Raw genomic sequence first — 44,873 nt, 5'->3', positions numbered from 1 at the left:
GTATAATTCTATGTGACATAATTCAAACCCTCATCTTGTTTTCTTACTTATAGAAATAAAAAATTTTTTACAATTTCTTTCCTGAAAGTATGAGAACTCTCGTTCAACGAATTAGGAAGGTTTCTCATTACATTAAATTTTGATACTTTTCTTTTTCTAATGATCTCTTTATTTCTTTACTTAATCACTAGCATATCGTTTTGAAAGGTCTTTATGATTTTACCTTCCTACTCGTTGACTTTGAAAGTAGGAGCCTCTGTACTCTTTTTCTGCTCCACAATACATATGTTTTTAACTCCGTGGTTACATGTCCTGTTTCAACGCTCTGAACACAAAAGAATGATATTCCCAAAACTATGCAAACGACATCAGCTATTTTCTGAACTCTATAGATTCGTGAGTAAGGTAGAAATAGTCTTTGTACTCTGGGCAGTGCCCTTGTTTTTCTGGTTTTTGTATACCGAAGGCTATAGAGTGACTATGGCTTATTTTAATAGTCGTAATTACAATTCAGCGATGTTTATCGTTGTCATTTTTCTTCTCTTAGAGTCTCGACCTATTGTATATTTTGCAGAACGACTTCTCTCTTCAATCGCAAGAATAGGAAAAACTTCTCCGAAATCTTGGTGGTGGACCTTAATGATAGCAACACCTTTGCTTACCTTCCTCTTAAAAGAAAGTGGAGCAATGATTATTGGTGCGACTTTACTTGTAAGGCATTTCTACGCTTTTTCTCCTTCATCCCGTTTTGCTTACGCTACGCTTGGCTTGCTTTTCTCAAATATCTCTATAGGAGGTCTTTCGAGCTCGATTTCTTCTCGAGCAATGTTTGTAATCTTACCTTCCTTGAAATGGGGACACAAATTTGTTTTCCAATATTTTGCTTGGAAAGCTACCCTCGCAATTTTAGTTTCTACTACAGTGTGTTATCTAATATTTCGTAAAGAGTTTGATACATTTCCAACAACTGTATTGAATCGCGATTTTAAAGGAGAGCGTGTTCCTTGGTGGATTATTTGTATCCACATTATTTTAGTTTGGATTGTTGTTTGGTCCAGATACACCCCTTTATTCATAGTGGCTATTTTATTATTTTATATAGGATTTCAGAGATTCACCATTTTTTATCAATCCCCATTAAATATTCCTAAAGCTTGTTTAGTAGGGTTATTTTATGCTGGAATGGTGATTTTCGGAGACCTTCAGGAATGGTGGGTTTTAGGCATCATGCACGGAATGTCTGATTTCGGCTATATGATATCGTCCTATATGTTATCTATTTTCCTAGATAACGCTTTGGTGAACTATCTTGTGCATAATTTACCTGTAGCAACAGATTGTTATCTTTACCTGGTAATCACAGGCTGTATGGCTGCTGGTGGCTTAACCCTGCTTGCTAATATGCCAAATATTATTGGATATCTTTTATTAAGGCCTGCGTTTCGAGATTCTTCTATATCTCAAGGAAAATTATTTTTAGCAGCTTTAGGCCCTTCTTTTATTTCTTTGATAGTCTTTTGGATTTTTAAAGATATTCCAGAATTTCTTTACTGTTTTTTTAGGTAGCAGATTTCCCCTGGATATAAACAGGAATTTTTTGTCCTAATTGTTCTGTCAAAAAGGCTTGGGAATAGACTAAAAATTCTTTATAATTCATTGCCTCGGCGATGGCTATCTTTTGGTTTAGAGATGAAAATTGTTCATGAGGTTTTTCAAATGCTAAAGAAAACAAGATAGTATTAGTGATTTCAAAAGAATTTTCTGGTTCACGAATCTTATTAATATAAGCTATTTTCAAATTTTGGAAATATTCTGGAGACATTCCAAACATTTCTGGTTTTTGTACAACATTACTTATGAATTCTTGTGTTTTGATAATAAGATCTTCTGGGGAATAGGCGTCAGAGCGGATATAAAAGAAGCCAAAAGGTCTTGAGGCTAATTCTCGATATCGGGCTCCAACCATATAGCCCAACTGTTGTTGCGTTCTCAACTCCTCAAAAGTAATATGATGTAACCATTCGAATAACATTTCTGTAGCAACAAGACCTTGAAAAGAGGGAGAGCTTGTGTCTTGAAGTAATAACAGCATACCATTTGTTGTTAAGGGATAGTTATATTGAATAAAAGTAGGAACTTCTTTTTGTAGTTGATAGTAGAAAGGTTGCGCATTGTATGCAGGGATAGTAGTGGTAAAATCTTGAAAAATGGCTATATAGTCTTGTTGTTGGGAGTGTGAAAGATGCCCTAGCAACATAACTTCTAAATAGATTTGTTCGAATAATCTCGAAGAAAAATTTTGAAATTGTTCAAAAGAAAGATTTTGGAGAAGAGTTCGTTTTTTTGTATGAGAATATACATTCTCAATAGTTTGAGAAAATAATTCATCAAGACCTGCACGTATGGGACAAGCTCGAAGAGCTTTTTCATAATCTTCTAAGAGTCGTTGTTTATATATATCAAACTTGGCTTCACTAATAGATACTTGAGATATAGATTCTAAAATAGATTTAAGAAGAATTGGTGCTGTTGCTGTATAGCCTGTAATTTTTAGATCTATGCCTTCACCACCTAATAAAGAAACAAAAGAAAGTCCAGCTAATGTCGCTGGATGGTAGAGTTCAAGAAGTTTTTCGTTTAAAGCTAAACAGTACAGCTCTGTGTTTACTAAAGTTTGTGGTTCTTTTCTTGAAATTTGAGGAGTACGAATGCGAAGATGTGTCGCAATTTTTGGTGCTGTATAGTAATGATCTTCACAATAGTAAAAGGTTAGCTTATCATCTTTGTGCTTTAAAATTGGAGTGAAGGGAAAAAGAGTCTTTTCTGAGGATATTATTGATGTTGGTATAATAATATCTTTGGGAAGGAAGATATTAGGTTCAGGAAGTTTCATGGTATCTTCTGATGACGCTGTTCTACATAACAGAAGCTCTTTCTCTAAAGATTTAGAATAGTATGTCATGTCAAAAATATCATCGTAATGCTCTTTAATATTCGTCCAATTTTCAGGGTTTTTTATTGAGATAACATAGCGCGCTTGCTCAGGATTTGCGATAATTTTTAAAAGATCTGCCTCTTGTTTTTGCGTATACTCAGGATAAATTAAAGTGCGATGGGGATAAGTTGCTAAATCTTCATTGGCAAGTTCTAAGATTTGTTCCGTAAGTAAACCAAACAATTCCGTTTTTGAAGAATAACTGTATTCTAAAGCATTAATGGTAGAAAGCTCTTGAGCACAGTAACTCGGAATTTTTTGTTGCTGAATTTTTTGGAGATATTGGAATGTATATTGAAGTATTTGAGAATAATTCTCTTCTCCTTTTTGAGTGAGTTCGTAGTAGATATAGAAGTCTTTTGTATTTAAAGAGCTTTTTCCTAGATCAACATCAATTTTTGTGATTAATTGTTTTTCTTTTAGCATTGAAGCAAGGCTATTTGTTCCTTCATGTTTAAGTATTCGTGATAAAGCTGCATAACATCCCTGAGAAATTTCTGATAAAGGGTGGTAAAGGTGCCAGTAGATTTCTAAGCAAGAAATTGGTTGTATCGCTTTATTTATGAAAATTTGCTTTGGTGAAGATATATCTTCTGAAGGAAGAAAGTATTTTTGTTTTTCATAAGTCTTTAATACAGGGATCTGTGAAAAGACTTTAGATAGAGATTTTATAGCTTTTGGAAGAGGGTCGGAAGTATATGCTATAGCGCACATATTTTCTGGTGAATAGTGCTTGCCAAACCATTCTGCCATTTTTTCTGAAGTTATTGAAGATAAAGTAGAAATATTTCCACAACTAAAACGATGAATTGGATGCCCTATTGGAGAAATTAGTTGTTGGATGCGATGAATTCGTCTTCCATCTGATTGAGGATGTGCAGTAAATTCTTGATGTACTGCGTGTTTCTCTCTATCAAGATCTTCTTGACGGAATAGAGGATGAATAAAAAGATGAACAAACTGATCAATAGCTTCGGCAAATGCTGAGCGTTCTATAGAAAAAAGATAAGTTGTTGTTGCTGGTGTTGTAAAAGCATTACGAGTCCCATTATGGTTACTTAATATATGTGAAAAACTTGAAACGCTAGGATATTTTTTATTTCCTAAGAAGACACAGTGTTCTGTAAAGTGTGCCATTCCTGGATATTCTACGGGATCTGCATTGCTTCCTGTTTTTACGAGTAAAGCTGCTCCTGATGTAGGCTGGTTTGGTGCAGAAACAATAAGTAAAGGCAAACCATTACTACAAATCACTTTAGCAATTTTCTGATTTGCAATTGCTGTAGTAAGTATTTGTAAAGGACATTGGTCAGAGATAATTTGATGTTGTTGCTTACAAGATGTAATTAGTAGAGACAAGCAGAGTAAAAAAGCATAAGATTTTTGCTTTAGCATTTTACAAATCCTCATATAACTGCTTTACAATTGAGAAAATTTTATTAGCTCGCAAGCTTCTTTGAGCAAATTTATCTTGATTCTCAAGTTCTTCTGAAGAGCATAACTGATCTAATACAATTTCTGAACCAAAGTTGAAAAGTATGGGAGCAAAGAAAATCGCTCGATATTCTCCTACAGATTTTTCTATAGTTGGAGGTGGAGGAAGAATATCGTATGTTTTTAATGCAAAGGGATAAAAATGTGTAGGTTTTCTTGAGGACTTAGCTAGAAGTCGGAACATTTCAATACTGTCTGGATGAAATTCTGCAGGATAAAGTTCTCCAAATTGGTTTTTTCTATCTCGTCCTCCAGCAGGAGCTACATATATGAACTTTCCTCCTTCATGTAAAAGTGTTTTTAAGGTTCTCATACTTTTTTGATTGTGATGTAGTTTCTCCTTTCGTTGTTCAGGAGGAGAGTCAATATGGCGTTTAGAATAGATACATAATAAGTCGCAACCCATACTGAAAGGACGAGCTAAAGGATCTGAAGTTACTCGATCTCCAGCAATAAAAATCATGTTTTCAATTAACTTTGGATACTTTTTCCCTAACGAGTAGTACATCAATTGTGGATCACACTCTGTTTGATGGTTTGCTAATAAAATGACGTTGTCTCCACGAGATATATATTGTTGAATAGAATCAAGTTGTTCTATATTGACAACTCGAGAATTTTCATCGTCTATGAGAACGGAGAAAAATTCGATGCCAAAATGAAAAAGATCAATGGGAGAGCGAATTTTCTTATGATATGGTAGGAAAATGAAAGGGTTTTTCAGGTCTTCTATGACAATCTTTAGCCATTGAAGACAAAGGGCTTCAGCTACTTCTTGTGAGCTTTTTTTCAAAGCTGCTTCAACGTAATTGTGATAAAATATAGAAAATTTTTGATGCAGAGGTTCTGGAAGACAGTAATTTCTTATGGCTTGTTGTAAATAGGTCGAAAAGAGCATGACTACCTTATAAGTCTATACTTTCACCTGTAATCAGTGATAAAAATTGGTAATGATTTAGGTGCAAAGTATCTGCTGTTGAGATTTGAAGTTTGGCTTTCAAATGTTTGGCTAAAGAAAAAAGCTCTTCATCGCTTCCTTCTTGTTGCATATAGCTAGCAATTTCTGGATGTACAACTAAACAAAGATTTAAGTGTTCTTTATGACTTATAGCTTTTTTTAGGCTTCTTTCAATTTCTATGACTATGCTTTCTGGTGTTTTTATTGTTGCATTACCGTTACAATATGGACACGTTGTAAACAGTGTTTGCATTAGAGATTCTCGATTTCTTTGCCTTGTCATTTCTACTAAGCTGAATTCGCTCATACTTAAAATTGTACAACGTGCAGCGTCGTATTTCATGTGCTCTTTCAATCGCTCTAGAACCCGACGTTGATTTTTTCTAGATTTCATGTCGATAAAATCGACGATAATCAGACCTCCAATATTGCGAAGGCGTAATTGTCGAGCAATTTCTTCTGCAGCTTCTAAATTAATCTGCACAAGAGTTTCTTCAACACCACTTTCTATTTGAGTACTCCTTCCTGAGTTGACGTCAACTGTATGCATAGCTTCTGTCTTATCAAAAAATAGATAGCCACCACTAGAAAGCCAGATTTTCCTTTTGGTTGCCTTATCTATCTCTTTTTCAAGATTGAACCGCTCAAACATAGGATTAGAATCTCTATAATATTCTATTTTTACGGAAGAATCTGGAGCATATTTTTTTAACATACGTTTGCATTTTTGATATGTTGCATAGTCATCTATAAGTAGGCGCTTATAGCTCTTATCTATACAAGTGATAACAGCTTTTTTTAATATATCAGTTTCTTCGTATAGAAGGCAGGATTGGTCTGTAGAGTGGTATTTTTCTAAGATATTTTTCCAAATCAGCAGTAAATCGTGGGCCTCATTAATTAAAACTTCTGTAGATGCTGTTGTACTTGCCGTACGACAGATAAGCCCCATATCTTGAGGCATTTCAAAAGAGCGTATCAGTTGTTTTAAATGTTCTCTCATTTGAACATCTTCGATTTTTCGAGAAACACCCCGGTGGGGAGAGTTTGGTAATAGGACTAGATAACGTCCAGGGATAGAAATATTAGAAGTTAGTCTAGCTCCCTTGCTTCCAATTGGCTCTTTAACAACTTGGACAAGCACAGGGCTATCAAGTTCCAAAAGATTTTCAATAGGAGCTTCTTCTGATGATGGCTGTGGAAGTGTTTCGGGATCTGTATCGAACATTTGTTCAAATTTTTTAGAATTTTCTAAAATATCTGAAATATGGATGAAACCGTTCTCTCTTTCGTCAATATTAATAAAAGCAGATTGAATGTTTTTTAAAATATTTGTTACTCGACCTCTATAAATATTTCCCTTTAATTGGCGGATTTTTTTTCTTTCAATAATGAGATCAAAAAGCTGACCATTCTGCAAGTGTGCATAACGAATTTCTTTAGATTCTATATTGAGTAGGATGTCGTTTTCCATGATCTTCCTTATGTCTGTCCATTTCTGTATAGCGCGCTATTGAAAGAGGAGCGGTTTTTACAGAAAAGGAAACTTATTTCATTATTCGTGAATAAGTTTAGTGAGAGATTCTATAAAAATTAGGTAAAAAATTCTACAGAAATAGAGGGTGGGTTTTTTAAAAGAAAATTAAAAATAGTGAGACTTTTTAATGTTATTTCTCAATTAGATTTAAATATGTCTTTGTTTTCTATAATCTCTATCTTTGCTATGCTGTTTTTCTAATGTAGTAGCGTTTTGACGAAAGGTTATTTTGTAGATCGGATTAACAATTTAAAATTATATGTTTGTTGTCTGAAGTTTCCTGGAGAAAGAGAAGAGATTCGCTATACCTAGATTCCTAGTATATTTGTGAGAGAGAAGACAAGCTTTTCTGCTAACCAATCGAAATAATAGGGAGTTTGGAATAGTGGATGGAAGCCGATAAATGTTATTGAATCTTAACGCTTTGTTGGAGGGCGTTGTTCAGTGTGTAGTACAAATTTTATGATGCACAACCGGTAGAGCTTTATCATTTAATTCACCATGAAGAATCCGAGGTTCTTGATGACAGATCACTAGTGTGTCAAGAACTTCTTTTTGAGAGCAGCGGTTTTCAAGAGTGTTCCGAAAGAAAAGTTATTGTAAAATTTTTGGGAAAAATAGAGGGAGAGAATCCCTTTAAGCTTTTATAAAGGTAGAAAAATGGCAGTACCACGTAATCGACATAGTAATTCACGTAAAAATATTCGAAGAAGTCATCACGCTAAAAAACCGAGAAATACAGCTGTATGCAGTAATTGCAAACAAGCATTTTTACCTCATACTATCTGCTCTTCCTGTGGTTTTTATGATGGAAAGTCCGTTCTATCAGTAGAAAAGAAATAATAGTTTCATGTTTATGAAAGTACGGATTGGTATAGATCTCATGGGAGGAGATCATACTCCTCTTACTGTTTGGAAAGTATTGATAGATGTACTTAATTCCCAAGATGCTTCCATGCCGTATATTTTTACCGCTTTTCTTTCAAGGGAAGTGCATGAGGAAATTATAAAAGAGTCTCTTCGTGAAGATCTTGAAATTGTTGTTGCAGAAACTTTCGTGACAATGGAAGATTCTCCTTTAGCGGCTGTCCGTAAAAAATCATCTTCTATGGCTTTGGGCCTTGATTACTTAAGAGAAGATAAATTAGATGCTTTTATTTCGTCTGGAAATACTGGAGCATTGATTACCTTAGCTCGAGCAAAAATTCCTGTTTTTCCTACTGTATCTCGGCCAGCTTTGCTTGTTCACGTTCCCACAATGCAAGGTAAAGCTGCGATTTTAGATGTTGGCGCTAATGTTAATGTAAAACCTGAGGAAATGATCAATTTTGCTCGCATGGGAATTGCTTATAGGCAATGCCTAGGAAGAGTTGAACAGCCCAAAGTTGGTCTTCTTAATATTGGCTCCGAAGAGCGTAAAGGAACAGAGTCCCATCGGCAGACGTTTCGTTTACTTCGAGAGATTTTTCAAGATGCTTTTGTTGGCAATATTGAGAGTGGAGATGTTTTTCATGGTTCTGTAGATGTTGTTGTTACAGACGGATTTACTGGAAATGTATTTCTCAAAACCGCAGAAGGAGTCTTCGATTTCTTACGTCATATTTTAGGTGATAAAATAGAGACCATTTTAAAACAGCAATTAAATGGTGTTATTTACCCTGGTTCTATAGTTTGCGGCCTTTCTAAGCTTGTTATTAAGTGTCATGGAAAAGCTAAGACTTCTTCTTTATTTCAATGTATTCTGGGATCTATTGATCTCGTTCAGGCTCGTGTTTGTAGCCGAATTTTAACTAGTTTAATTTCTTAGTCTTTGTGTAATTCCTTTCTTTGTTGACGGGATCGTATTGATAATGATACATATTTTGCAAAATTAGTTTTATAAGTATCGCTAGGGTTGGTTGACTATGGTTAAAGAAAGAATTAGAAAGTATCAAAAAACTTCATTTTCTCATTCTGTAGTTATGGCGATACTAATTGCTGGAGGGGTGAGTTGGCAGTTAAAGAATTCGTGTGTTTTTGCAGATGAAATTATTGATAAAACTCCTCTTCCAACTATAGAGTTAACAGAAGGTGCTTCTGGACTAGGCTTAGATTATGTTTCTCTGTCAAAGTTACAACATGTCACTAATGAAACTACCATATATTCTATAGACGCACCTCTTTCTTGGTCGGATTTAGTTGTGTTACCTAATGAGCCTTTTATGGCTCATTCTTTTGAGGACTTCATTGATTATAGCCGAAGTCAAGGTTTGGTGTTTCTTTATGAAAGAAAGAATTCTTTAAGTTCTTCACAAGGTTTGCCCTATCAGGGATTAATTTTTTCTGGTTCAGAATCTAGTTCTAAAATGAATTTTGAAAATATAAAATCTTTTAGATCTGGTTCTACAATATATTCTGAGGCAGATGTTGTATTTAAATCACTAGCTGAAGGTTCAAGTTTTTGTCGTTGTGAATCCTTTGGGAGTGGTGGAGCAATTTTTGCTCTAAAAGATATTGTATTTCAAAATAATTCTGGCTCTCTAGTTTTTCTCGAAAATAAATCCCTAGTAAATTCTGATATAGATTTAACACCTATGGAAGGTGGTGGAGCTATACTTTCTTTTGGTTCTATTTCTTTTATAGGAAATCAAAACATCCAATGTTGTGACAATACTGCTCAAGCTTCTGGTGGAGCTATTCTTGGTGAGAGTATGCTGCTTTCTGAAACTACTGGGGATATTCTATTTAAGAATAATTCTGCGAATAAGTATGGAGGTGCTATTCGAACAAAACAGAATGTTTGCATAAAAAACAATTTGGGTGTTCTTCAATTTGAAGAAAATAAAGCAGATTGTGCTGGAGGCGCTATTTTTTGTGGGTCTTACCTTACAAATCTTGCTTTGCCTGATTGTATCGAGATAAGTAATAACGTTGGTTCTGTGTATTTCACTAAGAATATAAGTGCTTCAGCGGTTAAAACGATGGCTCGCGAAAGAAATTATACTGGAGGAGGAGCTTTATGGGGGACCAATGTCCTTATTTCTGAAAATTTAGGAGACATTTCTTTTTCTGAAAATCAGGGGGGAAATATTACTGCAATAGGGACTTATGTAGGTGGAGGAGCAATTTTTTCACTGGATGTAGCGAAAATTTCAGAAAACTCTGGTACAATTAACTTTATTAGAAATATAGGACAAGCTCTTGCAAATGTTCCTTTACCGGCTTCTTCCACAGAGGATGGGGTTAAAACCTTAGATTCAAGCCAAAATCAAAAAGAAATAGATTCTAAACTTCAGACAGCATCTCTAGATTCTGCTTTGCAAAGAAATGCTTCTACCGAAGATAAAATTTTAAGTCCTGATCAAGTTCTAGAAGATATTCGTGGTGGAGGAGCAATTTTCGCTAAGAAAATCGAAATCACGAATAATACTGGTCATTTAGGTTTCGGTTATAATTCTGGAGGAGGAGCTGAGCTTTCTCTTCCAAACGATCGTGCTGTTGTAGGAGGAGGAGCTCTTCTAGGAATTTTTGAAGTGTCTCTACAAGAGAATAATTCTGTTTCTTTTTCAGATAATATAACTTCAGGTGTGAAAGATTGTGGAGGTGCTATTTTATCTCGAAGTATCAAATTGGAAGGCAATTCAAAGTTAGCATTCACCTCTAATGGTTCAAGTTTTTTGGGTGGAGCTATTTGTGCTTTGGAAGGTACTGTCGATCTTAAAAATAACATGGGTCCTGTGTCTTTTATAGATAATAGAACACGTTTTGGTGGGGGGGCAATTTCCTCTTCCAAAGCTTCTGTTACTATTACAGGGAATCAAGGGTTTCTAGAATTTAAGAATAATATTGCTTATGGCCATCCTGTTTCTGAATTTCTTGAAGAAGGCCAGACAGACTTAAGTGGTCGCTATAGTGGTGGTGGGGCTATTCTTGCAGAAAATTTCGTAGAGATAACAAATAATTCTGGAGATCTACTTTTTTCAGGAAATCAAGCAGGAGCATTTGGTGGAGCTATTCTTGTTGGGTCTTTAGAATCTACTTCTGGAAATGCTTTTGGAGAAAAGGTTGAAGATAGTAATGCTGTTGTCTCCATTGTGGGAAATTCTGGAAATATTATTTTCTCAGGTAACAGTACAACTGTAGCGATTTCTGAAAAAGATAAACGCTATGGTGGTGGAGCTATTCATACTAAAGAGTTGAATGTTTCAGAAAATGGTTTGGTAGCTTTTTATAATAATAGAGCTGCAACAGGAGCTGCTGTCAGAATTTCTGAAGGAGGTTCCATGTCTTTGCAGGCTTCTAAGGGAGATATTATTTTCCAAGGAAATATTAATTTTAATGGAGATTCTGAAGCAATTTATCTTGCAGGAACACGATCAAAAATTCGTGAATTGTCTGCTGCTTCTGGAAGAAGTATAGTTTTCAAAGATGGGATTACTTTTGAAAATCTTGTTATTCGAAAAGGGTCTGACGGAAATCCTTTGAATGATCCTTTGTTCTTTAACTCAAAAGAAAAAGATCATCAGGGGACAATATTGTTTTCTCAGGCAATTTCAAAAATTCCACAAACTGCTATTTTGCAAGGAGGAACGCTTGCTTTAACTGGTAATGCTGAGCTATGTCTAGGAGGATTGAAGCAAGAACTTGGAAGTGAGATTTTATTAGAAGCCGGAACTACTTTACGAATTTATGATAAATTTTTAAGTAAAGAGGAAACTAAGTCTTTAATTATACCTAAGGAAGAAGCTTCGAGGTTTCCAAAATCTTCAGAAGATTTTGCTTCTTCTGTAGCATTAGAACCCTTGGCTTTTTTAGATCTTAATAATTTGTCTATAGACATATCTTCGTTTTCTGAATCTCTTGAAAAAGATGAACTTCTTCCACCTCAAGTTGTCGTTCCAGTGGATTCTGTAGAAGGTTTACAAGATGTGCGTCTTAAAATAGTTGATTCTACAGGTTTAGGTTATGAAAATCATTCATTGCTAAGTTCTCCTAAGAATATTTCTTTGATAGCATTTTCTACATCATTAAAAGATGTCGTATCTCCTGTTACAGAAGCCTCTCTGTCCAATATAAAAGTGGATATTGCTTTACCAGAAATGTCTGCAGAAACCTATGGACATGCGGGAGTTTGGTCAGAAGCTAGAGTTGAGGAAGGTAAGCTTGTTATTGATTGGGAACCTACAGGTTATAATCTTAACCCAGAAAAACAAGGATCTCTTGTATTAAATACTTTATGGGGGGTAGGAGAAGATCTTCGAGCCATCAAATTGCAACAGCAATTTCATAATATGACAACACAGAGAATGGAGTTAGATTTCTCTACAAATATTTGGGGCGCAGGTTTCGGAACTTTCGCAAATTGTTCAAGTGAAACGAAAATTGATGGATTCACTCATCGTGTCGGTGGATACATTGTCGGGATGGACACACAATTGATAGAAGATTTTTTAATTGGAGGATCCTTCTCTCAATGTTTAGGTTATACAAGTAGCACGTCTTATGATGCCCGAAGTGATACCTCTAGTTATATTGGCTCTGGCTATTTAAGTATTCTCTCTGGTTCATGGCTATTCAAAGGATCTTTTGTTTATGGTCAAGTTGCTAATGACCTTAAAACACGTTATGCAGGTTTAGGTAGCTCTTCAGCAAACTGGAATTCTCAAGGGTTTTTAGCCGATGTGAGAGTAGATTATCGTTATATTGTAAATCCTCGTAAGTTTATCTCTGCAATCGTTTCTACATTTGTTCCTTTTGCTGAAGTGGAATACATTCGTATAGATCTTCCTGAAGTCAAAGAAATCGGGAATGAAGCAAGAATTTTTCAGCAAGGACGCTTAGAAAATATTGCAATTCCTGTTGGGCTGACTTTAGAACAAAACTATTCTCGAGGATCTCACTCCGAAGTTAATGGATTGAGTGTTACCTATATCTTTGACGTATATAGACAACAGCCAGAGTCGGTTATAAGCTTGCCAGAAGCAGTATTCTCTTGGAAAGGAATGGGCGCAGATGTTTCCCCTAAAGCTATAAGAGCACAATTTAATAATGATACAGAGTGGAGTTCTTATTTTAGCACTCACTTTGGAGTAAATTATGAGTGGCGAGAACATATCAATACTTTAGATATAAATGCTGGCATTCGAGTAATTTTCTAATTATTCAAAAAGTTTTTAGAGTTAAAAGAACAGCCTTTATAATTTTAATTAATAGAATGCTTTTTTAAACGTATGGTTAAAAGAGATAAAAGCTAAATTTAAGGTTTTATTGGAAAAGATACTAGTTTATGCTAATTTAAAATTAAAATTATTAGTGCTATGACTAAAAAAGACTTCTTATTCTGGAAGCTGAATAATTTCTAATATAAATAAAAGGTAAGCTATGCCTTTTTCATTAAGATCATAGGTATCTTCGTCGCACAAGCATTCCAAAAAAATCTCTGTGTGAGTTGCTGAAGTTCCTGGTAAGGATAGAACTGCCTCAACTAAAGATAAGGCATAATTACGAACTAAGGTTTGTACTGAGGGTTCTGCGGAGCGATATATTTGCAAAACATCTTGAATGAGTTGCATGCCATAATTTTGATAAGTTATTTTAAATGTTTGGCAAAGCTCGTTGTACTGTTCTTGTTCAAGATCGTTTACCGTCTGTCTTAGGGTTAGTTTCATTAGGTTGGGTTGGAGATGATGAATCATGAGTCCAAATTCTTCTCCATACAAGCGTTTCATGCCGTTAATTATATGCCATTCTTCAGGTCCAAATTGACCTTCTGCAGGATTTAATGTTTCAAAACGAGATTCTTGTAGTTGAGCTCTATTTTCATGGAGCATTAAGAGTAGTTTTTCTTTTACTTCCTGAACCCAAATAAGCAGCTGATTTTCTCCAAGATCCGACTTACTATATAATTTTGTAAGTGCTCGGCATGTGACTTCTGCCCAAGTTGGCTTGCACGCGTATGCAGAGCTACTGATAAATAGTGCTGATTGTTGTTTTTCTTTTTTTGAAATGGCAGGATCATTTAAAGCTCGAAGGAGAAAGTGCATTAAGATTGGAAAAGTTTCTTGATCAGGATGCCCTATTTCTCTTTGCACAGATTCAAAATAGGGTATCATAATATTTGACCAGTTGGTATCCCAGGCATCAACTTTTATTAAAGCTTCTTTGAGTTTTTTATAATCACAAGCTGCCACTACAGTTTCTGTTAAGTCTTTTAGAAATGGCGAAAGTGTTGGAGATTTTCTAAGAGAACTTGGGCTCATATTTATATTAAACTTTCTAAGCCTTCCCTCAGAGTCTGTAAGAAGATCATTTATAAAATTTTTAATTTCTTTAACCCGTTGTTGCTCTTCTCCTATTAATGTCGTTATAGTGGGTGAAGGAGTTTCTGCACGGGTTAGAAGAACTCTCTTATCTTTACTTGGTTCACAAACACGGCAGCATGAGATCCCTAAAAGCAGAAGATGGATTGGCAAAAACAAAAGATAGAGAATGACAGCAGTGATGAGTGCTGCAATAAAAATTAAAGTTTTTGGAAAACATTTATTACGAAAAGGTGTGTCCTTAACGCAAAACATATTTTGAAAAACTTTTGAAGAGGAATTGTAAAGATTGAAAAAATTAGTTTTTTTTATCCAAACTTTCACACATGAAATTTCTTCAGAAATTTGGTTGGGTCTCTTTTCATATTGTCGTAGATTTGATGAATTAGAACACCCTATGATAGCCATAAAATACAGAATATAAAGTTTTGACAAATACTTTAAAGAAAAGAATAAGTATTTATCAATATGATAACGCATTTATGTTTTATTTATTCTTGTTCTTTAGATTTTATTGAATTACAAACCCAAATAATTTAATTGCTAGTTTGTACGCAAGATTTAAAAAAGGATCGTTGTTCTGGAATTTTATAGAACAAATTATGAAACTCTTGAATAGAAATTACACCCGTTTTCATTGTATTGCAAAGTTGTCTACAAGCTACTACTTGCTGCTCTCTATGATTACCTTGCATAAGGATCTCTAGTGCTGCTGCTACTCCCTTATAATCGAAGTCTTCCTTCCCACCTATAAATTCAGGGAAAACCACAGATTTCATAATGATATTGGGTAAAGAATAGGCTGGAGGAAAAATCTTAAAAATATGTTTAGCTATTAAAGTATCTAGAGAGTGGAGTCGGCATGTCACAATTGTTGGAGTTTTATTTAATGCAGTTTCTAAAACTATGGTCCCGCATTTTGCTAAAGCACAGTCACAAGCTTGCATAAGCTCGTAGCGTAACGTTGCAGGAACAATACCACTATATCTGCAGTTTTCTTCTTCAAGAATCTTTTTTATAATAAAATCATTTTTAGGATTTGAAGAAGAAACCAAGAGTTGGTGTGTTTGTGCTAGTGATGAGAATAAAAAGGCTTGTACCTGTACTCTAAGATTTCTCTCAATGTCCCCACGACGACTTCCTGGAAACGCTGCAATAATTGGTCGATGAGATAGAGATAATTCTTTTTTCCAAGAAGGGTTGTGTTGATGATTCTCTATTATATCAACTAAAGGATGACCTAAATATACTGTCTTTAAGGAAGAATCAGAAAAGAGTTCCTTTTCAAAGGGTAAAATTACAAAAAGAGCATCAAGGTACTTTTCTAAAGCTTGTTTTCTTTTAGGTCTCCATGCCCAAATGGTTGGGCAAACATATTGAAAAATTTTTCCTTTATAACCTTTTTTTCTAAGACTACGAATAAGAACAGCGTGAAAGTCTTGAAAATCTATACAAACAACAGTTCCAGGTTTCTCCTTAAGAATAGCTTTTAAAGTTTTTCGGTAGTTTCTAAATAAAGAAAAAAAAGCTAAAAAAATTTCAATAAATCCAGAGACGTGAAACTCTTCACTTTTTATAAGAGGAACTAATCCTTGAGCTCGCATCAGAGGTCCACCAATACCTGAATAGGTTATGGAGGAATCAAGAGACGTTAGTGCCTGCATGAAATTACTCCCGAGAATGTCCCCACTAGGTTCTCCAGAAGAAAGAAAATAATGATTTGAGGAGTAGGGCTTTAAGTATCGATTTCTGTAAAGAAGATAAAGGTTCGCTAAAGGGGGAAATAATCCACAACCATAACTTAAAACATTTACAGGGTCTCCTAAACGAATGAAGTAAGTAAGGGATAGTAGACTTCCTAAAAGGCTCATTTGCCAAAAGATTTCAGGAATTTCAGAAGGATGACCTTGCTCTATATGATACCATTGGAATAGAAATCGTGCTGAAAAGACAAAAAGGCCAAAATTTCCTAAAAGATGCCAATATATGCTTATAGGAGAATAGTCGAGGCAAAGAACGTCTGGAGACGCCATCCATTGTGTAGTGGGGTCTAAATACGAAGAAATAAGAAAAAATAGTAGAACTAGTATTGGAGACGTTATGATTATTGTTAAGGTTTTTTGAAAGGAAATTGCGTGAGAAGATACAATATTCAAATTTCTAAAATAAATAACTAAATTGATGGCGTGAAGCAGGGCTATAGGATATTGGTTTTGAATAAACCCGTGAAAAATCATCATCACGGCACCGACGGAAGAGAGCTTCCAGAAAATCTTTGGAATAAAAGAATTTTTATAGAGCTTGTTTTTCCACCATTGTAAGATGAATGCTGTTCCAAAAAAGAAATTTGCAACTAAGCCTAAAGGATACAGAGTGTGTATAAGGTTTTGAGGCAGCATTTTTACTATGATTAATTTAGGAACGGGATTCCTTTTTACGATGTACTTGGTGATGATGCATCCAAGCAGCATATATTTTAGTAAGTTTTGGATAAACTAAACTACGAATTTCTAATAGGGAAATAGCTTCTAAAAAGCGTACGTGATGCAAGAGCTTGCGATTGAAAAAATATATTTTTTTTGTTAGCGTTAGCGGAGTAAGACGGTACTGCATCTGAAGAATAAGAGCTGTAAGGATAAAATTTTTTTTCGAACAACTCGTAAATGAATCTGCAAAAAAATTCTCTAAAAAGTTTTTAATATATTCAAAAATTGCTGCTAACGACAAACCTAAGTGTTTACTGCACTTGTAGCGTACATTGAAATGCACAATGGGAAATAAAAATACTGCAAGCAGTTGATGTCGATCATAGATCCTCTCTTTTTTTTGAATTTTATGATCTAAGGCCTCGAGATAAGCATAAGTTTGCTCTTTTAAAGTTTGGTTAAGGTGAAATACTTTATCCATGTAAGGAAAAAGTATTTCAAGTAAGTGATTGGCTCTTAGTAAACGGACAAAAGAAGCAGAAACCCCAGAATTGAGCATCTTAATAAGCTCCTCAAAAACTCGAGCTTGAGAACTTTTTGTTAATTCGTAACGACAGGCAATTAAAGCTTCTTGTGTTTGTTGTTCTACAATGAATGGAAAGCGAGCAAGAATCTTTAATAGTCTAAGCATACGCACAGGATCTTGTTTAAAACGAACTGTAGGATCTCCGATAGTTCTTAAAAAATGATTGCGCAAATCATCCACGCCTCCAGTGTAATCTATGATTTCTTCTTCAGCAGGATCATAGAATAAACCATTAATAGTAAAATCTCTTCTCAAAACATCTTCTTCTGGAGTTCCCCAAAGATTATCTTTAGTGATAAGAGAATCTGCTTCAGTGTTCCCTGTTCGAAATGTAGAAACTTCTATAATTTGATTCGCAAATCTAATATGGGCTAGACGAAAACGCTTCCCAACAAGAATGCAATTTTTAAAAAGAGCTTTAATCTCCTCTGGCTTTGCAGATGTAGAAATATCAAAATCTTTGGGTGTAGTGTTAAGAAGAAGATCTCGAATGCAGCCCCCAACTATATAAGCTGCGTAACCTGCTTTGCGTAGAGTTTTTATTACAGACAGTGCTTGGGGAGAAAAATTGCTAAGTTGGATACTATGATCTGAAGCTGAATAAATAGTCGGAGTGAGTGAGGATTTAGATTTTTTTTTAAACAAGTCCGGGTCTCTACCGAAGAGGATGTTATTTTTACAGAACATTTATTATAGTTATTAAAGGTTAAAAGTCTTGGAAGAAAAAAGATTTAAGGATGGAAAGGGCTTTCTTTTCTCAGGCCTGAACATAACAAAAATCTAAAAGTTTTCAAGAGAAAAGAACTCCAAAGTAAGACCTTGTACTAAGAATGTGTATTTTCTTTTATTATTTATCTAACCCTTTATATAAACACACAGAGAATTTCAGAAGAATAGAGGATGAACATGGCCCAAGAAATAAAGCAACTTTTTGGTACAGATGGTGTGCGTGGGCGTGCAAATTTTGAGCCTATGACGGTAGAAACTACGGCCTTGCTAGGAAAAGCTGTAGCTAGAGTTTTATTGGAAGGTAGATCTGGGAAACATCGTGTTGTTATCGGTAAGGACACTCGACTTTCAGGATATATGTTTGAGAGCGCGTTAATAGCTGGATTAACCTCTATGGGAGTAGAAACTCTTGTTCTGGGACCAATTCCAACTCCTGGTGTAGCGTTTATTACTCGAGCTTACCGAGCGGATGCTGGAATTATGATCTCTGCGTCTCATAATCCTTATTGGGATAATGGAATTAAAATTTTTTCTTCTGAAGGTTTTAAAATTTCTGAAGTAGTTGAAACTCGCATAGAAGAGATGGTTAGTGAAGCTCAATTTGGACTGCTTCCAGAAGATCACGCCGTAGGTAAAAATAAACGTGTTGTTGATGCTTTGGGACGTTACATAGAATTCGCCAAAGCAACTTTTCCAAAAGGAAGAACTTTAAAGGGATTAAGAATCGTTTTAGATTGTGCTCATGGAGCCGCATATAAAGTTGCCCCTTCTGTTTTCGAAGAATTAGATGCTGAAGTAATTTGTTATGGCTGTGAACCTTCTGGAGTGAATATTAATGAGAATTGTGGAGCACTTTTCCCTGTAGTAATTCAAAAAGCTGTTATAGAGTACCAAGCGCATATCGGAATAGCTTTAGATGGAGATGGAGATCGGATCATCATGGTAGATGAGAAAGGACATATTGTTGATGGAGATATGATTTTAAGTATTTGTGCTAATGACCTTAAGAAAAAAGGACTTTTACGTCGTAATCGTGTTGTAGCAACTGTTATGACAAATTTTGGTGTGCTAAAACATTTAGAAAGTCAAGGCATAGATGTTCTTGTCTCTCCTGTTGGAGATCGGCATGTATTGCAAAGTATGCTAGAAAATGAAGCTTCTTTAGGGGGAGAACAAAGTGGTCACATGATCTTTTTGGATTATAACACGACAGGCGATGGTATAGTCTCTGCTTTACAGGTATTACGGATTATGATCGAAAGTGAGTCTACATTATCAGACCTCACTTCGGCTATTGTAAAAAGTCCTCAAACTTTAATCAATGTTTCCGTTCGAAAAAAAGTACCTTTAGAAGAGCTTCCTTCGATACAAGAGGCCTTAAGAGATATTCAGAGTACTTTAGGCTCTTCAGGACGTATATTATTAAGATATTCTGGAACCGAAAATATATGCAGAGTTATGGTTGAGGGATCAAAAAAGCATCAGGTAGACTGTCTTGCCAAAATGCTAGTAGATATTGTTAACCTAGAATTGGGCTCTGGAGCTATTGAATAAGGTAAACTATGTGCGGAATATTTGGGTATCTGGGTTCCAAGAAAGCTCTTCCTCTTATTTTAGAAGGCTTAGCTCGTTTAGAATATCGTGGTTATGATTCTGCTGGTGTAGCTTGCATTGAACAACAGGAATTATTTGTAAAGAAAACTGTTGGTCGTGTTTCTGAATTAGCAAGTTCTTTATACAATGAGGAAATTTCTGCGTCACTAGCAATTGGTCATACTCGATGGGCTACTCATGGAGCCTCGACTGTAGCAAACGCTCATCCCCATATTGATGAACAAAACTCTTGTGCAATAGTTCATAACGGGATTGTTGAAAACTTTAAAGAGTTGAAAGCTTTATTAGAAGCACAAGGGGTTTGCTTTACTTCAGAAACAGATTCAGAAGTTGTCGTTCAGCTATTTTCTTGGCGCTATCAATCTTGTAAGGATCTTCTTCATAGTTTTTCTTGGACATTATCACAACTGCGAGGAAGTATTGCTTGTGCTTTAATACACAAGAATTTCCCAGATACAATACTCTGTGCATCACAAGATAGCCCCTTGATTTTAGGTTTAGGAGAGAATCAAGAAACATTCATAGCTTCTGATTCTCGAGCATTTTGTAAACATACAAAAAATATACAATCTTTAGCATCAGGAGAGATCGCTTTTATTCAGAAAGGCATTCCTATAGAAATTTACAATTTCAAACTAAAGAAAATTACTAAAGAAATTCGTCAAGTCTCTTACAGTGAAGATCCTGTAGATAAGCAGGGTTATAGTTATTACATGCTCAAAGAAATTTATGAGCAGCCAGATGTATTAGATCACTTGATTCATAAGTATCTCGCTCCTCAGGGAGGAGGACTTCTGCCTCATTTTTTATCAGAGTTGAATATAGAAGATTTCGATACTATTTCCATAGTTGCTTGTGGTTCTTCTTATCACGCAGGATATTTGGCAAAATACATCATAGAATCGATAGTTCCTCTTCCTGTTCATGTAGAAATTGCCTCAGAGTTTCGTTATCGTCATCCGTACATTGGTAAAAAAACTTTAGCTATTTTAATTAGTCAATCTGGAGAAACTGCAGACACTCTTGCAGCTCTGAAAGAACTACGACAAAGAGGTGTCGCATCTATCTTAGGAATATGTAATGTTCCTGAATCAGCATTAGCAAGTGGCGTAGACTATTGTCTTTTTTTAGAAGCAGGGATGGAAGTTGGTGTCGCATCAACAAAAGCTTTTACTTCTCAGCTCTTGCTCCTCATGTTTGTGGGGTTAAAATTAGCCTCTTCTCGTGGAAGATTATCTTTTGAAGAGCAGCAAAGTTATATTCAAGGATTGAAGGATCTTCCTCATTTATGTCGACAGCTTCTTGATAATGATCTCTTGTTTTCTTGGGCTCATGCTTATCATAAGGAGGAGAAATTTCTCTTCTTAGGAAGGCGATTTATGTATCCTGTCGTTATGGAAGCTGCACTAAAGCTTAAGGAAATCGCTTATGTCGAAGCAAATGCTTATCCTGCAGGAGAAATGAAGCATGGTCCAATAGCTTTGATTCATCCAGGTTCTCTGGTAATTGTTTTTTGTGGTGATTCTATCGTTTATGAGAAGATGGTTGGAAATATCATGGAAGTCAAGGCTCGTTGCGCCCATGTAATTGCAGTTGCTTCTGAAAAAAATAAAGATATTGCCGCAGTATCAGATAAACAAATCTATATTCCTGAAAGCCATAATTTGGTTGCTCCAATTTTATATTCAATTGCGGGGCAAGTGATGGCTTATGCCATGGCTCTGGACAAAGGGACCGAGATAGATTATCCTAGAAATTTAGCAAAGTCTGTAACAGTTGAGTAAATGTTGAAGACTTGTTTTACAAATATTTTTAGCTATTTCTAAGCTAAGAGTGCTTACTTTAAGAGGAGATTGTGTCGAATAAAATAATAGGAGGATCTTTGCTTATAGCAGGGACCGCCATTGGCGCTGGTGTTTTAGCTGTTCCTGTATTGACTGCTGAAGGAGGATTTTTCCCAGCAACATGGCTTTATATACTTTCTTGGTTGTTTTCGATGACCTCAGGATTATATCTTCTTGAAGTAATGACCTGGCTTAAAGATAAGAAGCAAGTGAATATGCTTTCAATGGCAGAGTGTACCCTAGGACAAGTTGGTAAGGTTATGATGTGCCTAGTCTACTTGTTTCTTTTTTACTCTCTTTTGATAGCATATTTTTGTGAGGGAGGAAACATCTTTTTTCGTGTTTTCGGTTGTCTAGGGGATGCAAGCCCTTGGATACGGCATTTGGGACCTTTGGCTTTCGCTTGTTTGATGTGTCCCATCCTTTTGTCGAAAACAGTAATCATAGATTACTACAATCGTATCCTTATGCTTGGGCTTGTATTAACGTTTGGAGCATTCTGTGTTTTCGGTTTTGGAAAAATACAATTAAATCTTTTATGCCACTCTTCTTGGAAATCTTCTCTAAGTGGTTTACCTATTCTTTTTCTTGCATTTGGCTTTCAAAGTGTCGTTCCAACTTTGTATTATTATATGGATAAAAATGTTCGGAATGTTCGTCGAGCAATTTTTTTGGGAAGCCTACTCCCCCTAGGATTTTACATCTTATGGGAAGCCATAGTGCTTGGTGGTGTTCCTTTGAGTATTTTGAATATTGCAAAAACTCAAGGTTTTACTGCTGTTGAAGCTCTAAAACAAACTTTACAGTGTTCCAGTATCTATATTTTAGGAGAGCTTTTTGGTTTTTTTGCTTTAGTTTCCTCTTTTGTTGGAGTAGCTTTAGGTGTTATGGATTTCTTAGCGGACGGTTTGAAATGGAATAAAAAAACTCATAGCTTTTCTATTTTCTTTTTAACATTCATTATACCTCTTTCCTGGTCAATATGTTATCCTGAAATCGTTTTAAAGTGCCTTAATTATGCTGGAGGATTGGGAGCCGCTTTAATAATAGGGTTTTTCCCTATATGGATGGTTTGGAGAGGCCGTTATGGCAAGGTACGCTACTCGGAAAAACATTTGGTTCCAGGAGGAAGAATTACTTTAATACTGATGTTGTTGATCATAGTAATTAATGTAGTAAGTCTTTATTATTAAAATTATAAAAATATTATTAGGGAGATTATATGGGATTGTACGATCGTGACTATATACAAGAATCTCGTCTGCCGGGAACTTTTGTTTCTAGAGTTTATAGTTGGATGACGGCAGGACTTGCTGTTACAGCCTTTGTAAGTTTAGGACTTTACTGTACAGATCTATATAAAAGTTTATTTGCTTTCTGGTGGGTTTGGTGTTTTGGAACCTTAGGTATTTCCTTCTTCATTAATTCAAAAATACAAACCTTATCTTTATCCTCCGTAATGGGGCTTTTTTTAGCCTATTCTGTTTTAGAAGGGATGTTTTTTGGAACTCTGCTTCCAGTATATGCAGCTCAGTATGGTGGAGGTGTAGTTTGGGCCGCATTTGGGTCTGCTGCTTTAGTTTTTGGATTGGCAGCTCTTTATGGAGCTTTCACAAAAAATGATCTGACACAAATGAGTAAAATTTTAATGGTTGCCGTTTTTGGCTTAATGGCTGTGACGATACTTTTTGCCATTATTTCTATATTTGTTTCTGTACCGTTCTTCTACTTGCTAATTTGCTATGTGGGACTTGTAATTTTTGTTGGTCTAACAGCTACAGATGCTCAAGCAATACGGCGTATAGCTGTTAATGTTGGAGATGATAGTGTTGTAAGTTACAAACTTTCTTTAGTTATGGCTTTGAAAATGTATTGCAATGTTATCATGGTTTTCTGGTATCTGTTGCAAATTTTTTCTTCTTCAGGAAATCGAGATTAAATTTCGGCAGTTGTCGTAGAAAATAATTTCTCAAGAAAAAAGTCTATATGGAACTCTTGAAGGTCTTCAAAAGATTCTCCATAACTAATAAATTTTGTTGGGATTTTCAAAAGTTTTGCAATTCGAAACAAAGTTCCTCCTTTTGCAGAACCATCAGCTTTTGTTAGGATAAGCCCAGATATTGGAGCTACAGAGGAAAATATTTGAGCTTGTTCAACAGAATTTCCTCCCAAAGTTGCATCTAATGTCATAAGAACTTCATGAGGAGCTCCAGATAGAGCTTTGTCACATACTGAGGCCACCTTAGAAAGTTCTTTCATTAGATTTGTATGAGTATGAAGACGACCAGAAGTGTCTATAATAACTTTGTCATATCCTCGTGCTATGGCGGCCCGTATCCCATCAAACGCTATTGCTGCAGGATCTCCACCCTGTTTTCCTGAAACAAAACCACATCCAAGCTTCTCTGCCCAACAACGAGTTTGATCCATACCTGCTGCACGAAACGTATCTGTAGCAACGATCATAACTTTTTGGGATTGTTGCTGATAAAAATTCGCAAGCTTCGCAACAGTTGTAGTTTTCCCAGAGCCGTTAGAGCCTAAAATTAAGTAAACATAAGGCGTTGTAGTAAGCGGGGGTTTGCAAATAGGGAGTTGTTTTAAAGTCTCTCGTAATACATTAGAGACAAGTTCTCTGATTTTGGTTTCATCGAGTTTTTTTTCTTTACATAACCTAGAGCATAACTCTTCAGTAAGCTCTGTTCCAAAATCTGCTTCATAGAAAAGTTTTTCAGTATGTTCTAGAAGATCTGTAGAAAGATCTTTCTTAAACAAAGCTTGAATCTTACTTCTAAAGAATTTGAACATTAATTAGAGCAAAGTTAGTTGAAGTAAAAAAGATGATACAAGATAAGGAGGAAAATTCAAAGAGTAATTTATGCATCTTCACGAGTACCAAGCTAAAGATCTTTTAACTTCTTACGATGTACTTATCCCTCCTTATCGCGTAATCTCTTCCGTTACCGAAGTACATCAAGTTTGCGAAGAGCTTAAGATAGATGCTGGTGTCGTTAAGATTCAAGTTCATGCCGGAGGTCGAGGAAAAAATGGTGGAGTGGTTATTGCAAAATCTCCAGAAAAGATGGTACAGGCTGTAACTCAACTTTTAGGAATGCGTTTTATTAGTAACCAAACTTCTGGAGATTCTTTACCTGTAGAAAAAGTGTTGATTTCTCCTTTAATAAAAATCATAGCAGAATATTATCTCGCAGTCGTCATAGATAGAAAACTTCAATGTCCAACCCTAATGTTATCGAAATCTGGGGGTATAGATATTGAAGAAGTCGCTCAAAATTTTCCAGAACAGCTGCTAGTTCTTCGATTAACTCCATTTGGGAAAATTTATAATTACCAGTTACGCAAAATTTCTATATTTATGGGATGGACTGGGAATCTTGTAACTCAAGGTGTTAATCTAATAAAACAACTCATTCAGTGTTTTTATGATAACGATGCCTCTTTGCTAGAAATCAATCCTGTAGTATTGACCTCTTCTAACGAACTTGTCGTGTTAGATGCTAAGGTTACTATCGATGATAATGCTCTTTATCGTCACCCGAATTTAGAGGCTTGTTACGATCCTTCTCAAGAAAATATTAGAGAAGTTTTAGCTAAACAAATGGACTTATCTTACATAGCTCTTGATGGAAACATCGGTTGTATTGTTAATGGTGCAGGACTTGCGATGAGTACCTTGGATATCCTGAAGTTCTATGGTGGTTCTGCTGCAAACTTTCTTGATGTAGGAGGAAGTGCTTCTTCTCAACAAATTCAGGAAGCCGTGTCTTTAGTATTATCTGATGAGAACGTAAAAGTCCTTTTTATAAATATCTTTGGAGGGATTATGGACTGTTCTGTAGTTTCTTCAGGACTTGTTGCTGTTATGGCTGCAAGAACAGATGTCATACCAATAATTCTTCGTTTGGAAGGTACAAATGTGGATCTTGGGAAAAGTATCATTCAACAATCCGGAATAGCATGTCAATTTGTTTCCTCTATGCAAGAAGGAGCTCAGCTTGCTGTCACATTAAGCCAATTATAGGAATCAAATGTTTCATTTGCTAAGCAAGAATCTTCCTATTATTACCCAAGGGATTACCGGGAAAGCTGGATCTTTTCATACAGAGCAGTGCTTTGCTTATGGATCAAACTTTGTCGGAGGAGTTACACCAGGTAAAGGAGGTTCTCAACATTTAAATCTTCCTGTCTATGATTCTGTATTAGATGCTAAACAAGCAACAGGTTGTCAAGCAACAATGATTTTTGTCCCACCTCCTTTTGCTGCAGAGGCTATTATCGAAGCTCAGGAGGCAGGAATAGAGTTGATTATTTGCATTACTGAGGGGATTCCTGTTCGTGACATGCTGGAAGTTGCAAGTATAATGAAAAAAAGTTCATCTCAGCTAATTGGCCCAAATTGCCCTGGAGTAATAAAGCCGGGGGTTTGTAAAATTGGTATTATGCCTGGATATATTCATCTTTCAGGAAATGTTGGACTAGTTTCGCGATCTGGAACTTTGACATATGAAGCCGTTTGGCAATTGACCCAACGTAAAATAGGACAAAGTGTGTGTGTTGGTATTGGAGGAGACCCTTTAAATGGAACATCATTTATAGATGTCTTAATCCAATTTGAAAAAGATCCTCAAACAAAGTGCATCCTTATGATTGGAGAGATTGGAGGGAGTGCTGAGGAAGAAGCCGCAGAATGGATACAATCTCATTGTAGTAAACCTGTGATTGCTTTTATTGCTGGAGCTTCTTCGCCAAAGGGAAGGCGTATGGGTCACGCTGGAGCAATCATTTCTAATCATTCTGGAGATGCAGAATCTAAAAAACAGGCTCTTCGTTCAGCGGGTGTTTCTGTTGTAGAATCTCCTGCTATGATAGGAGAAGTTGTTGAAAGTATTTTTTTTGGTTTATAATCTTAATAAGATTTTTTATAGAGTTTTAGAAATTGATCGAAAATACAGGCTTTTTCCCCTAAAAAAATCATATAAGTTCTGAAAATCCCCTTGTAGTAATATTTTGGTAACATATAATTTGCTCTTTGACGTTTCTGTACTTTCGCATAAGTAGACTTCTGGAGGGTACAGTGGTTTTCGTATATTAAGAATATCTATAATTTTCCTCTACCGGAGTAAAAATGATAACTAAACAATCTCATTTATTTTTAGCTGTAGTTGCTTGTTTAGGTGTGATAGTCACTCCTTCCTCTGGGTTGGCATTTTCTAAAAAAGATAATCGAGTGTCCGAATTGCCTCAGGATGTTCTTCTAAAAGAAATTTCAGGAGGTTTTTCTAAAGTAGCCGCTAAAGCTACTCCTGCTGTCGTCTATATCGAAAGTTTTCCAAAAAGCGATATGACAGTTGTGAATCCTTCTTCAGGACGTCGGGGATCACATGAAAACCCTTTCGATTATTTCAATGATGAGTTTTTTAATCGCTTCTTTGGTCTACCATCTCAAAGAGAACGACCTCAGTCTAAAGAAACTGTTCGAGGAACTGGTTTTATTGTTTCAGAAGATGGATACATCGTCACCAATAATCACGTTGTTGAAAATACAGGAAAAATTCATGTTACCTTACACGATGGCCAAAAGTATGCAGCTTCGATTATAGGGCAAGATCCTAAAACAGACCTTGCAGTTATCAAAATTAAAGCAGAAAAACTCTCTCATTTAACCTTCGGAAACTCAGATCATTTAAATGTTGGAGATTGGGCAATTGCTATAGGAAATCCTTTTGGTCTTCAGGCTACGGTCACAGTTGGTGTTATCAGTGCTAAAGGACGAAATCAACTTCATATCGCAGATTTTGAAGATTTTATTCAAACTGATGCTGCTATTAATCCTGGAAATTCTGGAGGGCCTCTCTTAAATATAGATGGTCAAGTTATTGGAGTTAATACTGCTATTGTAAGTGGAAGTGGGGGATACATCGGTATTGGATTTGCTATCCCAAGTCTTATGGCAAATAAAATCATTGATCAGTTAATTCGTGAGGGTCAAGTAACTAGAGGATTCTTAGGAGTAACTTTACAACCCATAGATACAGAATTAGCAGCTTGCTATAAACTTGAAAAAATTTATGGAGCGCTAGTGACAGATGTCGTCAAAGGTTCTCCAGCAGATAAAGCCGGTTTGAAACAAGAAGATGTTATTGTAGCTTATAATGGTAAGGAAGTCGATTCTTTGAGTACTTTCCGTAATGCTATTTCTTTGATGAGTCCCAATTCTCGAGTTCTTCTTAAAGTTGTTCGTGAAGGTAAAATTTTAGAAATTTCTGTAACAATAGCTCAAGCTCCTAAAGAAGATGGGATTTCTTCTTTACAACGTGTAGGTATTCGAGTGCAGAATCTTAATGCAGAAAATGCTAAGAAGTTGGGAATATCTCCTACTACTAAAGGAGTCTTAATAGTTTCTGTAGAGCCAGGATCTATAGCTGCAACATCAGGAATTGCTCCAGGACAGCTTATTCTTGCCGTAAATAGACAAAAAGTTTCTTCTATAGAAGAACTTAATGCTGTATTAAAGGATGTTGCTAATAATGATAGTATCCTTTTGATGGTTTCCCAAGGAGAAATTATTCGTTTTGTTGCCTTAAAACCTGAAGAGTAAGGGATATCTTTTCAGATATTAGATAACTCATCAAGAAGTCGGCAGATTGAAATAAAACCTTTTCTTAATTGATCTAGGGAAAAGTTTTCCTCCGCAGCATGAATATTGTCACTAATGTACGATGTTCCACAAATTACTGGCGCTGCTTGCGATATCTTTCCTAAAGTCGGCCCAATAGGAATCGTCGCTGTCATTGGTAGTCTTAAGCAATTTTTTTGATACAATTCGCTGTAAATTTTTTGTAACAAGTGAACGATTGGTAATCGAGGATCAATGCGCCATCCTTCGGATCCTGAATGAATTTCATAAGAGAATTTCATTGTTGCAGGAGTGTGTTTTTTTAAATGATCTATGATAAGTTGTGCTATTTTTTCAGGCTGTTGACCAAAAATTAAACGACAGGATATATACGCTGTTGCTTGATAAGGGATTACGGATTTGAAACCAGGTCCTGTGTAGCCTCCTGTGATACCATTAATGTCTAATGCAGGGCGGTATGCTGCAGCTTCTTCTGGAGTGTATGAACTTTCATAACCCGAAGGATGAAAGCCTAAAGATCCTTCACATTCTTTAATAATATTGGAAACCAGAGAATCAGGATGTTCGGATTCCTCTATAGGGATAATGTCATCATAAAAATGTTCAATAGCTATAGAATTGTCTGGTTTATGAAGTGTACTAAGAATCTCTACGAGAGCACGATTGACATTGTAAGCAATACCTCCAAAGATTCCGGAATGCATATCTTTAGTCCCTTCTTGTAAATGGACTTTCAATGTCACTAATCCTCGGCCACTAACACATATTGAAGGATATTCTGCAGAAGAAGGTCCTCCATCCATAATAAGAAGGTAGTCAGCTTTTAATAGAGATTTCTTCTTTTCTATTAAGGAAAATAATGATGAACTTCCACTTTCTTCCTCTCCTTCTATTAACCAAATTAAATTTATAGGGAAGCTTCCTCGGGTATTGTAATAGTATTGAAGAGCTTTTAAAACATAAAAACATTGACCTTTGTTATCAGAGACTCCTCGAGCATAGAAATAATTTCCTTGTTGCCTTAAAGTAAAAGGATCTCCACACCATCCATCAGATATATGTGCAGGTTGCACATCATAGTGATTGTAGAGAAGAAGAGAGGGCTTTTCAGGGCCGGCTTGTTTGTTTGAGGCATAAATGATGGGGGGATGGCCTTCCGTTTCCCAGAGTTCTATAGTGAAAATATCAGATAGTTGTGTTATCAAAAATTCGGCACATTTTTTACAGTCATTAAGATGGCTGGGGTCAGAAGATAGTGAGGGAAAGCTTAAAAAACTCGCAAAGTCTTTTATGAAACTTTTATAATGAAGGTCAAAATAATCAAAGTCTTGATGCATGAAATTTCCTGACGAATGATTGAAAATAATATCAAGGTAACTTAATTTGTCTTTGTCGCATAGGAGGATTTCTAAAGTTCCTAGGCGACAATTGTTAGAAAATAGCGACCTGAGATGCCCTCAGCAGCAAGAAATTTAGGCAATGGTATGAAGGCTGGAGACTCTTATAGAAATTTTGTTATCAAATCTAGTCAGGACTTACCTGAGATAGAAAGTAAGCTTATTGAAGCAGAACATAAGCCTTCAGGAGCTTCTATCATGATGATTATCAATGATGATGATGAAAATGTTTTTAACATCTGTTTTCGAACATGTCCTCAAAGCTCTAATGGAGTCGCTCATGTTTTAGAGCATATGGTACTGTGTGGATCTGAAAATTATCCTGTCCGTGACCCTTTTTTCTCCATGACACGACGTAGTTTAAACACGTTTATGAATGCTTTTACAGGAGCTGATTTCACCTGCTATCCTGCTGCATCTCAAATTCCTGAAGATTTTTACAATCTTCTTAGTGTTTATATTGATGCTGTATTCCACCCCCTGCTGACAAAAAATAGCTTTTTACAAGAAGCTTGGAGGTACGATTTCTCTTCAGAGAACCGTTTGTCATACACCGGAGTCGTCTTTAATGAAATGAAAGGGGCTATGATGTCGGGAGAGGCTCGTCTTTCAGAAGCTTTAAATGCTGCTATTTTTCCTTCAGTGACTTATGGAGTAAATTCTGGAGGAGATCCAAAAGAGATTCTTTCTCTTACTCTGGAGAACATCCGAAGTTTTCACCAGAGCCAGTATTCTCTAAATCGTTGTTTATTCTATTTTTACGGAAATATCAAGCCTTCTAGGCACTTAGATTTTTTAGAGGAAAAGCTTTTACGTCATGTAACGAAGTTTGAAAAACAAACCGTTTTTGTTCCTTTACAAAAGAGATTCAAGGAGCCTGTTCGAGAAATCGCAACATACCCTTCTGACAATAAGGATGAAGATAAAGTCCTTTTTGGTCTCTCTTGGTTAACTTGTTCTATACTTGATCAACAAGAGCTTTTAGCTTTGCATGTTTTAGAAGTTGTTCTTATGGGAACTGATGCAGCCCCATTAAAGAGTCGCTTATTGAAGTCAGGTTTTTGTAAGCAAGCTGATATGGGGATAGACAGTGAAATTCGAGAAATTCCCATAACTCTAGTATGTAAAGGATGCTCTCCTTCAGGTGCCCAAAAACTTGAAGCATGGATCTTTGCAAGTCTTGAGGAAATTCTTCGAGAAGGTATTTCTGAAAATCTTGTAGAAGGAGCTGTTCATCAACTCGAACTTGCACGAAAAGAAATTGCAGGATATTCATTGCCTTATGGTTTGTCCTTATTCTTTCGATCAGGTTTATTAAAGCAGCATGGAGGCCTTCCTCAGGATGGTTTGAGAATTCATAGTCTTTTTGCTGATTTACGTTCTCGATTGCAAGTCCCTGATTATCTTCCAAAGCTTATTCGTAAGCACTTCTTGGATAATTCCCATTTTGCTCGAGTGATATTAATTCCTGATGCGGAGCTAGTTTCTAAAGAGAATCAGGAGGAATTCTCTCTTCTTCAAAGAATACAACAAAATTTTTCTTCTGAAGATATTGAAAAAATTCAAGCAGATATTAAAACCTTAGAAAAATATCAAGCTCAAGAAGAGAACCTTGATCACGTTTTGCCAAACTTTTCCTTAGATAAAGTGCCGAGTTCTGGTAAAGAGTTTAGCCTAGAAAAAGATGTCATGACTGGAGGAGAGGTTTTACACCACAACTGTTTCACGAATGACTTGATCTTTGTAGATATTGTTATGGATATGCCTCCTCTTTCTATTGAGGAATTACCTTGGTTACGATTACTTGTCTTTTTGATGCTTCAATTAGGATGTGGAGGAAGATCTTATAAACAACAATTAGAATTTTTGTTAGAACATACTGGAGGGATAGATGTTTCCTATGATTTCTCTCCTCATGCAAATAAGAATACTCTTTTATCTCCTTCTATTAGTATTCGTGGTAAAGCTTTGTCTGCAAAGTCTCCAAAATTATTTCAGGCATTTAAAGATATACTCTTAGGAGTAGATTTTAGTGATGTTCCCAGGATCAGGGAGTTATTAATGCAGCATAATGAAGCTTTAACGAACAGTGTGAGAAATAGTCCTATGAGTTATGCTGTTAGTATGGCGTGTGCAGATAAATCTGTAACAGCAGCAATGTCTTATCTTGCTACAGGTCTTCCTTATGTAAATAAAATTCGAGATCTTGTTGCAAATTTTGATCAAAAGATTGACGAGATTATTGCTATTCTACAAACCTTATTTACAAAATGTTTTTCAGGAAAACGACAGCTGATTATTAGTGGTAGTTCTCAAAATTACCAGCATCTTCATGAAAATGAATTTTATGGCATTTTCGAGCATGCAGTAGTTGTTCCTAAGCCTTGGGAGAACCCTTCTCTTGATTTAAAAATTTCTTCTCAAGGATTGCATATTCCTGTCCGAGCTGCATTTAATGTGTTAGCTTTTCCTATAGGGGATCTTCCTTACGATCATCCAGATGCTGCAGCATTAACAATTGCTGCTGAAATTTTAGATAATGTTGTTTTGCACACAAAGATTCGAGAACAAGGTGGAGCTTATGGTTCTGGTGCTGCAATCAATTTAGGGCGAGGCTCTGCATATTGTTATAGTTATCGTGATCCTGAAATTGCAGCAAGTTATAAGACTTTCATTCAGGGAATTTCAGAAATAGCAGCTGGAAATTTTTCTAAGGAAGATATTCACGAGGGTATTTTGGGAGTAATTCAGAGTTTAGATTCTCCAATAGCTCCTGGAAATCGAGCCTCAACGGCTTTTTATAGACTTCGATGTGGGAGAGTCCCATCTTTGCGTCATGCATTTCGTCATGCGGTACTATCAGTAACTAAAGAGCATATATGTGAAGTAGTGGATAGATATTTATCTCGAAATAAAAATCTTACTACATTTATCTCGTTTGCTGGAGAAGAAATGCTAAGAAACTCTTCTTCTTCTCTTCCTGAAGATTTTTCTATTCACATGGCTTTATAGAAATTTTTTAAGAATTTTCTATAGGTGTAAAGGTCGAATCTTCACCAGATGGAAGAAATGATGCTGTTGTATTTTGTATCAGAATAGGGTCTTCAATATGATGTGTCGATGACGTTACTTCTAGGCTTTCAAATTTTCGTAGTGTTGGCAATACTCGATGCTGAAAACTTGCTGCCATATCATTATAACTCTGAATTGTTTGATTGAGATTTTTCCCAATTTTATGAAAATGTCCAAAGACAACATGTAATCGGTGATGCAATTCTTTTCCTAAAAGACCTATTTCTTGGATTTGCTTTTGTAGATTCTCCTGCTTCCACATGTAAGCTATCGTTTTTAGTAGTGCTAGTAAAGTTAGGGGGCTAGAAAGAATCACATTGGATGCTGCTCCAAAATCTATTAACTCTGGAGCTAACCGAATAGCATCATGAAATAAACTCTCTCCAGGAAGAAAAAGGATGACGTATTCTGGAGAATAATGAAATTTATTCCAATAACTTTTGGATTTTAAATTTTTTATGTGCTCTTTGAGTTTATCTACAAGATCAGTTTTATTTGGGTTTTCATCCAAAGAAAAATATGTTTCAGAGAAAGGTGCCTTGGCATCTATGACAAGACAGCGTTCTTGAGGCAGGCGAATAATAATATCCGCACGAGCTGATGCTTGAGAATTTGTCGTTTGAGAATCGTAATCACAATATTTCAGCATTCCAGAAAGTTCTAAGATTCTTTCTAATTGAATTTCCCCCCATCGACCTCGAGAACCTGGATGTTTTAAAATATTCGTAAGAGCTTGTGTCTCTTGTTCTAATTTTTTCTCAACAGCTAAAAGAGAAACCATTTGCTCCTTTAAAGCTCCTCGATCTTCAGCATGTTGTATTTCAAACTTTTCTAAATTTTGTTTGAATGCTGTTAACGTTGTTTGAACTGGGGATAAGATAGACTCTATAGATTTGGATTTTTCGCCGAAATAATTTTGAGCTTCCTCTTTCATGTTTTTGATTAAGTTATGAGAAGATACTACTAGGCGATTATTAAAGTCCTCCATAAGTTGTTCTTGCTGTCGATTTAAATTTACTGTTGCTTGAAGAATCTGATTTTCTTGTTCTAACTTATGAATCTTTGCAAGATAGAGATTTTTCTTTTTATTGTAAGAACAAGATGCCAGAAAATATCCAAAGAAAAATATTCCGACAGTTAAAAAAATATAAGCAAGATGTTGTGTCGCCATTGTTTTAGTTTTTCTTTTTTCTATGGGTAATTGCAAAGATAGGGAAAATTATCAAAATATATAACCAAGAAACAAGAAAAAATACTTCAACAAAGTGATCAACAAGTCCTAAAAATAAAAGGCATGCTATTAATCCTGTCATGATAACAAGGAGAAAAGAAGAAACCTTAAAGTGAAGGGTTTTTATGCTAGGAAATTTCCACGGAGAAATCATTAATCCTCCGATACATAATAAAGCGAATGAAACTAAGATAACACGAACTTTTATAGGAAAAGATACAGCTTCGTCAGAAGCAAGAAACAGAGCTAAGGAAACAATACTTGCAGCTGCTGCTGGAATAGGAAGACCTATGAAGCATCCTGTTCGAGTTATATCCGTAGATTTTGAAAAAAGGTTGTAACGTACTAATCTTAAAACTCCACATAGTGAATAGATGATGGATGTTATCACGAGTAGAGAAGAGAAAAATCCTCCAAAAGAGATGCAGTTTAAGCTTTTTATTGCAAGAAGAGGTGGTGCGATTCCAAAGGTTATAGCATCGGAAAGGGAATCAAATTGTGCGCCAAAAGCACTTTCGGCTTTCATAATTCGTGCTATAGCACCGTCAGAAAAATCAGCAATCATAGCACTAATAAGCAAAAGAGATAAACCTTGTAGACGATGAAATAGCTCGGAAGAGGAAGAGGTTTTTAAAACACTTTTAAAAATAATAAAAAGCCCACAACATAGTCCGAAGGCAGTAATAGCATTAGGAGTGACTACGCGACGTTTACCTCTTCCTCCAAAGTCTGATTCTACCATGGTATATGCCGAAGTTTTTTGCTTTAGCATAATACATTTTTCTAAAATCAACAAGTTTTTGCAGTCCATGGAAGTAACTTCCATCGGTTGAAAAAATATTCAGAGGAAAGATTTTTTTTGCCGAGAAAGATACAATTTTTCAATTGCAGGAAACGCCTCCAATTCCTATATATGGTGGATAGGCGCACAATGTTTCACTACATATTGGGTTTTCTGGGAGAAATGACTTCTAGATTCACAAGAGTTTTTTTCTTATATTTTTTAAGTTGGTGAAGAAAACCGCTCCGACATTTTTTGCTGTTGCGAAGAGTTTTCCTTACGTGCGGGTAAGTCTAAAATTAAAAGTCAAAAAACCTGGTTTTTGGGAGAGTTATGGTTGCGATCAAAGAAAAGCGTTATACTATCGTTAAACGTAATGGAATGTTTGTTCCATTTAATCAAGATAGAATTTCTCAAGCTTTGGAGGCAGCTTTCCGAGACTCTAGAAGTTTAGAAGGGGATTCCCCTTTGCCTAAGGATTTAGAAGAGTCTATTTCAGAAATTACTCGTAATGTTGTTAGCGAAGTTGTTGGAAAAATTTCTAATGGTCAAGTCGTTACTGTCGAAAGAATTCAAGATATTGTTGAGAGTCAACTCTATGTTAGTGGTTTACAGGACATTGCTAGGGATTATATTGTTTATAGAGACCAACGTAAAGACCAGAGAGAAGGTTCCTGGCGATGCGTTTTAATTGTTCGTCGAGATGGAAGCCATGCAAAATTTAATCCCATGAAAATTTCTTCCGCTTTGGAAAAGGCTTTTCGTGCGACTTTGAAGATTGAAGGGATGACTCCATCTTCGACGTTATCAGAAATTAACGAGATTACGTTAAAAATTGTTGAAGAAGTCTTAGTGCAGCATGTTGAGTTAGAAAATATTATCCATATTGAGATGATTCAAGATATCGTAGAAAAGCAGCTTATGATTGCAGGATGCTATGATGTTGCTAAAAATTATATCTTATATAGAGAAACTCGATCTCGAGCTCGAGAAAACAAACTTTCTGAAGATCAGAAAATAGTTCCTGTTGAAGATGAAGTTTATCGAGTTGTAAGAGATGATCAAACAGAGTATTTTTTAACCAAAGTTGATTTAGAAAATCGCCTTGCTTGGGCTTGTCAAAGGTTTCCTGAAACGACAAGTTCTCGAATTCTTGCTAATATGGCTTTTGCAAACTTATTTTCTGGAATCAAAGAATCTGAAGTTGTTACAGCCTGTATTATGGCTGCACGTGCAAACATTGAAAAAGAGCCTGATTATGCTTTTGTTGCTGCGGATTTGCTTTTTGATGTTGTCTATCAAGAAACTACGGGATGTTGTGCAATATCCCCAGATTTAGAAGAATCTCATAGAGCGTATTTTAAAAAGTACATTCTTGAAGGTGAGAATTATCGTTTAAATCCTAAATTGACAGAATATGATCTTGATGCCCTAGCAAAAGTCTTAGATTTATCTAGAGATCGAAAGTTTTCCTATATGGGAGTTCAAAATCTTTTTGATCGTTATTTTAATCAGCATAATGGTCGTCATTTAGAAACTGCTCAAATCTTTTGGATGCGAATTTCCATGGGACTAGCTCTAAATGAAGAAAATAAAACCGCTTGGGCAATTACTTTTTATAATTTACTTTCTACATTTCGCTATACACCTGCAACTCCAACTCTGTTTAATTCTGGTATGCGCCATTCACAATTAAGTTCATGCTATCTTTCTACTGTAAAAGATGATTTGCAACACATTTACAAAGTAATATCAGACAACGCTCTTCTTTCTAAGTGGGCTGGAGGAATCGGTAATGATTGGACGAGTGTTCGTGCTCGAGGAGCTAAAATTAAAGGAACTAACGGTAAAAGCCAGGGGGTCATACCTTTTATTAAAGTTGCCAACGATACTGCAGTAGCTGTCAATCAAGGAGGCAAAAGAAAAGGGGCCGCCTGTGTATATTTAGAATGTTGGCATTTAGATTTTGAAGATTTTTTAGAATTACGTAAGAATACTGGAGATGAACGCCGACGAACACATGATATTAATACCGCCAGTTGGATTCCTGATCTATTTTTCAAGAGGTTGGAGCAAAAAGGTACATGGACTTTCTTCAGTCCAGATGATGTCCCTGGTTTACACGAGGCCTATGGTCTTGAATTCGAAAAACTCTATGAAGAATACGAACGCAAAATTGAGACGGGAGAAATTCAACTCTATAAAAAGATAGAAGCAGAAGTTCTTTGGCGAAAAATGCTTAGTATGCTTTATGAAACAGGACACCCTTGGTTAACTTTTAAAGATCCTTCAAATATTCGTGGAGCTCAAGATCATGTTGGTGTTATTCGTTGCTCGAATTTATGTACTGAAATTTTATTAAACTGCTCTGAATCAGAAACAGCAGTCTGTAATTTAGGCTCTTTAAATTTGATAGAGCATCTCGATAATGGTAAAATTGACGAACAAAAATTTGCAGAAACTATCTCTATAGCTATTCGAATTTTAGATAACGTCATAGATTTAAATTTTTATCCTACTCCAGAAGCAAAAACAGCAAACCTAACTCATAGAGCTGTTGGATTGGGAACTATGGGTTTTCAAGATGCCTTGTATGAAAAGAGTATAAGCTATGCTTCTCAAGATGCTGTAGAGTTTGCAGACGAAGTTGCGGAGTTAGTAGCTTATTATTCTATAATGGCTTCCTCTCAACTTGCTAAAGAACGAGGCGTGTATTCTTCATACAAAGGATCTAAGTGGGATCGTGGTTTATTGCCAATAGATACTATAGATCTTTTGAAGCAAGCGCGCGGAGAGCATAATGTCCTTATGGACACTTCCTGCAGAAAAGATTGGACTCCAGTTCGCGAATCTGTTCGTAAGTACGGATTAAGAAATAGTCATCTTATGACAATAGCCCCTACAGCAACAATTTCTAATATTATTGGTATCACACAATCCATAGAACCGACTTATAAAAATCTCTTCGTAAAATCTAATTTATCTGGTGAATTTACGATTCCAAATGTTTACCTTATTCGGAGATTAAAGAGCTTAGGTTTATGGGATGAAGACATGCTAGATGATCTTAAATATTTCGATGGATCTTTATCGGAAATTGAAAGAATACCTAATGATTTGAAAAAGATTTTTATGACAGCATTTGAAATAGAGCCTGAGTGGCTTATCGAATGTGCATCTCGACGGCAAAAATGGATTGATATGGGACAAGCTTTGAATCTATACTTGGCCGAACCAAACGGTAAAAAATTATCCAACATGTATTTAACTGCTTGGAAAAAAGGATTAAAAACTACTTATTATTTACGATCTCTTGCTGCAACATCTGTAGAGAAGTCTTTTACAGATATTAATAAGAGAGGCATTCAACCTCGTTGGATGAAGAATGCTTCGGCATCCACAAGTATCGTCGTTGAAAGAGTAAAAAAGGCTACAGTTTGTTCTATGGAAGAAGGTTGTGAGTCTTGTCAGTAAATGCTAGAAGCGAGGTAATGCAATGAAAGCAGATATTTTAGATGGGAAATTAAGACGTGTACATATCAATAGTAAGCGATTGGTAAACTGTAGCCAAGTTGATGTAAATCAATTAGTTCCAATTAAGTATAAATGGGCTTGGGAACACTATCTCAATGGTTGTGCTAACAATTGGCTTCCTACAGAAATTCCTATGGCAAGAGATATTGAATTATGGAAGTCTAATGGTTTATCAGAGGATGAGCGTCGTGTAATTTTATTGAATCTAGGATTTTTCAGTACGGCAGAGAGCCTAGTAGGAAATAACATTGTTTTGGCTATATTTAAGCATATTACAAATCCTGAGTCTCGTCAGTATTTGCTCCGTCAAGCTTTTGAAGAAGCTGTTCATACTCACACGTTCCTTTATATTTGTGAATCTTTAGGTCTTGATGAAGCCGAAGTCTTTAATGCTTATAATGAGCGCGCCTCTATTAAGGCAAAAGATGATTTCCAAATGACCTTAACTGTTGATGTTTTAAATCCAAATTTTTCTACAGATTCTATAGAAGGATTACGCCAATTTATTAAGAATTTGGTGGGATATTACATTATTATGGAAGGAATTTTCTTTTATAGTGGCTTTGTTATGATTCTCTCTTTTCATAGACAAAATAAAATGACTGGGATTGGAGAGCAGTATCAATATATACTTAGAGATGAGACGATTCACTTAAACTTTGGTATCGATTTGATCAATGGTATTAAAGAAGAAAATCCTGAAGTTTGGTCTCTAGAACTACAAGAAGAAATTATTGCTCTTATAGAAAAAGCTGTAGATCTTGAAATTGAATATGCTAAAGATTGCTTACCTCGAGGTATTCTTGGGTTGAAGGCCTCGATGTTTATAGATTATGTTCGTCATATTGCGGATCGTCGTTTAGAGAGAATTGGGTTGAAGCCTATATATAACTCGAAAAATCCTTTCCCATGGATGAGTGAAACCATAGACCTTAATAAAGAAAAAAATTTCTTTGAAACTCGGGTTACTGAGTATCAAACTTCTGCTAGTTTGAGTTGGTAGTTGGTTCATAGATCTTCATTACACTGTGTAATTGCAGTGTAATGCTTTTCTATCCTTAAAAAAATCTTAGAGAAAAACTAGAAGAGCTTTTATACTTTTTGTGTCAGTTTCTTATTGTTTTTTCGTGAAACCTCGTGATTTAAATCTCCCTTTTACATGGGAAGAGCGCTCGCCTTGTATTGACCGAGGAGTACTTTTTGTTCCCAAGCATTATTCGGATCATTATCGTTTTGCTACATCTTTGTGGGAAAAAATGTTCTTTAATGAGCTTCCGATAGCTTGTGAGTTGTGTTCTGGAAACGGTGACTGGATTGTTGCTCAGGCACAAATTTATCCTCAGATAAATTGGATTGCTGTTGAACAACGTTTTGATAGGGTTAGGAAGATTTGGTCTAAGATGTCCAACAGCCAAATTACTAATCTGAGAATAGTATATGGAACTGCCGAGACGTTTTTTCAATACTACGTGCCTTCTGAGGCTTTAGAGCGTATTGTTATAAATTTTCCAGATCCATGGCCAAAACAACGACACCGTAAGCGTAGACTTTTTCATCCAGAGTTCGTAAAAGATCTTGTTAAAGTTATGCAAAACAAAGCCGCTCTTATTTTAGCTACAGATGAAGAGGGTTATTTAAAAGAGGCTATTGAAGTTTTAAAACAAAGTCTTACACCTATACTTCCCGAACCATATTATTGTAGGAAATTAGAAAGTTATGGTGGGTCTTGGTTTGAGAATCTTTGGAGATCTAAAGGACTATCTATTTTCTATACAGAATTTGTGAAAAACGTTGGGATATAGCTGACTTGAACAGCTGACCTTCACGATGTCAACGTGACGCTCTAACCAACTGAGCTAATACCCCAATTTTTAGCACCATGGTACTGAGAAAATACTATCTTTGCAATAGGCATATTGATGTTTAAACAACGAAGATTATTTGATGGAAATGTTGTTTGTTTGTCTCATGAGGTTTTTCATGAAATAGTGGTCCCTGGAGATACTGTTGTGGACGCTACCTGTGGACACGGATGGGATAGCCTCGTTCTTGCAAGATTACTCCAAGGGCAAGGAAAACTTGTAGCCTATGATATTCAAAAGGAAGCTTTGGAAAGCGCTAAAACGCTTTTTGAACGGTCTTTAACTCAAGAAGAGCGGTCTATTATAGAACTTAAGAAGCGTTCTCATGAGGAAATTTCAGAAACTCAAATAAAATTAATACATTATAATCTTGGTTATTTTCCTAAAGGAAATAAAGCGATTACAACTTTAACAACAACGACTTTAAGAAGCTTAAAAAGTGCTTTGAAAGCTCTTGTTCCTCAAGGAGTCATAACTATAGTTTGTTATCCTGGGCATGAAGAAGGGGAGCGGGAAACTTTAGCTATTGAAGCATGGGCAACGAATTTGGATCCACAACATTGGCAGGTAAGCTCATTTCATGTGATGAATCGATCGAAGGCTCCTAAATTACTGATACTTCGTTCTCTGAATTGTAAAGATTAGAAGGAAGGCGGTAAGGAACTATACAGACTTCTTCTTCGAGTTCTATACCATGAATCTTGAGTGTTGAACGTATTATTTCAATAAGTTTCTTGACTTCATTAGAAGTAGCTCTTCCAGTATTGACAATAAAATTTGCATGAACATGAGAAATTTTAGCGCCGCCAACACTAAGATTTTTAAGTCCTGCCTCATCTATAAGTTTTCCTGCAGAAGCTCCTCCTGGAGGATTGCGAAAGATACAACCTGCAGAAGGTAGAGTATAAGGTTGGGTGGTCATCCGGTGTTGCAAGGCTGCTTTTATTTCATGAGGAGCTAAAAAATTTTTAGTAAGCTGGAAAGTTGCTGATAGAATAAATTCATGATGTTGTTGAAAACGGGACTTGCGATATGAAAATTCTAACTCTTCCTTAGTATAGGTAAGAATATTACCTTGGTCATTAATGACTTCTACAAATTTAACAATAGAAGCAACGTCTTGCTCTGCCGTTCCTGCATTCATATAAATTGCTCCGCCAACAGATCCAGGAATTCCTATAGCAAATTCTAGTCCCGAATAACCATTATATGTAGAAGTTTTCCCTAAAGATGCAAAAGATAGTCCAGAATATGCCTTAAGACACATTTTTGGTAAAAATTCTTTGCCTGTAATCGCATTATAAAGAACAAAACCATCAAATCCTCGATCATCAAACAAACAATTAGAACCTTTGCCAAGAACAATAAATGGATAGTTTATTTTTTTAAGATAACAGATAGTCTGACAAGCTTCTTCTACGGAATGAACTGCTTTAAAATAGTTTGCAGGTCCCCCAATACGAAATGTAGAGTATTTATTTAACCAAACACTACGGCGAACTGAGAAAGGAAATTTGGGAGTAGTAGATTCGTTCAACTTAAAGCTTCAATAATTTAATTAGAGGAACAACAAACTAAAGAATTACCGGTATAGGATTTAGGGGTGGCCAAGCGAAAAATATCATTTAAAACAGCTTGCACGAAAGATCGTGCTTCTAAATAGCTGAACTTTTTTATAAGTCTCGTAGCTTCAGCTATTAAAATAGAAGAATGAATGGGTTCACCATATAGATATTCAAATAGAGTAAGTCGTAAAATATTTTTTTCCATAAGGTTTAATTTCTCAAAAGGTGTTTTAATTGTTTTACTAATGAGAGAATCAAGTTCCGATGCTTTTGCTATAATTTGCTTAGAATAGCTTAAAGCTATAAGAGCATGTTTTTGTGCAACAGCTGTTTCCTTCATCAGAAGAGGGACGAGCCCCTCTTCTGATGAGGGGACTATATCTAATGCATAAAGCATTTGTAAAACTATTTCCCGCATTTTTTGTTGGGGAAGAGTTTGAGAGTGTGAAGCGGCGAGGACCCTTAAGGACTTCTCTGGCGCTGGTGTAGCCATAATGAGCACCAAAAAATAACTTATAATTTATTCAATCGCTAAGGAGAGCTTAGCTGGAGCGTGAAAAGAACTAAGATTATCTACTAGAAAGTTTTAAAAGCAATAAAAAACGTTTGATTTAATTACATAACCTCCATTTCTTTGGTTGTTTAGCCAAAATATGTGCTTAAAATTTTTTTCTAATAGGATTCTGTCTAGGAGGTATCTTACGTTTGATTTCCATTGCTTTTCTTTTGATAATACTCTAAGATGTTACTCTTCTTACTAGGGGTAAGCAGAAGGTTTGCTAAGATTTTTCTTGAGAAGATAAGTAGTGACCTCCGATTCATATTAACGAGAAGTCGGACTAGAGTGTGGTATTAAATTTCAAAATTAACAGACAGATACGAGCTCCTCAAGTACGCTTAATTGGCGTGGATGGAGAACAGCTAGGAATCGTTGGTATCAGAGAAGCCTTAGATTTGGCTAGAGAAGCTAATCTAGATCTTGTTGAAGTCGCTTCAAATAGTGAACCTCCTGTTTGTAAAATTATGGATTATGGCAAATATCGCTATGATCTCACTAAGAAGGAAAAGGATAGTAAAAAGGCACAGCATCAAGTCCGAGTTAAGGAAGTAAAGCTAAAGCCTAATATAGATGAAAACGATTTTTTGACTAAGTTAAAGCAAGCCAGGTCTTTTGTCGAAAAAGGCAATAAAGTAAAAATTACGTGTATGTTTCGAGGTCGTGAATTAGCCTATCCGGAGCATGGTTTGAAAATCGTTCAAAAAATGAGCCAAGGTTTGGAAGATATTGGTTTTGTTGAAGCAGAACCAAAGTTAGCAGGGCGCTCTTTGATTTGTGTCGTGGCTCCAGGGGTAGTAAAAGTAAAGAAAAAATAGGAAAGTCTTATGCCTAAGATGAAAAGCAATAAGTCTGTTTTGGCGCGCTTTAAAGTAACAGGTTCTGGCTTGTTAAAAAGAAATTGTCCAGGAAAAAGACATAAATTATCAAAAAAATCTTCACAAGCTAAGCGAAACTTGTCTAAACAGCCTTTAGTAGATCAGGGACAGGTAGGAATGTATAAACGTATGATGCTTGTTTAAAGGTAAGGAATTATATCATGGTAAGAGCAACAGGTTCAGTAGCTTCTAGACGTCGTCGCAAGCGTATATTAGGACAAGCCAAAGGCTTTTGGGGGGATAGAAAAGGTCATATCAGACAAAGTCGCTCCTGTGTCATGAGGGCTATGGCATTTAATTATATGCATAGAAAAGACAGGAAAGGGGATTTTCGTAGCCTTTGGATTTCTCGGTTGAATGTCGCTGCTAGAATTAACGGTTTATCGTATAGCCGTTTAATTAATGGTTTGAAGTGCGCTGGAATCATATTGAATCGTAAGATCCTTTCAGAAATGGCAATTCATAATCCTCAAAGTTTTGCTGATATTGCAGAACAAGCAAAGCAAGCTTTGAAAGCAACTATTTAAAACTCAAAATTTTTGTTGTGTGTGGCCATGGAAGAGGAGTTGAAGTTCGCTCGACAGCAGTTTGACTCTGAACTTAGCCAAGCTGATTCTTCTAAAGAACTTTTTGATCTTAAAGTTCGTTACTTAGGTAAGAAGGGTATTTTTCGTAATTTTGCAAATCAAATAAGAGAGAATCCTGAAGAAAGAAGAGCCGAACTTGGTGTTTCTATAAATTCTTTTAGAGAATATGTGGAAAGTCTTATTGAAGAAAAGATTTTAACCGCTCTTCTTTTAGAAGAAACTATTGAACTTCAAAAAGAAAAAATAGATATTTCTCTTCCCGGAGAGTCTCAATGGATTGGAGGGAAACATATAATTAAGAAAATTCTAGATGATACTGTTGATATTTTTATGCATTTAGGATTTTGTGTTCGAGAAGCTCCTAACATAGAAAGTGAAGAAAATAACTTTTCTTTGTTAAATTTTGATGAAGATCATCCTGCGAGACAGATGCATGATACCTTCTATTTGGATCCTACAACGGTTTTACGTACCCATACATCTAATGTTCAAGTTCGAGAAATAAAAAAGCGAAATCCCCCAATCAAAGTAGTTGCTCCGGGACTATGTTTTCGTAATGAAGACATTTCTTCTCGTTCTCATGTCATTTTTCATCAGGTTGAAGCCTTTTATATAGATCAGAATGTAACTTTATCGGAACTGACAACACTACTTTCAGAATTTTATCATACTTTTTTTGAAAGAGAAGTTGAATTGCGTTTTCGACATAGTTATTTTCCTTTTGTTGAACCAGGAATTGAAGTGGATGTTTCTTGTGAATGTCATGGAGGCTGCTCTTTGTGTAAGTACTCTGGATGGATCGAGGTTGCCGGTGCTGGTATGATACATCCTCAGGTACTTCGTAATGGAAATATTGATTCCGAAATCTATTCCGGATATGCTGTAGGCATGGGAATAGAAAGATTGGCTATGTTAAAATATGGCATTTCAGATATTCGTTTATTCTGTGAAAATGATATAAGATTTTTGCGACAGTTTATTTAATAAGGAAGAATGGCAGAGCGGTTTAATGCACCTGTCTTGAAAACAGGAGACCTGAAAGGGTCCGGGGGTTCGAATCCCTCTTCTTCCGTTTCTTTTTATATTCAATAGTTTAGTTCCTTCTAGTTTTTTTTCTTACTCTAAGCTCTTTATTCTTTGATATATAATTTTTTATAATTATTAGTTTTTGTTGATTAGTTGTTTATATTACTTCTGTTTTATTTATTACAAAATAGAATTGATAACTAATTTTATTTTGTAATAAATTAGAAAGACGTCCCTATAAAAAT

General features: G+C 35.8%; 32 protein-coding genes and 2 tRNA genes. 21 read left to right on the top strand and 13 right to left on the bottom strand.

Translation table 11 applies throughout. From position 1 onward, the window contains the following. The first annotated feature begins 213 nt into the window (after positions 1–213). A complete protein-coding gene (locus tag JMS40_RS00355; RefSeq protein WP_201456300.1) occupies positions 214–1,566 on the top strand; it encodes a putative Na+/H+ antiporter in 1,353 nt (450 codons plus the stop codon). Here the strand turns inward: JMS40_RS00355 and JMS40_RS00350 are convergent. The 3 genes from JMS40_RS00350 to JMS40_RS00340 are packed head-to-tail and all read right to left on the bottom strand — an operon-like array spanning position 1,559 to position 6,921. Further along, on the bottom strand, positions 1,559–4,390 hold the full coding sequence (locus JMS40_RS00350; RefSeq protein WP_201456299.1) for an insulinase family protein: 2,832 nt from the start codon (positions 4,388–4,390) through the stop codon (positions 1,559–1,561). The two genes, JMS40_RS00355 and JMS40_RS00350, sit on opposite strands and share 8 nt — an antisense overlap. Position 4,391: 1 nt before the next feature. Next, positions 4,392–5,387 (bottom strand): 1-acyl-sn-glycerol-3-phosphate acyltransferase, encoded by a 996-nt coding sequence (locus JMS40_RS00345; RefSeq protein WP_201456298.1) that lies wholly within the window; start codon positions 5,385–5,387, stop codon positions 4,392–4,394. 7 nt (positions 5,388–5,394) lie between these two features. Next, positions 5,395–6,921 carry an Rne/Rng family ribonuclease gene (locus JMS40_RS00340; protein WP_201456297.1) on the bottom strand — a complete coding sequence of 509 codons (1,527 nt, stop codon included), beginning with the start codon at positions 6,919–6,921 and terminating at the stop codon, positions 5,395–5,397. Between the two features lie 723 nt (positions 6,922–7,644). On the opposite strand from JMS40_RS00340, the gene rpmF reads away from it, so the two are divergent. The 3 genes from rpmF (at position 7,645) to JMS40_RS00325 (ending at position 13,121) form a co-directional block, all read left to right on the top strand. After that, positions 7,645–7,827, top strand: a complete 183-nt coding sequence (gene rpmF / locus JMS40_RS00335; protein ID WP_201456296.1) for a 50S ribosomal protein L32 — start codon at positions 7,645–7,647, stop codon at positions 7,825–7,827. A 13-nt stretch (positions 7,828–7,840) separates the two neighbouring features. Continuing rightward, positions 7,841–8,791 carry a phosphate acyltransferase PlsX gene (gene plsX, locus JMS40_RS00330; protein ID WP_201456295.1) on the top strand — a complete coding sequence of 317 codons (951 nt, stop codon included), beginning with the start codon at positions 7,841–7,843 and terminating at the stop codon, positions 8,789–8,791. Between the two features lie 97 nt (positions 8,792–8,888). Beyond that, complete coding sequence (locus tag JMS40_RS00325) at positions 8,889–13,121, top strand: autotransporter domain-containing protein (protein ID WP_201456294.1); 4,233 nt, start codon at positions 8,889–8,891, stop codon at positions 13,119–13,121. A gap of 177 nt (positions 13,122–13,298) precedes the next feature. On the opposite strand, the gene JMS40_RS00320 is transcribed toward JMS40_RS00325, so the two are convergent. The 3 genes from JMS40_RS00320 to pcnB form a co-directional block, all read right to left on the bottom strand. Next, positions 13,299–14,606: a DUF1548 domain-containing protein gene (locus tag JMS40_RS00320; protein ID WP_201457107.1), complete on the bottom strand. Its 1,308-nt coding sequence runs from the start codon at positions 14,604–14,606 to the stop codon at positions 13,299–13,301. 212 nt (positions 14,607–14,818) lie between these two features. Next, on the bottom strand, positions 14,819–16,681 hold the full coding sequence (locus tag JMS40_RS00315; RefSeq protein WP_201456304.1) for a lipid-A-disaccharide synthase N-terminal domain-containing protein: 1,863 nt from the start codon (positions 16,679–16,681) through the stop codon (positions 14,819–14,821). Positions 16,682–16,697: 16 nt separating this feature from the next. Beyond that, complete coding sequence (gene pcnB / locus JMS40_RS00310) at positions 16,698–17,981, bottom strand: polynucleotide adenylyltransferase PcnB (RefSeq protein WP_201456292.1); 1,284 nt, start codon at positions 17,979–17,981, stop codon at positions 16,698–16,700. Positions 17,982–18,200: 219 nt separating this feature from the next. Here pcnB and glmM point away from each other — a divergent pair, with 219 nt between their 5' ends. The 4 genes from glmM (at position 18,201) to JMS40_RS00290 (ending at position 23,420) form a co-directional block, all read left to right on the top strand. Then, positions 18,201–19,577, top strand: coding sequence for a phosphoglucosamine mutase (gene glmM / locus JMS40_RS00305; RefSeq protein ID WP_201456291.1), 1,377 nt, complete (start codon positions 18,201–18,203; stop codon positions 19,575–19,577). Positions 19,578–19,585: 8 nt separating this feature from the next. Beyond that, positions 19,586–21,421, top strand: coding sequence for a glutamine--fructose-6-phosphate transaminase (isomerizing) (gene glmS, locus JMS40_RS00300; protein WP_201456290.1), 1,836 nt, complete (start codon positions 19,586–19,588; stop codon positions 21,419–21,421). 71 nt (positions 21,422–21,492) lie between these two features. Then, positions 21,493–22,674, top strand: a complete 1,182-nt coding sequence (locus tag JMS40_RS00295) for an aromatic amino acid transport family protein (protein ID WP_201456289.1) — start codon at positions 21,493–21,495, stop codon at positions 22,672–22,674. 29 nt (positions 22,675–22,703) lie between these two features. Beyond that, entirely contained in the window at positions 22,704–23,420 is a 717-nt protein-coding gene (locus tag JMS40_RS00290) for a Bax inhibitor-1/YccA family protein (RefSeq protein ID WP_201456288.1), read from the top strand. Here the strand turns inward: JMS40_RS00290 and ftsY are convergent. Beyond that, positions 23,417–24,289: a signal recognition particle-docking protein FtsY gene (ftsY, locus tag JMS40_RS00285; protein WP_201456287.1), complete on the bottom strand. Its 873-nt coding sequence runs from the start codon at positions 24,287–24,289 to the stop codon at positions 23,417–23,419. The genes JMS40_RS00290 and ftsY overlap by 4 nt on opposite strands. Positions 24,290–24,359: 70 nt before the next feature. Here ftsY and sucC point away from each other — a divergent pair, with 70 nt between their 5' ends. From sucC to JMS40_RS00270, 3 genes are all read left to right on the top strand, one after another. Continuing rightward, on the top strand, positions 24,360–25,523 hold the full coding sequence (gene sucC, locus JMS40_RS00280; RefSeq protein ID WP_201456286.1) for an ADP-forming succinate--CoA ligase subunit beta: 1,164 nt from the start codon (positions 24,360–24,362) through the stop codon (positions 25,521–25,523). Positions 25,524–25,530: 7 nt separating this feature from the next. Beyond that, complete coding sequence (gene sucD / locus JMS40_RS00275) at positions 25,531–26,406, top strand: succinate--CoA ligase subunit alpha (protein WP_201456285.1); 876 nt, start codon at positions 25,531–25,533, stop codon at positions 26,404–26,406. 221 nt (positions 26,407–26,627) lie between these two features. Continuing rightward, positions 26,628–28,100: a DegQ family serine endoprotease gene (locus tag JMS40_RS00270; protein ID WP_201456284.1), complete on the top strand. Its 1,473-nt coding sequence runs from the start codon at positions 26,628–26,630 to the stop codon at positions 28,098–28,100. 11 nt (positions 28,101–28,111) lie between these two features. Here JMS40_RS00270 and JMS40_RS00265 read toward each other — a convergent pair whose 3' ends face one another. Beyond that, the gene (locus JMS40_RS00265; RefSeq protein WP_201456283.1) at positions 28,112–29,476 is read right to left on the bottom strand and encodes a M20/M25/M40 family metallo-hydrolase; all 1,365 of its coding nucleotides are present in this window, start codon (positions 29,474–29,476) and stop codon (positions 28,112–28,114) included. 147 nt (positions 29,477–29,623) lie between these two features. On the opposite strand from JMS40_RS00265, the gene JMS40_RS00260 reads away from it, so the two are divergent. Continuing rightward, positions 29,624–32,548, top strand: a complete 2,925-nt coding sequence (locus tag JMS40_RS00260; protein ID WP_201456303.1) for an insulinase family protein — start codon at positions 29,624–29,626, stop codon at positions 32,546–32,548. Between the two features lie 7 nt (positions 32,549–32,555). Here the strand turns inward: JMS40_RS00260 and JMS40_RS00255 are convergent, their stop codons facing one another. Both JMS40_RS00255 and JMS40_RS00250 read right to left on the bottom strand, forming a co-directional pair. Next, positions 32,556–33,779, bottom strand: a complete 1,224-nt coding sequence (locus JMS40_RS00255) for a DNA recombination protein RmuC (protein WP_201456282.1) — start codon at positions 33,777–33,779, stop codon at positions 32,556–32,558. Positions 33,780–33,783: 4 nt separating this feature from the next. Next, positions 33,784–34,581 (bottom strand): phosphatidylcholine/phosphatidylserine synthase, encoded by a 798-nt coding sequence (locus JMS40_RS00250; protein WP_201456302.1) that lies wholly within the window; start codon positions 34,579–34,581, stop codon positions 33,784–33,786. A gap of 372 nt (positions 34,582–34,953) precedes the next feature. Between JMS40_RS00250 and JMS40_RS00245 the strand changes: the two genes are divergently transcribed. The 3 genes from JMS40_RS00245 to JMS40_RS00235 all read left to right on the top strand — a co-directional run bounded on the left by JMS40_RS00245 (position 34,954) and on the right by JMS40_RS00235 (position 39,956). Continuing rightward, positions 34,954–38,094 carry a ribonucleoside-diphosphate reductase subunit alpha gene (locus JMS40_RS00245; RefSeq protein WP_201456281.1) on the top strand — a complete coding sequence of 1,047 codons (3,141 nt, stop codon included), beginning with the start codon at positions 34,954–34,956 and terminating at the stop codon, positions 38,092–38,094. A gap of 22 nt (positions 38,095–38,116) precedes the next feature. Further along, positions 38,117–39,157 carry a ribonucleotide-diphosphate reductase subunit beta gene (locus tag JMS40_RS00240; protein ID WP_201456280.1) on the top strand — a complete coding sequence of 347 codons (1,041 nt, stop codon included), beginning with the start codon at positions 38,117–38,119 and terminating at the stop codon, positions 39,155–39,157. 124 nt (positions 39,158–39,281) lie between these two features. Continuing rightward, on the top strand, positions 39,282–39,956 hold the full coding sequence (locus tag JMS40_RS00235) for a tRNA (guanine(46)-N(7))-methyltransferase TrmB (RefSeq protein WP_201456301.1): 675 nt from the start codon (positions 39,282–39,284) through the stop codon (positions 39,954–39,956). On the opposite strand, the gene JMS40_RS00230 is transcribed toward JMS40_RS00235, so the two are convergent. Further along, positions 39,947–40,020 (bottom strand) — tRNA-Val (locus JMS40_RS00230). The genes JMS40_RS00235 and JMS40_RS00230 overlap by 10 nt on opposite strands. Before the next feature lie 53 nt (positions 40,021–40,073). Between JMS40_RS00230 and JMS40_RS00225 the strand changes: the two genes are divergently transcribed. Further along, the gene (locus JMS40_RS00225; protein WP_201456279.1) at positions 40,074–40,661 is read left to right on the top strand and encodes a class I SAM-dependent methyltransferase; all 588 of its coding nucleotides are present in this window, start codon (positions 40,074–40,076) and stop codon (positions 40,659–40,661) included. Here the strand turns inward: JMS40_RS00225 and murB are convergent. Both murB and nusB read right to left on the bottom strand, forming a co-directional pair. After that, positions 40,621–41,553 (bottom strand): UDP-N-acetylmuramate dehydrogenase, encoded by a 933-nt coding sequence (murB, locus tag JMS40_RS00220; protein WP_201456278.1) that lies wholly within the window; start codon positions 41,551–41,553, stop codon positions 40,621–40,623. The genes JMS40_RS00225 and murB overlap by 41 nt on opposite strands. Before the next feature lie 17 nt (positions 41,554–41,570). Next, entirely contained in the window at positions 41,571–42,074 is a 504-nt protein-coding gene (nusB, locus tag JMS40_RS00215) for a transcription antitermination factor NusB (RefSeq protein WP_201456277.1), read from the bottom strand. Positions 42,075–42,427: 353 nt separating this feature from the next. Between nusB and infC the strand changes: the two genes are divergently transcribed. The 5 genes from infC (at position 42,428) to JMS40_RS00190 (ending at position 44,674) form a co-directional block, all read left to right on the top strand. Next, positions 42,428–42,955 (top strand): translation initiation factor IF-3, encoded by a 528-nt coding sequence (gene infC, locus JMS40_RS00210; protein WP_201456276.1) that lies wholly within the window; start codon positions 42,428–42,430, stop codon positions 42,953–42,955. Positions 42,956–42,964: 9 nt separating this feature from the next. Further along, positions 42,965–43,159: a 50S ribosomal protein L35 gene (rpmI, locus tag JMS40_RS00205; RefSeq protein ID WP_201456275.1), complete on the top strand. Its 195-nt coding sequence runs from the start codon at positions 42,965–42,967 to the stop codon at positions 43,157–43,159. Positions 43,160–43,176: 17 nt separating this feature from the next. After that, positions 43,177–43,542, top strand: a complete 366-nt coding sequence (gene rplT / locus JMS40_RS00200) for a 50S ribosomal protein L20 (RefSeq protein ID WP_201456274.1) — start codon at positions 43,177–43,179, stop codon at positions 43,540–43,542. Between the two features lie 21 nt (positions 43,543–43,563). Continuing rightward, positions 43,564–44,586: a phenylalanine--tRNA ligase subunit alpha gene (gene pheS, locus JMS40_RS00195; RefSeq protein ID WP_201456273.1), complete on the top strand. Its 1,023-nt coding sequence runs from the start codon at positions 43,564–43,566 to the stop codon at positions 44,584–44,586. Between the two features lie 3 nt (positions 44,587–44,589). Beyond that, positions 44,590–44,674: transfer RNA gene (locus tag JMS40_RS00190), tRNA-Ser, on the top strand. The last annotated feature ends 199 nt before the right edge of the window (positions 44,675–44,873 follow it).

This window comes from Chlamydia sp. 17-3921 (genome assembly GCF_902705545.1).
In the GTDB taxonomy this organism is placed as follows: domain Bacteria; phylum Chlamydiota; class Chlamydiia; order Chlamydiales; family Chlamydiaceae; genus Chlamydia.
Note: the sequence above shows the minus strand (reverse complement) of the source record. Positions and strands in the feature narration are given on the sequence as shown.

Bases quoted from the DNA above. Each gene is read 5' to 3' on its own strand.
- nusB (WP_201456277.1), bottom strand. From the start codon at position 42,074: ATGGCTACACCAGCGCCAGAGAAGTCCTTAAGGGTCCTCGCCGCTTCA.
- glmM (WP_201456291.1), top strand. From the start codon at position 18,201: ATGGCCCAAGAAATAAAGCAACTTTTTGGTACAGATGGTGTGCGTGGG.
- JMS40_RS00325 (WP_201456294.1), top strand. From the start codon at position 8,889: ATGGTTAAAGAAAGAATTAGAAAGTATCAAAAAACTTCATTTTCTCAT.
- JMS40_RS00225 (WP_201456279.1), top strand. From the start codon at position 40,074: ATGTTTAAACAACGAAGATTATTTGATGGAAATGTTGTTTGTTTGTCT.
- JMS40_RS00245 (WP_201456281.1), top strand. From the start codon at position 34,954: ATGGTTGCGATCAAAGAAAAGCGTTATACTATCGTTAAACGTAATGGA.
- JMS40_RS00350 (WP_201456299.1), bottom strand. From the start codon at position 4,390: ATGCTAAAGCAAAAATCTTATGCTTTTTTACTCTGCTTGTCTCTACTA.
- rpmF (WP_201456296.1), top strand. From the start codon at position 7,645: ATGGCAGTACCACGTAATCGACATAGTAATTCACGTAAAAATATTCGA.
- JMS40_RS00345 (WP_201456298.1), bottom strand. From the start codon at position 5,387: ATGCTCTTTTCGACCTATTTACAACAAGCCATAAGAAATTACTGTCTT.
- JMS40_RS00250 (WP_201456302.1), bottom strand. From the start codon at position 34,581: ATGGTAGAATCAGACTTTGGAGGAAGAGGTAAACGTCGCGTAGTCACT.
- glmS (WP_201456290.1), top strand. From the start codon at position 19,586: ATGTGCGGAATATTTGGGTATCTGGGTTCCAAGAAAGCTCTTCCTCTT.
- pcnB (WP_201456292.1), bottom strand. From the start codon at position 17,981: ATGTTCTGTAAAAATAACATCCTCTTCGGTAGAGACCCGGACTTGTTT.
- JMS40_RS00265 (WP_201456283.1), bottom strand. From the start codon at position 29,476: ATGCATCAAGACTTTGATTATTTTGACCTTCATTATAAAAGTTTCATA.
- JMS40_RS00255 (WP_201456282.1), bottom strand. From the start codon at position 33,779: ATGGCGACACAACATCTTGCTTATATTTTTTTAACTGTCGGAATATTT.
- plsX (WP_201456295.1), top strand. From the start codon at position 7,841: ATGAAAGTACGGATTGGTATAGATCTCATGGGAGGAGATCATACTCCT.
- JMS40_RS00340 (WP_201456297.1), bottom strand. From the start codon at position 6,921: ATGGAAAACGACATCCTACTCAATATAGAATCTAAAGAAATTCGTTAT.
- JMS40_RS00270 (WP_201456284.1), top strand. From the start codon at position 26,628: ATGATAACTAAACAATCTCATTTATTTTTAGCTGTAGTTGCTTGTTTA.
- sucC (WP_201456286.1), top strand. From the start codon at position 24,360: ATGCATCTTCACGAGTACCAAGCTAAAGATCTTTTAACTTCTTACGAT.
- JMS40_RS00240 (WP_201456280.1), top strand. From the start codon at position 38,117: ATGAAAGCAGATATTTTAGATGGGAAATTAAGACGTGTACATATCAAT.
- JMS40_RS00315 (WP_201456304.1), bottom strand. From the start codon at position 16,681: ATGCTGCCTCAAAACCTTATACACACTCTGTATCCTTTAGGCTTAGTT.
- rplT (WP_201456274.1), top strand. From the start codon at position 43,177: ATGGTAAGAGCAACAGGTTCAGTAGCTTCTAGACGTCGTCGCAAGCGT.
- rpmI (WP_201456275.1), top strand. From the start codon at position 42,965: ATGCCTAAGATGAAAAGCAATAAGTCTGTTTTGGCGCGCTTTAAAGTA.
- JMS40_RS00355 (WP_201456300.1), top strand. From the start codon at position 214: ATGATTTTACCTTCCTACTCGTTGACTTTGAAAGTAGGAGCCTCTGTA.
- JMS40_RS00260 (WP_201456303.1), top strand. From the start codon at position 29,624: ATGAAGGCTGGAGACTCTTATAGAAATTTTGTTATCAAATCTAGTCAG.
- ftsY (WP_201456287.1), bottom strand. From the start codon at position 24,289: ATGTTCAAATTCTTTAGAAGTAAGATTCAAGCTTTGTTTAAGAAAGAT.
- JMS40_RS00290 (WP_201456288.1), top strand. From the start codon at position 22,704: ATGGGATTGTACGATCGTGACTATATACAAGAATCTCGTCTGCCGGGA.
- sucD (WP_201456285.1), top strand. From the start codon at position 25,531: ATGTTTCATTTGCTAAGCAAGAATCTTCCTATTATTACCCAAGGGATT.